Origin of the sequence: Nocardia sp. NPDC060249, from assembly GCF_042728755.1 — a bacterium.
Lineage (GTDB): Bacteria > Actinomycetota > Actinomycetes > Mycobacteriales > Mycobacteriaceae > Nocardia.
Window position 1 is genome coordinate 211,323 of record NZ_JBHXAQ010000004.1, and the last position, 57,234, is coordinate 268,556.

The following is a 57,234-nucleotide window of genomic DNA, read 5'->3' on the forward strand; positions in this document are numbered from 1 at the left end:
TCATCGCGCCCGCCGAACGCGAAGAGGTGAAGTTCACCGAAACCGCGCTTGATTCGCTCTACCAAAGAGCCGACGGCTACCCGTATTTCGTGCAGGCCTACGGCAAGGCGGCCTGGGACCAGGCACCCGACAGCCCGATCACCGCCGAGGATGTCGCGGTGGCCTCCCCTGCCGCCGAGGAGGAACTCGCGGTCGGCTTCTTCGGTTCCCGCTACGAACGCGCGACCCCCGCCGAACGCGAGTACATGCGCGCGATGGCCGACCTGGCGGGCGACGACGCCCCGGTCGCGACGTCGGCAGTGGCCGCCGAGCTCGGCCGCAAACCCGCCTCGGTGTCCCCCGCGCGTGACGGCCTGATCAAGAAGGGCCTCATCTACTCGGCGGAACGCGGCACCATCGGCTTCACCGTCCCCCATTTCGGGCGCTACCTTCGCAGCGTATGAGAATCTTCGAAGTTCTAGGGCATCTCCTAGAGAGTCGAAGAAAGTTCTGACGAGGCGTCGTTCGATAGGCATCTACAGATTTCTAGTTCAAGCGCTAGATATCCGAAGATAGTGCTGGATAACGGTATGAGCTTGCCCGGAATCGGTTGCGCATCGGGTGGATAACGCGAGGGTTGACCGGTTAACGCGCTGGAAACCTTCTCCGAAACACCAGCAGGACCGCCGCTGAAGGCGCGGTCCCGCCGGAGGCGGAGGAGGCTCCAATGTCGAAGACCTTCCCTATCACCGACACCGACGGTCGCCGCTGCACCGTCGTCGCTGATGACGGCGTACCGATCGCGGTCCGCAGCTTCGGCGCCACGGACGCGGCCCTCACCGTTGTCTTCGTGCACGGCCACTGCCTGCACACCGAATCCTGGTCGTTCCTGCGCGAACATCTGCTGCGCGCGTGGGACGCCGACGCCCGCATGGTCTTCTACGACCACCGCGGCCACGGCGAATCCGGGCACGCCCACCATGCCACCTACACGATCGACCAGCTCGCCGCCGACCTCGACGCGGTGCTGCGCGCGGTCGTACCGACCGGACCCGTAGTGCTCGTCGGTCATTCGATGGGCGCGATGGTGGTGCTCGCCTATGCCCGCCTCTATCCGGCGGCCATCGGTCACCGGGTCGCCGGGATCGGCCTGATCGCCGGCGCCGCGGGCGGCATCACCGAGGTCGGCCTCGGCAGGCTGCTCAACCGGCACGCCGTGGCCTCGCTACAGCGCGCCGTCGTGCACGCGCCGCGGGTGATGCAGGCGTCGAAACGCTTCTCCCGCTGGATCTTCGCGCCCCTGATCCGCGAGGCGAGCACGGGTACCCGGCGGATGAATCCGCGCGTCGCGGCCATCGCCACCGCGGTACTCAACGAGACCGCGCTCCTGACGATGTCCGGCTTCCTGAGCTCGCTGCTCGACTTCGACGAGGCGCACACCCTGGCCCGCTTCGGTGATCTGCCCGCCCTCGTACTGGCGGGCTCGGCCGATCTCATGATGCCGTTCGCGCACTCGGTGGTGCTGGCCTCCCAGCTGGCGGGCGCCGAACTGGTCCGGATCGAGGGCGCGGGGCACAACGTGATCCTCGAACGCGCGGCGGAGGTCGCTCACTCGATCATCGCGTTGGTCGAGCGGGCGAGCACCGACGCCCGCGCGCGCTACGCCGTGGCCGGGTGAAAGCGACAGTTATCGGATGGCAATCCTGTGATCGCCGACAACATCGGGCGTAAACCGAAAAGTTCCGTTATTGTGGTGGAGATCACGTTGTGTGGTGAGTCACACAGCTCGGTGCAGTGCGGCCCGAGGCTTTTCGGGCGTGCCCGTGATCCGGCGAGTCGGTATGCCCGCCATATACACAGGAGGTAACGATGACACGCAGCGATATCGCGGAACTGCGCTACGCGGTCGGCCAACTCCGGCAGTCGATAGGCGCACTGCGATCCAACTACGGCGACGCGGCCACCATCCGTCGTCTGGAGAACGACCTCGAGCGGCTCGTCATCGACGCCGAGGACTTCGAGCAGGCACCACCGCCGGAACTGGCCGTCCCCCGCAGGTCGGAGCCGATCTACGTCCCCGACAGCAAGTCCGACGAAGCGGCATGGATGGGCGCCCAAGACGAAGGGCTGGGGTTCCACTCACGCCCGCGGACAAAGTAAGACCTGATCACCGGCGCGACGGCCCTGCCGACAGGGTCGTCGCGCCGACCCATTCCCGGCCATACCCATTCCCGGCCCCACCGTGCACGCCCCCTGGCCGGGTAGTCCTGGTGTGTCTCTACCCGGAGGGGCCCGCCCCGATCTGGACTGAGTGGAGGGTGCGACGAAGGAGTACCCGGAGGGAGGGAAGATCGGGGGCCCGAAGGGCCCCGACTCGAGCGCGTCAGCGCTCCAACAAACACAGCAAGGTACACCGCCCTGGCCCGGTTTTGCCTGATGCCCTTACCGACCTGACGTCCTTACCGAACAGACCTCAAGCCCGGTGTCGACCGAGCCGACGCGTACGGGAGCCATGGAAGCGAGCCCCCCGCGGCACCTCCACCGGTTCATCGCTTTCGGCCGATTCGAACAGAGCCGCGATCCCATGGTCGTGGCCGAGGGCGATGGCTTCCAGTCCGTAGCGGCCACCGGTGCGACCGAGTTCGTGCAGCATCGTGGTCATGATGCGCAGGCCCGTGGCGCCGACCGGGTGTCCGAGGGCGATATCGGAGCCGTTCACGTTGAGCCGGTCGAGTGGGTCGAGTTCCCACTCGGTGGCCAGCGCGAGCACCTCCACCGCGTAGCCCTCGTTGATCTCGAGCAGATCGATCTCGTCCAGCGAGCACCCGGTACGCCCGAGCAGCTTCGACACCGCGGGCGCCGCCCCGAGTCCCGGCCCCGCGCTGTCGCATCCGGCCGCGGCCCAGCCCGCGAGAAACGCCATCGGCGTCAGACCCAGCTCGACGAGCCGATCCTCGGCCACGACCAGGCACGCCGACGCCCCGAGCCGATGCGAACTCATGTTCCCGACCGTCACCACGCCCTCGGCGAGCAATGGGCGCAAACCGGCCAGCGTGTGAGTCGACAGGTCGTCGCGCACACCCTCGTCCCGGGTGATCTGGTGATCGCCGTACCCGGCGGCCACCCCGACCACCTCGGCCGCGAACGCACCCTGGCGCCAGGCGCGAGCAGCCTTGCGATGACTGGCCACCGCGAACTCGTCGGCGGCATTGCGGTCGATTCCGTAGTAGTGCGCCAACCGCTCGGCATTGTGCAGACCCGCGGTCCCGCCGGGCAGTCCCGCCGGTGTCGCCGCGCATTCCACCCCGCCCGCGACCACCACGTCGGCGGCGCCGGTCTGCACCATCATCGCCGCGGTGATCACCGCCTGCAGGCCGCTGCCGCCGTGTTTGTCGGTCACGAAACCCGGCACCGCGAACGGTAATCCGGCACCGCGAGCGGCGAGCGAGCCCACCGCGGGTACGTCGGAGAGGCCGCCGTCGATGCAGGCCATGGCCACATCGTCGATGCGGAGCGGGTCGATGCCCGAGCGCTCGATCACGGCGGACAACACCGTGGTCGCCAGCCACTCGGCGGGCATCCCCGACAGCGCGCCACCCTCGACCCCACTGGGCGTGCGGACGGGTGCCACGATCGCGGCTCTTCTCATTGCGCCTCACGCTCCTCTTCCCGGTGCGGGGAATACCTGTCACAGGGCACCACAGGTTTGTTGCACGGGCATGACGGGTCGTCACGGACGTCACGGCTGTGATCGAGATCACCGGCATGTGTGACAACGGAGTGAGTGAGACCCACCGCGAGCGGCGCGAACACAGGCGTATGGTGCTCCACATCACAATCCATCGCGGTGGGTAATGATCACTGCCGCAGACCGGAAGAGCAGCGAGGCATCCACCGTGAGTGCCGCACCGACCGCCTCCCCCGTTTCACACTCCGCGGGCACCGGCGTCTTCAGCAGAACGCGTGCCCGCATCTCCGCGCGCACCCTCCGCACCGACCGCTGGTGGCTACCACCGCTGTTCACCGCGCTCGGGCTCGCCGCGTTCGTCATCTACGCGACGATCAGGTCCTTTGTGCGGACGGCCTACTGGGTCCCCGAGTTCCACTATCTGACGCCGTTCTACTCGCCGTGCCTGAGCGACTCGTGCGCACCGGGATCGGCGCACTTCGGTACTCCGTTCCCCGAGCTGCCGATGTGGATCCCGCTCGGTTTCGTGGTGCTGCCGTTCCTGCTCGGCTTCCGGCTGACCTGCTACTACTACCGCAAGGCCTACTACCGCTCGGTGTGGTTCTCCCCGCCCGCCTGCGCGGTGGCCGAGCCGCACGCGCGCTACACCGGTGAGTCGCGGCTGCCGCTGATCATCCAGAACGCGCACCGCTACTTCTTCTACGTGGCGCTGGTGGTGTCGCTGGTCAACACCTACGACGCGATCACCGCATTCCACGGCAGCAGTAGTGGTTTCGGTTTCGGTCTGGGCAATATCGTCCTGCTGGTCAACGTGATCCTGCTGTGGGCCTACACCCTGTCGTGTCATTCGTGCAGGCACATCGCGGGCGGGCGGCTCAAGAACTTCTCCGCCCATCCGGTGCGGTACTGGTACTGGACCCAGATCTCCAAGCTCAACACCCGCCACATGGCGCTGGCCTGGACCACTCTCGGCACCCTCGTGCTCACCGACTTCTACGTGATGTTGGTTGCGAGCGACACCATTTCGGACCTGCGGTTCGTCAACTGAGCTGCGACAACGCGAGGAGCTTGTATTTCAATGCCAGACGTGGAACGGCACGACTACGACGTCGTGGTGATCGGGGCGGGCGGCGCGGGTCTGCGAGCCGTGATCGAGGCACGCGAACAAGGGCTTTCGGTGGCGGTGGTGTGTAAGTCGTTGTTCGGCAAGGCCCATACCGTGATGGCCGAGGGTGGCTGCGCGGCCTCGATGGGCAATGCCAACGAGAAGGACAACTGGCAGACACACTTCAAAGACACCATGCGCGGCGGCAAGTTCCTCAACAACTGGCGCATGGCCGAACTGCATGCCCAGGAGGCCGCCGACCGGGTATGGGAGCTGGAAACCTATGGCGCGCTGTTCGATCGGACGCCCGACGGCCGGATCAGCCAGCGCAACTTCGGCGGCCACACCTATCCCCGCCTCGCCCATGTCGGCGACCGGACCGGCCTCGAACTGATTCGCACGATGCAGCAGAAGATCGTCTCGCTGCAGCAGGAGGACTACGCGGAGACCGGTGACTACGAGGCGAGGATCAAGGTCTTCGCCGAGTGCACGATCACCGAATTGCTCACCGACGCGGGCGCGATCGCGGGCGCGTTCGGGTACTGGCGTGAATCCGGTGGCTTCATCCTGTTCACGGCGCCCGCCGTGGTGCTGGCCACCGGCGGGATCGGCAAGTCGTACAAGGTGACGTCGAACTCGTGGGAATACACCGGCGACGGCCACGCGCTGGCGATTCGCTCCGGCGCGACGCTGATCAACATGGAGTTCCTGCAGTTCCACCCCACCGGCATGGTCTGGCCGCCGAGCGTGAAGGGCATTCTCGTCACCGAGGGTGTGCGTGGCGACGGTGGCGTGCTCAAGAACTCCGAGGACAAGCGGTTCATGTTCGACTACATCCCGCCGGTGTTCAAGGGCCAGTACGCCGAGACCGAGGCGGAAGCCGATCAGTGGTTGCGCGACAACGATTCCGCGCGCCGCACCCCGGACCTACTTCCCCGCGACGAGGTCGCGCGGGCGATCAACGAGGAGGTGAAGGCGGGGCGCGGCACCGAGCACGGCGGCGTCTATCTCGACATCGCCTCCCGCATGCCCGCCGACGAGATCGTGCGCAGGCTGCCGTCGATGCACCATCAGTTCAAGGAACTGGCCGATGTCGACATCACGGCCGAGCCGATGGAAGTCGGGCCGACCTGCCACTACGTGATGGGTGGTATCGAGGTGGATCCCGATACCGGTGCGGCGGTGGTGCCCGGATTGTTCGCTGCCGGTGAGTGTTCCGGCGGCATGCACGGTTCGAACCGGCTCGGTGGCAACTCGCTGTCGGACCTGCTGGTGTTCGGCCGCAGGGCCGGGCTCGGCGCCTCGGCGTACGTCCAGCAGCTCACCGGCAAGCCGGCGCCGGCCGAGAACGATATCGACGATGCGGTGAAAACCGCGCTGGCACCGTTCGATTCGGCCACCGACGGGACCGGCGAGAACCCCTACACCCTGCACTCCGAACTCCAGCAGACGATGAACGATCTGGTCGGCATCATCCGCAAGGAGCACGAGGTGCGCGCGGCGATCGACAAGCTGAACGAGCTGCGCGCCCGCTACGCCAACGTGACCGTGGAAGGCAAGCGCCCCTTCAACCCCGGCTGGCATCTGGCCCTCGACCTGGCCAACATGCTGCTGGTCAGCGAATGTGTGGCCCAGGCAGCCCTTTTGCGCACCGAGAGCCGCGGCGGCCACACCCGCGACGATCACCCCGGCATGAATCCGGACTGGCGCAACAAGCTGCTGGTCTGCGCGGCTGTCGCCGGTTCGCGCGCGCAGATCCCGGAGGTCACCGTGACCCCCGCCGATCAGATGCCGATGCGCGACGACCTACTCGCCCTGTTCGAACTGGGTGAGCTCGAAAAGTACTACACCGAGCAAGAATTGGCTGCGCACCCGGCAGCCGAGGGAAAGGCGTAACCATGGGATACGACGCCCGGTTCCGGGTCTGGCGCGGCGACCTCGACGGCGGGAGCCTCGAGGACTACACGGTGGCGGTGAACGAGGGCGAAGTGGTGCTCGACATCATCCATCGTCTCCAGGCCACCCAGACCCCCGACCTCGCCGTGCGCTGGAATTGCAAAGCGGGCAAGTGTGGTTCGTGTTCGGCGGAGGTGAACGGGCGCCCGCGCCTGCTGTGCATGACGCGAATGTCGACGTTCACCCCGGACGAGGTCATCACCGTCACCCCGATGCGAACGTTCCCGATCATCAAGGATCTGGTCACCGACGTCTCGTTCAACTACGAGAAGGCCAGGGAGATACCGTCATTCGCGCCGCCGGCGGGTCTCGCACCGGGCGAGTACCGCATGAAGCAGGTCGACGTGGAGCGCTCACAGGAGTTCCGCAAGTGCATCGAGTGCTTCCTGTGTCAGGACACCTGCCATGTGGTGCGTGATCACGAGGAGAACAAGAACTCCTTCGCGGGCCCGCGTTATCTGATGCGCATCACGGAACTGGAAATGCACCCGCTCGACACCCGCGACCGACGCGAAATGGCCCAGGAGGAAGCAGGTTTGGGCTATTGCAATATCACCAAATGCTGCACCGACGTGTGTCCCGAGCACATCAAGATCACCGACAACGCGTTGATCCCCCTGAAAGAACGGGTCGTGGATCGGCGATATGACCCGATTGTCTGGCTCGGCAATAAATTGTTCCGGCGGTAGGAACTGTTGTCGCTGCGGGGTGCGAAACCCCGCAGCGACGGCTGCCTACAAGACAGCGACAGTCCCGACAGCGACTAATCCGACCAGTAATCCGATGAACAGCGCCGACAGCAAAGAGGCGGTGAGTACGTAGATTCCGATCGCCGATACCGCGAACAGCAGTACCACGATCAGGCGTTCCACACCGTCCTCAGGCGCTAGCCTCCGGTACCGGGGTGGCATTTTCTTCAACCCTCGGTCCATATACCTGGGCTACCCGACCCGACGCCGCACCAAACCTCGGCGTATGCCGAATATCTATCGTTCTGTTATCTGGCGTGATCAAGGACGATCGAACTCGCCGTCGTGTACGCCCGCGGTGAAGGCGGTCCATTCACTCGGGGTGAAGATCAGCACCGGACCGCCGGGATTCTTGCTGTCGCGCAGCGCGACGTACCCGTCCGCCAGCATGGCGACCTCCACGCTGCCGCCATCGGATCCCGCGCGCAGCCAGGTGGCACCGGAGGTGTCGATATCGCGCTTGGTGTTCACGCGAACACGCCGGTGTCGATGCCGCGGGTGAAGGCATCCCAGCTCGCGCCGTCGAAGACCAGGGCGGGGCCGGCGGGATTCTTGCTGTCGCGCACCCCGACGTGCCCGCCGAACAGGAAAGCAACTTCGACGCAATCCTTGCCCGCGCCACTGCGGGTGCTCTTGAACCAGTGTGCGTCGACGAGATCGAAACTCATGCCACATACTCCTTCGCGACCTGCCGCAGCAGGTGTCTACTCGGTTGGATGTCCAGCGCATGACGCTGGAGGCATTCGTGAGCCCGGTCGTACCTTCGAACATCCGCGCGTCGTTCCAGGTAGAGGTCACCGGTAAAGCCTTCGGCGTACACCACTGGTGGTTCGACCGGTTGCCCCTTGCTGTCGGTACCGAACTCGAGAACCGTGAAAGGTCCGGTCGAGACTCCGAGTGGAACACCGGCGGCAAACGGCAGGATGCGCAATGCGACATTACTTCGGGTACTCGCGTCGGCGAGGTGTCGCAACTGCGCAGCCATCACCTTTGCATCACCGACGATGGTACGCAACACCGATTCGTGCAGAACCACGTCGATCTCGGCGGGCGAATGCTTGCGGGTGATCAACGCCTGGCGCTGCAGCCGCAGTGCGACCCGCCGATCGAGCTCGTCGACCGAATCCTGCGGGAAGCCGAGACGATTCAGCGCGCGCGCGTATTCCGCGGTCTGCAGCAGACCGGGAACCAGCTCGGACTGATAGGCGCGCAACCGTTGCGCCGATGCCTCCAAACCCACATAGATATCGAAGTTTTCGGGAATCAGATCGCCGTAGGCATGCCACCAGCTCTTGACGGCCGCCTGCTGCGCGAGACCGGCGAAGCCTTCGGCGAGATCGCCGGGAATGCCGTAGATCCGGCACAGCTCGTGGATGTCGATGGTGCGAATGCGATCGGCCTGACCCTTTTCCAGCCGCTGGAGGGTGCTGGCGCCCCATTCCATCAGCCGGGCCGCCTCGGCGATGGTGAGCCCGGCCTGCGTTCGCCAGTCACGCAGGTAGCGGCCGAGTTGGCGGCGCGGCAGGGTCGAGGAGACACCTGCCTGCCCGTCTGTTCCGTTCGCTGCCACAGCCCCACTCCTTCTGTGTCGCACACCCGCCACCACGCCGTGCCCCGCTGAGGTCGTGCCGGTTGGACCGACTCGCGGGTTCACCGACCGGTGACCGGACTGGTTACCCCTGATGGAATTCATCCATCCTGGGGAATCCTGCACTCCCCCTTGGATGTCGTGCTGGGAATTCGTGGTAAATCACTCCGAACGGGCGTGTACTCACCGTTAGCCGGGGGTTTGCGTGCTGTGCTGTTTTCATGCAATTGAGCGAAGTGAACATGCGCGTCGCCACAGCACTGCTGAGTTGCTCCATCGACCCGGGCCCGATGGAGCCCGAACAAGCCCACGCCGCAATGCAACTACACCTCGACTGCACCGTCGAAGAGTGCCGGGTGCGCAGACGGGCGCGCAACACTCTCGTCGAAGCGGGCCGCTGCGTTCTGGACGCGCGCGCGACCCGCTAGTGATGGCGATGGTCGGTGATCGGGTCGCGCGGGCCGAACTTCGGTTTGCGCGCCTGCCCGCTGAGCCCCAGCAGGCGCACCGCACGGTAGCGGTGGGGTTGTAGCGGTCGCAGGTATTCGATCATCGCGTCGTCGTCGATCGGGTGGCCGAGCAGGCTCCAGCCGACCACGGCGGCGAGGTGGTAGTCGCCGACCGAGAGCGCATCGGCGTCGCCGAACGCCCGTTGCGCGGTCTCGGCCACCGTCCACACCCCGATACCGGGCAGGCTGCGCAGACGTCGCGCGGCCTCGGTCGGGTCGAGGGTGGCGGTGCGTTCGATCGAGTCGGCGACTCTGGCGGCGCGCACGATGGTCTGCGCGCGCTGCGGCCCGACGTTGGCCCGGTGGTACTTCCACGACGGGATCAATCGCCAGGTCTCGGCGTCCGGCGCCACCATCAGGCCGGTCGGTGCCGGGCCGGGGGCCTTGGTGCCGAACTCGCGGACCAGGGTGCGCCAGGCGGCGAACGACGACTTCGTGTGCACCTTCTGTTCGAGGATGGCCGGGATGAGCGACTCCATCACCAGGCCGGTCTTCAGCATGCGCAGACCCGGGACCGTGCGGTGGGCTTCGATCAGCGTGGGGTGTTCGGGAGCGAAATCGCCGAGGTCTTCCTCGAGGCAGAGCATGCGGTCGAGACCGGCCAGGAATTCCTCGGCTCCGGGCCCCCAGGCGCGGGCGGCGGCGCCGTCGCGGCCGTCCTGGGTCAGCTGGTAGGTGACCACGCCGGTCGGCATTCGCGAGGCGTGCCAGTGGCTGCCGTCGGGGCCGATGTGGTGGCAGGGATCGCCGCCGCCGCGGTGCAGGGGCGAGACCGTGATACCGACGTCGAAGGGCCTGCTCGACCGGACGGTCCTGGACAGGCAGGCCGAGGCCAGCTCCGGCTCCAGGGTCTGGTCACGCATCCGACCATTGTGCGCCTGTGATCGGCGTCAACCGGCAGCCGGTCCACTCGAACAATCGAGCAGGTACCTGGCCAGATGCACGCCGGGAGTACGGGCGAGCTGGTCGGCCTGGGTGCGGCAGGAGAACCCGTCGGCCAGGAAGACGGCGTTCGGCGGGGCGTTTCTCAGAGCTGGGAGCAGGGCGTTCTCGGCGACCGCGACCGAGATGTCGTAGTGGCCGCGTTGCATGCCGAAGTTGCCGGCCAGACCGCAACAGCCCGCCAGTTCCCTGACGCTGACGCCCATCGCGGCGAGGATTCGGCGTTCGGGGGCGAAGCCGCCTACCGCGTGCTGGTGGCAGTGCGGTTGGACGATCACGGTGTCGTGCGGTCGACGGGGTGGTTGCCACGCGGGGTGCTCCAGCAGGAACTCGGCGAGGGTGCGCACCGAGGCGGCCACCTGTTTCGCTCGTGGATCATCGGCGAGCAGTTCGGGGAGGTCGCCACGCAGGGTGGCGGTGCAGGACGGTTCGAGACCGACGATCAGGCCACCGGCTGCTACGTGGGTGGCCAGTGCGTCCACGGTGGCGCGCAGCCGGGCGCGAGCGCCGTCCAACTGGCCGGTGCTGATCCAGGTGAGGCCACAGCACACCCGATCGCCCGGAATGCGCACGCGATAGCCGAGTTGTTCGATCAGTTGTGTCGCGGCTGCCGCGTTGTCCGGGTCGAAGGTGTCGGTGAAGGTGTCGATCCACAGCATGACCTCGGTAGCCGAAGTCTCGCCCGCGCGGTCGGCACTGCCCGACGATCGGCGGAACGATATCGGGGCGAGTCGCGGCGCTGCTCGCCTCGGGTCGATTCCGGCCAGGCGCATCCCCGCCCGGCGCAAGCGCGGACGAGCCGCGATCGCGTTGGCGAGGCGTGGGAAGTGCTGGGCGATGGCGAGCCAACGGGGGAGTCGGCCCAGGACATAGTGATCGATCGGCCGCAGGCGTCCGCGGTAGCGCCGATACAGTGCCTCGGATTTGTACGTGGCCATGTCGACGCCCGCGGGGCAGTCGGCGGCGCAGGCTTTGCACGAGAGGCAGAGGTCGAGGGATTGCTCGACGGCCGGTGCACGCCAGTCGAGTTCGCCCCGGACGACTTCCTGGAGAACTCTGGCGCGGGCCCGGGTGGTGTCCTTCTCGTCAGCGGTGGCCAGGTACGAGGGACACATGAAGCCGCCGGCGCCGCGAGTGTCCGCGCGGCACTTACCGATTCCTACACATCTGTGCACAGCTGTGGACAGATCGCCGAAGTCAGCGGACAGGGCGAAACCTCGCGAGGGGACGGGCGCGAGACCGGCTACCCGCAGGTCGGCGTCGACGGGGCTCGGGGCGACGAGGACGCCGGGATTGAGGAGGTCGCCGGGATCGAACAGGGACTTGAACCCCGCGAAGGCCGCACGAGCGGCCGGTGAGTACATCACTTCGAGCAGTTCGGATCTGGCGCGGCCGTCACCGTGTTCACCCGAGAGCGATCCACCGTGGCGCACCACGAGTTCGGCGGCGTCGAACAGGAAGGTGCGAAAGCGCCGGGGTGCGTCGGTGATCGGGAAGTCGAGGCGGACGTGGATGCAGCCGTCGCCGATGTGTCCGTACAGCAGGCCGCCTACATCGTATTCGGCGGTGAGCGTGCCGAATTCGCGCAGGTACGCCCCGAGATTCTCCGGCGGGACGGCGGCGTCCTCCCACCCGGGCCACGCGGGTTTGCCGTCGGGGGTTCGTCCGGCGAGACCGGCACCGTCGGCACGAATGCGCCAGAGTGCGGCTGTGGCAATGGGATCGGTGACGATCCGGTGATCGTCGGCGTGGCTCGTCGCGCACAGTCGCCGGGCCGCGGCCAGCGCCTCGGCCGGGCTCGCTCCGGCCGTTTCGACGAACAGCCAGCCGCGGCCTCGCGGCAACTCCGGCACGGTCCCCCGATGCGCGCGGACCACGTCGACCAGTCCGGCATCGATGCCCTCGACCGCGATCGGCGCGCAGCTGGTCACCGCGGCGATATCGTCCGCGGCCGAGGCGATATCGGGGTATCCGAGCACCGTGAGCACGGTCGCGGCGGGCACCGGGGTGAGCGCGACCTCCGCTTCCAGGAGTAGTCCACAGGTTCCCTCGGACCCGACGAACGCCTTCGCCGCCGACGAACCACGTTCTGGCAGCAGGTGTTCCAGACCGTAGCCGGAGGCCTGACGATCGAACCGTCCCAGTTCGGTGCGCAGCACCGCCAGATTCGTGGTGGTGAACTTCGCCAGGCCCGGCACCGCCGCCAGGCCGGAACCGAGCGTCCGACGCTCCCCCGTGCCGTCGAGAATGCGCAGCTCACGCACCGTATCCGAGGTGCGACCCCAGGCCAGCGCATGCGGTCCGCACGCATTGTTGCCGATCATCCCGCCCAGAGTGCATCGGTCCTGCGTCGAGGGATCCGGCCCGAACCGCAACCCGTGCGGCCGCAGCCGCTGTTGCAGATCCGACAGCACCAGCCCCGGCTGGACGATCGCTGTTCGCGCCTCGACGTCGACCGCGCGCACGGCGTTCATCCGCCTGCTGAAATCCAGCACGATGCCGGATCCGATGGCATTGCCGGCGACCGAGGTGCCCGCCCCGCGAGCGGTGACCGGCAGCCCGTTCGCACGCGCGAAGCGCACGGTCGCGGCGACGTCGTCCTCGCCGTGCGGAAACACGACCACGGCGGGCCGGACACGGTAGTTGGAGGCGTCGGCGGAGTACTCGACGCGTCTGCGCACCGACGCGTCGACCGGGCAGTCGATCCGCGCGCGCAGTGCGTCGGCCAGCTTTTCCGAGCTCCGGTCGTCGTCCACCCGACCAGCCTATTCCGGTCGCCGGGCGGTGATCGGCCACCGGTTTCGCTGTGCGCTGAACCCGGTGCGCGCGGAAAGTATTTGCGGTCAACCTTTGTTGAGGTTTTAGTGTCGGAGGGCAGGAGTTCAATGGGCGGGGAGCCTCGAGGAGAGTGGCAGTGAGTATCGAATCAGTGGCCTACAGCCAGATGTACCGGCGCGTGAACGCGCCCGAGGAACAGCGCCCGTTCAGCATGACGACAGCACGGCGCATCCTGCGGTTCGCCGAGCATCACCGGCGCCGGATCGGCGGGTTCCTGCTGCTCAGCGTGGTGGCGGCGGTGCTCGGCGTGGCTACGCCGGTGCTGGCGGGGCAGGTCGTCAACGGGATCGTCGACGGTTCTGCGCCGCGCACCGTGGTGCTGCTCGCGCTCGCCATCGCGGGTCTGGCCGTCCTCGACGCGGCCCTGGGCATCGCTATCCGCTGGCTGTCGGCCCGGATCGGCGAGGGTCTGATCCTCGATCTGCGCACCGCCGTGTTCGATCACGTGCAGAAGATGCCCGTCGCCTTCTTCACCCGGACCCGCACCGGCGCGCTGGTGAGCAGGCTGAACAGCGATGTGATCGGCGCGCAGCGCGCGTTCAGCGACACCCTCTCCGGCGTGATCACCAACCTCGTCACCCTGGTGCTCACTCTCGCCGTGATGCTCAGCATCTCCTGGCAAATCACCCTGCTGGCCCTCGTTCTCCTGCCCGTCTTCGTGATCCCGGCCCGGCGCGCCGGCAACAAACTCGCGGCCATGCAGCGTGAGGCGGCCCAGCTCAATGCCGCCATGAGCACCCAGATGACCGAGCGTTTCTCCGCCCCTGGCGCCACCCTGGTGAAACTGTTCGGCAGGCCGAAGCAGGAATCGTCGGAGTTCGCGGTGCGCGCCACCCGCGTGCGCGACATCGGCGTGCGCACCGCCATGCTGCAGACGACCTTCGTCACCTCGCTCACCCTGGTCTCCGCCCTCGCGCTCGCCCTGGTCTACGGCCTCGGCGGCTGGTACGCACTGACGGGCAGTCTCGACGCGGGCTCGGTCGTCGCGCTCTCGCTGCTGCTCACCCGCCTCTACACCCCCCTCACCGCCCTGGCGAGCGCCCGCCTGGAGATCATGTCGGCGCTGGTGAGTTTCGAGCGTGTCTTCGAGGTGCTCGACCTGAAGCCGCTGATCGAGGACGCCCCGCACGCCGTCCCGGTGCCGGACGGCCCGGTGGCGGTGGAACTGGACGCGGTGAACTTCGGGTACCCGTCGGCCGACAAGGTCTCGCTCGCCTCGCTGGAAGACGTCGCGACCCTGGACAGTCGTGGCGGCGTCGAGGTGCTGCACCAGGTGTCGCTGCGCGCCGAACCCGGACAGCTCATCGCGCTGGTCGGCTCCTCCGGGGCGGGCAAATCCACTATCGCCCAGCTGGTTTCACGTCTCTACGACGTCGACTCCGGGGCGGTCCGCCTCAACGGGTCCGACGTGCGCGAGCTGACCACCGAATCCATCCAGCGCACCGTCGGCCTGGTCACCCAGGACGGGCACCTCTTCCACGACACCATCCGCGCGAACCTGCTGCTGGCCCGGCCCGAAGCCACCGAGGACGAACTGTGGGACGCCCTCGGTCGCGCCCGCCTCGGCGACTTGGTCAACTCTCTTTCCGACGGTCTGGACACCGTGGTCGGCGAACGCGGTTACCGCCTCTCCGGCGGTGAGCGCCAACGCCTCACCATCGCCCGCCTGCTTCTCAAGCAGCCGAGGGTCGTCATCCTCGACGAGGCGACCGCGTCCCTCGACTCCACCTCGGAGGCCGCGGTTCAGGAAGCCCTCACCGAAGCACTGACCGGCCGCACCGCCCTGGTCATCGCCCACCGCCTGTCCACCATCCGCGCCGCCGACCAGATCCTGGTCCTCGAGGACGGCCGCATCGTCGAACGCGGCACCCACGCCACCCTCCTCAACGCCGACGGCCGGTACGCCGAGCTCTACCGAACCCAGTTCGCCGACGACCCGGTCGCCCCGGTCGTCGTCTGAGGGGTTGCCCCCATCACGGGGGCAGGGCGGTCACCGAGCTCGGCGCCCACATCGAGTGATCGAACCCGCGGCCGGACCCAGCCGCCGAATGCCTTCTCGAGCGTGAGGGCCGCGGCGATCGAGAGGTGATCGCGGTTGTGCCCGGCGACCACCTGTACCCCGACTGGCAGACCGTGGGCGCCGCGGCCGAGCGGCACCTGGGTGACGGGGAGCCCGGCGAGGCTGAACGGTGCGACCGTGTTCGTGCGCCACAGGCGGCCGGTGGTGCGGCCGTGACGGGGCGCGACCGTGCTCAGGGTCGGATGCAGGAGCAATCCGTCACCGATGATCTCGGTGACCTCGGCGGCAGTGCGGTGTGCGGCGGCGGTGATGCGCCGGGCCACCCGGGTCGGTAGCCGGGCCGCGATCAGCTCACCGAGCGCGAGAAGGCGGGTGGCGAGGGTGTGGTCTCCCCGCCGGGCGACGAGTTGTCGCGGCGCGAGGATGTCGGCGCCCTCGCCGCGCATGATCTCGGCGAAACTGATCCCGGTCTCCTCGGCCAGCACGATCGTGGCGAAGAGCCCGATCGTTCGCAGGGAACGCATCGGTACCCGGGTGACCTCCGCGCCCGCCTCGGTGAGCGCGGCGGCAGCGCGGTCACGCGCGGCCAGCACCTCACGACCGAAGCCGGGTGCGAAGGTTGCGTCGAGCAGCACGACGGGCACCCCTCGCATCGAGGTCGTCGCCGGCTCGCCGAGGGTAGCCGCGCGGACCAGGGGATCGGTCCCGTCGGGGCCGGCCATGATCCGCAGCAACGGCATGAGGTCGGCCGCACGCCGGGCGATGACCCCGTTCGAGCACAGGGCGGCCACGCCGAACGGTGGTGGCCACGCGCCGGTGGTCGGGAGCAGGCCGGTCGACGGGCGGTGCCCGAAGACGCCGTTGCAGAAGGCGGGAACCCGGATCGAGCCGAGGGTATCGGTGGCCAAGCCGAGCGGGGAGCCGCCGCTACCGACGGCGGCGCCCTCACCGCCCGATGACCCGCCCGCCGTCCGGGTCCGGTCGTGCACGTTGCTGGTTCGCCCGTAGACCCGGTTCGTCGACTCGAGCCACATGCAGCCCTCGGCGGTGTTGGTCAGCCCGAGCACGATCGCACCCGCGTCCAGAACTCGTTGCACCACAGTGGCATTCGCGGTGGGCCGCAGATGCCGGCGAGCCACGACGCCCGCCGTATTGGGCAAGCCGGCGACCGCCAAGGATTCCTTGACGGTGATCGGGACGCCGAACAGCGGTGGCAGGTGCTCCGGCCCGGTCGCGAGGTGGGCGTCGGCGGCGTCGGCCTGTGCCCGCGCGGGGTCGTAGCAGTCCACCACCACGGCGTTCGTGGCGGGCGCGAAACGTTCCAGCACAGCGATGTGGGCATCGATCACCGCGCGGACGCTGACCTCGCGGGCGCGGATGGACGCGGCCAGCGCGATCGCGGACTCGTCAGTGATCGTGGTGCCGTCCGGGCGGAGCATCATGCTCGTTACAGTATTACATTCTCCGTAACGTCGTCGTGGTGGCGAACTTCTGGGGGCTCAGAACTCGTTGGCCACGCCGATCACGGTGCGCCCGGAGTGGGTGCCGTCCTTGATCGACTGCAGGACGGTGCCGACCTCGGTGATCGGCGTGAAGGACTCGATCGTCGACAGATGCTGGGGGCGAAGCTGTTTACCCAGCGCGGTCCACAGGGCGCGGCGCTTCGCGATCGGGAGCTGGACCGAGTCGATGCCGAGCAGGCTGACACCGCGCAGGATGAACGGAAGCACGGTGGTGGGCAGCTCGGCGCCGCCGGTGAGGCCGCTGGCGGCTACCGCGCCGCCGTAGCCGATGGCGCTGAGGACGTGCGCCAGCGAGGCGCCGCCGACACTGTCGACCGCGGACGCCCAGTTCGCCTTGTTCAGCGGGCGGGGCTTGGCGTCGGGGTCGAGGGGGAGGCGGCCGATGACCTCGTTGGCGCCGAGCTCGGCGAGCAGGTCACTCGCGTCGGTCTTGCCGGTGGAAGCGATCACCTCGAAGCCGAGGCCGGAGAGGATGTCGATGGCCACGGTGCCGACACCGCCGGTCGCACCGGTGACCAGGACGGCGCCGTCATCGGGGGTCAGGCCGTGGTCGAGCAGGGCCTGCACGCTCATGGCGGCGGTGAAGCCCGCGGTGCCGATGGTGGCGGCATCGCGGGTGTCGAGGCCGTCGAGCTTCACCACCCACTCGGCGGGCACCTTGGTGTACTCGGCGAAGCCGCCGTTGCGGGAAACACCCAGGTCGTAGCCGTGTGCGATGACCTGGTCGCCGGGGGCGAAGTCATCGGTCTCCGAGGCGATCACCTCACCGGTGAGGTCGATGCCCGGCACGATCGGATAGTTGCGCACCACCCCACCGCGCGGGGTGATCGCCAGCAGATCCTTGTAGTTCGCGCTCGAGTAATGAACCTTGATCGTCACCTCGCCGCTACCGAGGAAGTCGTCTCCCACCGTTTCACGGGCGAGAACGATCCCACCGTCGGATTCACGGGCCACCATCGCAGAGAACACAGATCCGCCTCTCCGGGTAATTTGGCCAGACTTATCGTCGCTACCGGTAGCGACGCGGCCGCCGGATCGGCCGAACTCGTGTTGGCCCGTCCCCGGTGAGTTACCCATGTACTCACCGAACATAGTTGATCCGGCACTGCCGTGACCGACACAGCTGGATCAGGGTGGGAGGAGTTCCAGGCGGACGCCGAGGAGGCGGATCGGGCGGTCCAGGTCGAAGCGGTCGATGATCGCCAGGGCGGTGTCGGTGATGGTGGCGACGTCGTCGGTGGGGGTGGGGAGTTTCTGCTGTTTGCTGCGGGTGAAGAAGGTTTTCGTGCGGACGGTGACCGAGACCCGGGTGCTGATGCGGTGGTGTTCGCGCATTTCCTCGGCGACCTCGGTGGCGATGCGGGCTACCTCGCGGCGGATGTCGCCGGGGTCGGTGAGGTCGTGAGGGAAGGTCTCGGATTTGCTGCGGCCCACGGGGATTCGTGGAGTGGTCGACAGTTCGGTGTCGCCCTTGCCGTGACCGAGGACCCACAGGTAGGGGCCCGTGTTCGGGCCGAATTCGGCGGCCAGGCGTGCGCGGTCGGCCGACATCAGGTCGGCGACCGTGGTGATGCCGAGGTCGGCCATGCGCTGGGCGATGCGGGCGCCGACGCCCCAGAGCGCGTCGGTGGGGCGGTGGCCCATGAGTTCGGTCCAGTTGGCGGCGGTGAGCTGGAATATGCCGGTGGCGGCGCCCGGATCGTGTTCGGGTTCGGCGGAGGTCTTGCCGGTGGACTTGGCGAAACCGGTGGCGAGCTTCGCGGTGAGCTTGTTGTCGCCGATGCCGACCGCACAGGTGAGGCCGAGTTCGCTGATGGCGGTGCGGATTTCGGCGGCGAGCTGCCACGGATCGCCGTCGGTGGCGACGAACGCCTCGTCCATTCCCCATACCTCGACCGCGCCGGCCACCCGGCCCAGCGTGGCCATGATCTCGTCGGAGGCCACCTCGTAGGCAGCCATGTCGACCGGCAGGAAAACGCCGTCCGGACACTTGCGCTGCGCCATTTTCAAGGCCATGCCCGCACGCACCCCGTAGGCCCTGGCGGGATAGGAAGCACAGGTGACGACCTTGCGGGGCTGCGCGGGATCGCCCTCGCCGCCGACGATCACCGGCTGTCCGCGCAGCTCAGGGCGGCGCCGGAATTCCACCGCCGCCTGGAACTGGTCGAGATCCACATGCAGGAGCCACCGGGGCACAGTTCCGTCTTACCGCATCGCACCGACAAATCGGCTCTTGCCACGTCGGGCCTGACCGAACTAAATTCGGTATATGGAGATGCGAGATCGGTTGTTGCTCGCCGCGGAGCGGCAGTTCGCCGAACACGGCGTCCTCGATGCCACCCTGAGCGATATCCGCGCCGCCGCCGATGCCAGCGTCGGCGCGCTGTACCACCACTTTCCGGACAAGTCCGAGCTCTATCGACAGGTCTGGGCGGCCGCGCTCACCGACTACCAGCGACACTTCTGGAATGCCGTCGCCGACAGTCCCGACGCGCGGACCGGCGTCGAGGCCGGGGTGCGTGCGCACCTGCGCTGGGTGCACGAATATCAATATCGCGCAACGGTTCTCACGAGTTCACGGCCGCCCGGGGTCCGGGAGAGCGAGAGCAATGTGGAGTTCCTCACGGCCGTCCGGCGGTGGTGGCGCACGCACGCGGGATACGGCGCGGTGCGTGACCTCGAGCTCGATCTCGTCTACGCGCTGTGGCTCGGTGCGGCACAGGAATACTCCCGCCAATGGCTTGGTGGCAATATCCGTACCGCGCCAACCGATGTCGCCGCCGAGCTCGCCGCCGCCGCGTGGGCGACACTGCGGGCCGACGGCACCGAATAGTCACCATGCAGGGCCACGCAACTCGAAGAACGGAACACCCGATGCCGACCGAAGCTTCCACCCTCGACCTCGACCTGGCGCGCCAGGTACTAGCCGCGCAGCCGTTCGCCCGTTTGGTCGGCACCGAGCTCACCGAATTCGGTGATGGCGCAGCCACTCTCATCATCGACATCCAGCCCGAACACGGCCAGCAGTTCGGCTTCGTGCACGGCGGGGTGCTCGCCTACGCCGCCGACAACGCCCTCACCTTCGCCGCGGGCACCGTCCTGGGGCCCAACGTCCTCACCGGCGGCTTCACCATCACCTACCTGCGTCCCGCCCAGGGCGAGCGCCTGCGTGTGCACGCCACCGTCCTCGGCGCCACCCGCCGCCAGGCCGTCACCCACTGCGACGTCTACGCCGAGACCGAGGGCGAGGAACCTGTCCTCTGCGCGGTCGCCCAGGGCACCACCCGCCGCGTCGAGAAGGACCTCGCCCCCACCGCCGAGGAAGACGCGGACGGTTTCGACGACGACGACCTCGATGACCTCGATGACCTCGACGACCTCGACGACCAGGACGACTACGACACCGACCAACTGGCCGTAGTCACCGTCACAGGCCCGGTACTGCCGCCGACCGTCAGCCGCTAGCCCGGACACGGCAACGGGCCGTACACAGCTGTGCACGGCCCGTTGACGGCTGGGATCAGGCGCTGACGGCGAAGGTCTTGCCGTCGGCGGCGGGTTCGGCGATCGGCTCGATCGCGTAGGCCAGGATGTCTGCCACGTCGGCGACGGGGCGGACGTTGAGGGCGGCCAGCACTTCCGCCGGGACTTCGTCCAGGTCCGGTTCGTTGCGGGCCGGGATGAAGACGGTCTTCAGGCCGGCTCGCTGGGCGGCGAGCAGCTTCTGCTTCACGCCGCCGATCGGCAGAACGCTGCCGTTGAGGGTGACCTCGCCGGTCATCCCGACATCGCCGCGGACCGGGCGACCGAGGGCCAGCGACACCAGGGCGGTGACCATGGTGACGCCCGCCGAAGGGCCGTCCTTGGGGACCGCACCCGCGGGGAAGTGGATGTGGATGTTGCGGTCGAGGACCTTCGGCTCGATACCGATTTCCTCCAGGTGTGAGCGGACGTAGGTGAGGGCGATCTGGGCGGATTCCTTCATCACGTCGCCGAGCTGGCCGGTGAGGGTGAGGGTGCGTTCGCCCTCGGCGCCGTTGGCCTCGATGTAGAGGACATCGCCGCCCGCACCGGTGACCGCGAGGCCCGTCGCCACACCGGGGACAGACGTGCGTTCCATCGAGTCCGGGGTGAAGCGGGGACGGCCGAGGTAGTCGGTGAGGTTGCCGAGGTCGACCACCAGGTTCGTCACCTGACCCGCGGGCTGCGGACCGGCTGCGATGTCGATGACGTTGTCGTAGCCGAGTTCGGGGTCGTACCCGAGCACCGCGCCCTCGCCCAGCGCGCCCTTGTCGACGAGCGGGGCGTCCACGGCGGCGTCGCCGACGCTCGCGGCGTCGCCCGTGACCAGGCGAGTCGCCGCCTTGCGCAAGGCTTTGGCCACCAGACGCTCCATTTGACGCACACCCGCCTCCCGGGTGTAGTTCGCCGCGATCTCGCGCAACGCCGCGTCGGTGATCGACACCTCCTCCGCGGTCAAGGCATTGCGCTCCAGCTGGCGGGGGACCAGGAAGTCGCGCGCGATGGCCACCTTGTCGGCCTCGGTGTAGCCGTCGACGGTGATGAGCTCCATGCGGTCCAGCAGGGGACCGGGGATGGTGTCCATGACGTTGGCGGTCGCGATGAACAGCACATTCGACAGGTCGAGGTCCAGGTCCAGGTAGTGGTCACGGAAGGTGTGGTTCTGCGCGGGGTCGAGGACCTCGAGCAGCGCCGCCGCCGGATCACCGCGGAAATCGGAGCCGACCTTGTCGATCTCGTCCAGCAGGACAACGGGATTCATCGAACCCGCCTCCTTCACCGCACGCACGATCCGGCCCGGCAGCGCGCCGACGTAGGTACGGCGATGGCCACGGATCTCGGCCTCGTCGCGCACACCGCCGAGGGCAACGCGAACGAACTTGCGGCCCAGCGCCTTGGCGACCGACTCACCCAGCGAGGTCTTACCGACACCGGGGGGACCCACCAGCACGAGTACCGCACCGGAACCCCGTCCGCCCACGACCTCCAGACCACGCGCGGCCCGCCGCGAGCGCACCGCCAGGTACTCGACCATGCGGTCCTTCACCTCGTCGAGGCCGTGGTGATCGGCGTCGAGTACCGCCCGAGCGGCCGAAACATCGGTGCTGTCTTCGGTTTTCACCGTCCATGGCAGATCGAGCACGGTGTCGAGCCAGGTGCGGATCCAGCCGGATTCCGGGCTCTGGTCGCTGGCGCGTTCCAACCGGCCGACCTCGCGCAGCGCCTCGGCGCGCACGTTCTCCGGCAGGTCCGCGTTCTCCACGCGGGTGCGGTAGTCGTCGGCGCCGTCGGGTTCGTCCTCGCCGAGTTCCTTGCGGATGGCGTTGAGCTGCTGGCGCAGCAGGAACTCGCGCTGGCTCTTCTCCATGCCGTCGCGGACGTCTTCGGAGATCTTGTCGGTGACCTCCACCTCGGCGATGTGGTCCTTGATCCAGTCGATCTGCTTGGTCAGCCGCACCGCGACGTCGGGGGTCTCGAGCAGCTCGCGCTTCTGGTCATCGGACAGGTACGGCGCGTAGCCTGCCGTGTCGGCGATGGCCTCGACGTCGTCGAGTTGGTTGACGATGTCGATGATCTGCCAGGCCTCACGCCGCTGCAGCACGGCGACGACCAGCTTCTTGTACTCGGCGGCGAGCTCGGTGGTCCGCTCGTCGGGCTCGACCGCCTCGACGAGTTCGGCCTCCACCCACAGCGCCGCACCCGGTCCGGTGACGCCGTGCCCGATCCGAGCGCGGCGCTCGGCCTTCAACACGGCCGCGGGCGCGCCGCCGCGCATCCGGCCGACCTGTTCGATGGTGGCGACGACGCCGTAGGAGGCGTAGCCCTCGTCCAGGCGCGGCGCGACCAGCACCGAACCGGTTTTGGCCGCCTGCGCGGCGTCGATGGCGGCCTGCGCGGATTCGTCCAATTCGATGGGCACGACCATGCCCGGCAGCACGATCGGATCGGTCAGGAACAGCACCGGCAGGTTCTGAGCTGAAGTCATGTCGACCCTTCCAAAGTTGAGCTTTGCTGACTCAACATGGACCCCCGGCGGTTTGTTCCTGCAGGTGGCGCCGTTCACTCATGGCGAAAAATTCGCCGAAATTCTTTCGCTGCGGATGTCGAGAACGCGCGAACGGCTCCGTCCCAGGGGTACAACCCACGAAGAACACCAACCGAGGAGACAACATCATGGCCAAGTACCTGCTGCTCAAGCACTACCGTGGCGCGCCCGCATCGGTCAACGACGCGCCGATGGATCAGTGGACGCCGGACGAGGTGTCCGCGCATGTGCAGTACATGGTGGATTTCGCCGACCGGCTGCGATCGACCGGCGAGTTCGTCGACGGTCAGGCACTGTCCACCCAGGGCACGTGGGTCCGCTCGGACGGCGAGGGGCGCCCGCCGGTCACCGACGGGCCGTTCGCGGAGACCAAGGACCTGATCGCCGGGTGGATGGTCATCGATGTCGAGACCTACGACCGGGCGCTCGAACTCGCGGGGGAGCTGTCGGCGGCACCGGGCGCGGGTGGGAAGCCGGTGCAGGAATGGCTCGAACTGCGGCCGTTCTACACGGAGTTGCCCACGGTGACCGAATGAACGACGGGCTACTGCGCGAACTCGTCCCCGCGGTGATCGCGATCCTCGTCCGCCGCGGGGCCGAGTTCGCGGCGGCCGAGGACGCGGTGCAGGAGGCGCTGATCCGGGCGCTGGAAACCTGGCCCGGCGATCCGCCGCGCGATGCGAAGGGCTGGCTCGTCTCCGTCGCCTGGCGAAAGTTCATCGATGCGTCACGGGCCGAAACGTCCAGGCGGGGCAGGGAATTCGCAGTCGATGCCGAGCCGGAAGCCGGGCCGGTGCCCGCTACGGACGACACGCTGTGGCTGTATTTCCTGTGCGCGCACCCTTCGCTGTCTCCCGGCTCGGCCGTCGCCTTGACCTTGCGGGCGGTCGGCGGCCTGACGACCCGGCAGATCGCGTCGGCCTATCTGGTGCCGGAATCGACTATGGCGCAGCGGATCAGCCGGGCGAAGAAGCGGATCGCCGGCCTACCGCTCGACCGGCCAAGCGATCCGGCCACCGTGCTGCGTGTGCTGTACCTCGTCTTCAACGAGGGCTACAGCGGCGACATCGACCTGGCCGCCGAAGCCATCCGCCTCACCCGCCAGCTCGCCGCCTCGACCGGCGAACCCGAGGTCGCGGGGCTGCTCGCGCTGATGCTGCTGCACCACGCCCGCCGGGCGTCGCGCACCGAGGGCGGGCGCTTGATTCCGCTCGCCGAACAGGACCGATCCCGTTGGGACACAAACCTTATCGCCGAGGGCGTGACGATTCTGCAAGCCGCGTTGGCCCGCGACCGCCTTGGCGAATACCAGGCCCAAGCCGCGATCGCCGCCTTGCACGCGGATGCCCCGAGTACCGCCGAAACGGACTGGGTACAGATCGTGGAGTGGTACGACGAACTTCTGCTTCTCACCGGCAACCCGGTGGTGCGCCTCAATCGCGCGGTCGCGGTCGGTGCGGCCGACGGTCCCCGAGCAGGCCTGGCCGCCCTCGCGGACCTCGACCCGGAACTACCGCGCCACAGTGCGTCCCGTGCCTACCTACTCGAACGGGCGGGCGATCTCGAACAGGCCGCGACCCTGTACGCCGAAGCGGCCCGCACGGCCACCACCGTGCTCGAGCGCGACCACCTCACCCGCGAGGCCGCCCGGGTTCGGCAGTTGTCACGATCCTGAAAACAGCTCGGCCTCCCCCGGGTTGAGGACCGGGGGAGGCCGAGTTGTGGACAGGTGGCTTACAGGTTCGAGGAACGAATCCGCTCGGTCGGGGGATCGAACGCGCGGCCCGAGGTGGAGCCCGAACTCAGGAATCCGAGGACCGCACCGCCGATGAGGAAGAGCGCGGCGAGGATGCCGAGGATGATCGGCAGGGTCTTGCCGTACAGGTCGAGCTTGTCGAGGCTCTCCTGGGTGACGGCCATCTGAGCGTCGATGGTCTCTTCGTCGAAGACGAGGTGCGACTTCAGGATGTTGACGTCCACCTGCTCGGCGCTACGGCCGTAGTACATGTGCAGGCTCTCGCCACCCTTGAGGACCGCGCCGGTCCTCGGCTCCACCCACACGTCGCGGGTGTTGGTGTAGAAGCGGGTCATGGTGACCGGCTCGGTGCCCTCGAGGCCCCACTTGGCGGCGGGCAGAGCGAGCTGATGGGACGGGTGCTTGACGACGTCCCACATGTTCGTCACCGGGATCTTCTGCCGGAAGTGGTAGACCGGCACGCCGTTGATCTCCGACTCCTCGACGAAATCGATGTCGTAGGTGGCGCGGGCGTTGAGGTCGAAGTACGGGTACGACTTCTTCTCGGTGCCGATCGGGAAGCGGTACTGCAGACCGCGTCGCTGCGACTCGGTGGGGATCGCGGCGCCCGACTTGGGGTCCTGAGCCACGGCGATCGAACCGTTGGGCGAGGCGTCGATCGGCGCGCCGGTGACGCGGTCGATGGTGACGCGGTCGACCGAGGCGGTGAGCAGGCCGTCCTTGGGGTCCTGGTCGTCACGACGCAGGGTCTGGCCGGCCTGGACGGTCATCTCGTCGGCGCCCGAGGGCTCCTCGACCGTCAGGAAGCGCTGGGAAACGAGCGGCACATTGGTGTTCACCTTCGCAGCGCCCTCGGTCGCGGTGAGCGACTTCGCGTCCAGCACGAGGCTTTCCTCGCCGGGCACGCTCTTGGCGATCGTGGTGATGCGCAGGTCGAGCGGGGTCTTGGCGACCTTGCCGACCGTGTAGGTGGGGATCATGACGGCGGCCGCGAGCAGCAGCGCGCCGAGACCGACGAGGATGCAGGCGATGAGCCTGCGTACGTTGCTCATCGCGAGCCGTACTGCACGTTGCCGAGCAGCGACGAGCCCGGGTCACCGGACTCCTCGGGCGCCGGGATCGAATTCTGTTGCGCGCCCGCGGTGATGCCGAGAACGGCAATCACCCCGATGACCGCGCCGGCCAGGCCGCTGACCAGGCCGGGGACGACAAACTTCATAGATCGAACTCCAATTGCGTGGTGCGAGACTCAGCCGACGGAGAAGAAACCGAGGGTCGGGGCGAACGAGCAGGTGCGGTCACCATCGGCGGTGACCGTGGTGAGCGAACCGGTGATCACCGCTGCGACCCGGCCGGGACCGGTGTCGGCGATAGCGGTGAGAGTGGCCGGGCCGTCGGCGTTGATGCCCGCCTCGGTGGTGAGCGGCTGGGTACCGGTGCGACGGTTGTCGAGGTTGACCCACTGCACCGTCATCGGCGGATTCTGCACGACCGTGGCGGTCTTGGTGCCGAGCGCGGTGAAGACGAAGCCGGTCTGGCCCGCGGCCGGTCCGGGCGGCGGCAGCGTCGCCGGGCCGGGGACGGCCAGCGCGGTGCCGACGGAATCCGACGTCGGGCCGATGCAGCCCTTGCCGATGGTCGGGTAGAGGAACTGCGCGATGCGCGGACCGTCCGAGGGCGGCAGTTCGGGACCGCCGCCGCCGCTGCCGTCGAGGAAGGTGATGACCCTTTCGAGGGTGGCCTTGACCTGCGCCGGGATGCCGGGCGTGGCCAGCAGTACGCGTGCCTGGGCCAGGATCGCGGCCTGTCCGCCGTCGGCGATGGGGCCGGGGGCGGAGATCGCGCCTACGATCGTCGGAGCCAGTGCTGCGAGCGTCTCGGAGGGGACGTTCTCGGCGATGGCGGGGACGCTCGGCTGCGTCGCGGCGGATTGCGGGGCAGCCATCGTGGGCGTGGGTGCCACGAGTGCCGCACCCGCCGCTAGTACGAGGGCGGACAATGCGGTCCGCGATGCTCGGGTGCTCAGCACTGGTCGGCCGTCCTTTGTTCGGTGGATAGATGAAGCGACCCGGAAAGGTCAGTGTTATTCCGGGTTTCAGATACTTTGGAGAGGTGACTACAGCGGACAGGCGGTATGGGGGTCGTACGGTCGTCGCGCGGAAAGCCGAACGCCGACTGCGATTCCTGGAAGCAGCGACGCAAATCTTCGCCGAACGTGGATACGCCACGTGCTCGCTCGCCGAGGTGTGCGCGGCGGCCGGGCTGTCCAAGCGGCAGTTCTACGAGGAGTTCGAGACCCGCGAAGACGTGCTGGTAGCGGCCTACGACCGGATCCAGGACGACGCGGCGGCCGCGGTCGGCACCGCGCTGATCGCGCTCGGCTCGACCGATCCGCAGCTCGCGCTGCGGGCCGGCTTCGGCGCGTACCTGGAGTCGCTCGGCTCCGACCCCTATCGCGCGCAGGTGGCGCTGATCGAGGTGGTCGGGGTGAGCGATCGAATGGAGAACCATCGCCGGACCCGCAGGCATGCCTGGTCGGCACTGATCGAGGGGGCGCTGGCCCGAGTGGGGGTGCGGTTGCGCGGCGATGCCGAGCTGACCACCGCGCTGATCACCGGGGCGGTCACGGGCGTGGCACACGAATGGTTGCTGCGCCAGACGCGCCCGCCCGTCGACGAGCTGGTCGATCTGCTCACCGGCGCGGCACTGGCGCTGGTCACGATCGACTGACTTGCGGGCAGCCGTCGGGACGGTGGCAACTTCGCTCACCTGCCGCCTGCTCAATCGACTCCCTTTCCAGACATTGTGAGACCGACTGGCTTCACAGTGTGGGCGAGAGTTTGACATATTAGTGACCCAGATCGCAATGCCAGAATTTCTGAGACCGGTGTCACCTGGGGTGATGCAAGGGCGGCGGTCATTTCTCAGCACCCCCGACACGGACCCGGGCGAGCGATCCATCCTGGACAAATGACCGGCTGAGCGCTCACCACCGCAGCCGCGAGCAATCCGGCGGCAACCTGTTCCAGTTCGGTCGGAGTGCATCGTCAGCCTTTCCGCAGGGTGCCCGCGATGGTGCCGCCGAGGACACCAGGGGTTCGATAGGCCAGCGTGCCGTCGGGTTGCAGCGTGACCGTCGAGATCGCGCCCTGGTCGAAGCATCCGCTACCGGCGGTGAGCCTGGCGCGGAAGGTGAGGCGGTCGGCGGCGGCCTCGGTGAGGGTTTCCGCACGGTCGCAGCGGTCGCGCGAGAACGTCCCGGTGTTGGCGGAGGTGGCGAGTTCCTGACCGATGCCGCCCGCGGCGATCGTGAGTTCGATGTCGAACTGGACGGGGCCGTCGGCGGCCCGGCCCTTCCAGGTGCCGACGAACTCCGCCGGGACGGTGGTCGTGCCCGATTCGGTGGCGGTCGAACCGGGTGCGGCCGTGGTCGGGTTCGCGGATTCGGAGGTCGAACCGGTGGCGGTCGAACCGGTGGCGGTGCTCGTTGCGGTGCCGCCGGCGGACTGGGCGGTCAGCTGGCTGCCGATCAGGTAGGCACCGCCCGCGACGGCCACCGCGACCGTTGCGGCGGCGGCGATCAGGAGAGTGCGGGTGCGCCGGGACGCGGTGGCGCGCGGTGGTGCGGGCCACGGGTGGCCGGTCGACGTGTCGGCGGGCTTGTGGGCGACCACAAAGGGCCGCGGGGTGAATTCGCTGCCCATCGCCGCGGCATTCGGTCCCGTGCGGAAGGCGCCATGCCTGGCCGCTTCGGCGGGACCGGAGGTGAATCCACCGGTCTGCCGGTAGGGAGTCGGCGCCGATCCGCTTGTCGCGCTCGGCCCGTTCGAGAGAGAGGAGCCGGTCGGCGAGTTCCGGGACGGGTTCGCGGCTGCCGGGTTCGGTGCCGAGGACGCGGTCGCCCACCCGGGCGCGGAGGTCGCGGCCCCGTCCGGATGCGGTGGACCGGGTGGGTCGGCGGGACCGGAATCCAGGTCGAGCAGGCGGACGGCATTCGTACTGATGTGCGCGATCACTTGTGGCGGTAACCAACCGGATCGTTCGGGGGCCCCGATGTCGGCCAGCCGCGAAAGAACCTGTTCCGGTGTCGGTCTGGCGGCGGGATCCTTGGCCAGGCAGGACGCGACGAGCGACCGCAGACTCGCCGGCACTGCCTCGAGACGAGGTTCCTCGTAGACGATGCGCCAGAGCATCTGCATCACCTCGGCGGCGCCGAAGGGACCGTGGCCCGCGGCGGCGAAGGTGAGAACGCCACCGAGCGCGAAGACATCACCGGCGGGACTGAGGGTTTCGCCGCTCACCTGCTCGGGACACATGAAACCCGGTGAGCCGAGGAACTTTCCGGTCGTGGTGAGCGCGGAATCCGCGATCACCCTGGCGATGCCGAAATCGATCACCTTGGGGCCGTCGATCGCGAGCATCACGTTCGACGGCTTCAGATCGCGGTGCACGATGCCCGCCGCGTGCACCGCCACGAGCGCTTCGGCGAGCCCGTGTGCCAACGCCAGCAGCGCGGGCTCGGCGAACGCTCCGAACTCGGCCACCGCGTCCGTCAACGAGATCCCGGCGACATAGCCGGTGGCCAGCCACGGCGCCGGCGCGTCGACATCGGCGTCGAGCACCGGCGCGGTGAAGGCGCCGCCGACGCGCTGGGCCGCCGCGACCTCACGACGGAACCTCGCACGGAACTCCGCATCGATCAGATCCGGGCGGATCACCTTCACGGCGACCGTGCGCCCGCCCGGATTCCGGCCCAGATACACCTTGCCCATGCCCCCGGCACCCAGCACGCCCAGCAGTCGGTAGTCACCGATCCGCCGAGGATCGTTCGGGTCGAGCGGTTGCATCGCGGGTGATTCCTTCGGATCAGCTGAGCATCAGGCGAGCTGGGCTCGGGTGTCGGCCAATAACTCCGACAGCATCGGCTTGGCAGCGTGGTCGTCGGCCAGGTCGGCGACCGCCTCGGTGAGGATCTTCTCGGCGTCGGCGGGGCGGTTCAGCTCGATCAGGAGTACGGCGCGCTCGTAGTCGGAGCGGGTGGCTTGGTCACCGGCCTCGATGGCGCGGAAGCCCGCGGCGGCGGCGTCGGCGCGGGGGAGGGCGTCGGCGGGCCGTTGCGCGCGACGCAGGATCCGGGCGGCGTTGTGGTTGTGCCTGGCGGTGTGCCAGGTGAGCAGTTCGGTGTCCGGGTGGGCGGTGGCGAGCGCCGCGATCGCTTCGTCGGAGACAGTGACGGCCGTGATCGCGGCGGCGGAGTCGCCGGTCCAGTGCAGCGACAGCGCCGCGCTGTAGCGGCAGTAGGCCACGCGCACCGGATCACCGAATCTCTCGGCGACCTCGGCGGCCAGCACATAACGCTCGGCGGCCTCGGCATCGCGATCGAGCACGTCGAGCAGATCGGCGGTCTCGACGAGGGCAGCGGACTCGCCGCCGAGATTGCCGGTGGCGCGGTCGAATTCGATGATCTCGTCGAGGACGATGAGTGCCGGTTCGTCCTCATCCAGCCGGCGATGCAGATCCACCAGCAGGAAGCGGCAGGCCCTGGCCTGCTCGAGCGCCCCCACGCGCTCCAGCCCGGCGATGGCCTCCTCGGCCTGGTCGGCGGCGTCGAGCAGCTGGCCGACGGCGCGGTAGGCGACAGCCAGATCCCACTGCGCGTACGGCACCTGCGAACTACCCGCCGCGATCCCGATCGCGACGGCGGTCAACAGGTCGCTGACCGCCTCCTCCTGCCTGTCCAGGTGGATGAGCAGGGCACCGCGGCGGGCGTGCACGATGAGGCGCAGGCTGTCGGGGAGGTCGGCATCGACCACTCGCACCGCCTCATCGATCATTTCCAGCGCCGCGGCCGAATCGCCCGCGTCCAGGTGAATTCCCGAAAGGTACTGGGCCGCATCGGCTACCCGCCACGCCAGACCGGACCGGCGATACGCCGCGACCGCTTCCCGCCCGGCCGCGACCGCTTCGGCGAGTTCAGCGTTGTTCTGGTGCAGATACATTCGGTGCCGGGCGACATTGCCGAGCAGGACGTCGTCGCCCGCTTCAGCGGCGTCGGCCGCGGCCCGGTCGAGCAACGCCGGCAGTTCGGCGGCGTCCTCGCCGGACAGCTCGCCGCGATCGAACAGTGCGAACATGCCGCCGGAAAGCCGCAGCGTCGCAGCCGCTCTCGTCTGCGGATCGGGCGAATTCGCCAGGTGCGACAGCGAATCCCGCAGCAGCCCGACAGCTTCGGCCACGTCGCCGTGCCTGCTGAGGAGCAGGCCGAGCCGACCCAGATCGGACTGGCGTCGATCTTCCTCGCCCGTGGCGGCGAAATACTCTGCCGCCCGGCGCAACAGCGATTCGGCATGGTCGTGATCGGTCGTCTGCAACGCTGCGCCGGCCAGCGCGCAAGCTCGTCGACCGGCCAGGCTGGCATCGGCGGGCTCCGGCTCGGCCGCCAGCCGCTGTGCCAGGGCCCGCAGTTCGGCGGGCGCGTGCCGCGCGGTCGCCTGTTCGGCGCGTTCGATCAGTTCGAGGGTCGTGAGCTCGGGGAACTCGACAGCCGCTGCCGCCGGACCCGGCTCGACCGGCACTCGGTGCGCGGCGGCCGCGGACAGCGGCAGGTAATCGACGATCGGCTCGCTCGCCAGCTTCCTGTGGACCGACGCCGTCTGGTGATCGGTGCCGTTGCGGTGGTCGAAGCGCGCGGCGATGGCCAGCGCTTCGCCGGTGAGCTCCCCGTGCATCACCCGCGCGGACGATTCGGCGGCGGGGCGATCGGCGGCGGCCGGGCGGTGCACCATCGCGTCACCGTTACCCGCGTCGACGAGGGTGCGCAGCAGCAGTGCCGCCGAACTCAGGAAGGCGAGCGCGTCCTTCGGGCTCGGTGCGCGATCGAGCCAGGAGAAGTGGCGCTCGAGCAGCTCCAGGCCGCGCACCTGATTGCCCGACAGCGCGCAGAACTCCAGGTGGTCGCCGATCGCGGCCAGATCCTGCGGTTTGGTGCGCAAAAGGCGGTAGGAGCGGCGGTGCGCGCTGCGCGCCTCGTCGAGCTGGCCGGTGCGCAGGTAGGGCAGCAGCAGTTCGGTCAGGATGAGCTGCGGTTGCTCCGAACAGCCGAGTTCACCAGCGAGGACCGGGCCGGCCAGCTCGACGGCTTCGATGTCGCGGCCCTGGCTCGCCAGCCAGGCGACGCGGTTGGTGGGGTCGCAGCCTTCGCAGTCCGAATTCTCGTCACGCGGTGTGGTGCACCACCTTTCGTACCACTCGGCGGCCGCGTCGAGGTCGCCGATGTGAACCGCCACCCGATGCCTGCGGCCGTACACCGCGTTCAGGCTCTGCCCCTCGACCCGGTAGCGGCGTTCCATCTGATCGAGGGCGGCCAGCGCCCGATCCATCGGCACCTCGGGGAATTTCGTCATCGCGCCCACCGCGGTCTTGAACTTCCACCGCAGCGACGGCGCCACCCACGACTCGTGGGCGCCGGGGTCGCGATCGTATTCGGCCAGGCACCGGGCGAACGGGACGAACAATTTGGCCGGGCTCATCCCGTGGCCGTACGCGTCGACCATCGCCATCCGAACGTGGAACGCGAGCTCGGTGTGCGCGCCCGCGTCCGCGTGCCGCAGCACCTGTTCCAGCAGTGCGTCCTTGGCGTCGCCGTAGGGCATGTCGTAGGCCTGGAACAGCAGGCGTTGCAGGTCGTCGGGGGTATTGGCGTCGGACATCAGAGCTCTCCGCGGGGATCGTGAACCGCCCAGTCGAGCAACCCGACGAATGATTTGTTCAGCAGGGCGGTGTCGACCGGCCGCATCGGATGCTGGCCCAGCAGCAGTGCCTGACTGTAGAGCGCCTCGACCGCCGTGGTGACCAAACGGGCGTCGGCGAGCCCGGTGATGCGGCGTACCAGCGGATTCCGATAGTTGAGCACCAGCTGTGGCCGGTCGCCCGCCTGGTCGGTATCGAAGGCGCCGAGAACATCGGCCCACAGTTCGTCGGCGACCTCGCGGGTGGCGCGCAGTTCGGCGCGATGCTGGGCATCGCGGTCGAGCAGATACAGCGCGGCCAGCGACGGCGGATCGAAAGTACGCAGCACCACTTCACATTCGAGGCGGTCGAGTACCCGCTGGGCGGTGCTCAGGAAGGGGCGAAGCGCCAGCTCGGTCGCCGGATCCACGAGGTCGAAATGGGTGGCCAGTTCGGCGGGATCCAAACGGCGCACCCGGATTTCGGGATCGATCGCGGGCAAACGCTCGAGAATGTCGGTGATATAGGAGTAGCCGCCGTTCACCAGTCCGATGCCCGCGGCACTCGCCACCGCCGCGAGCTGACGGAATTCCTCCACCGACGGGGTATAGCGGACCTCGCCGAAGCGGCGGCGGAACTCGGCGAGCGGGATCTGGCCCGCGTTGGTCTCCACCGGCAGCCAGCGGTCGACCAGGCGCAACATGTCGTCGTCGTGCAGGGCGAGAGCCTTCACACCGAGATCGTGAATGCGCAGGAACCGGTGCAGCGCCGACGGGTCGGAGGTGGACAATTCCACCAACCAGTCCCTGATCCGGCCGCCGAGCGCTGCCCTGGTGCTCTCCAGCAGATCGTCCTCGTAGAGGGCTTCGCGGCTCGCGGTGGGGCGCAGCTCGGTGGTGTCGACCACGCAGCGAACGAAGAAGGCCCAGTCGGGCAACAGCCCGGTGACGCTCTCCGCCAGCAGCATTCGCTTCAGATACACCCGGTGCCCGGCCTTGGCCGCCGGGTTCACCGGCTGGGGAAGTACGAAAGCCACACCGGTGACACCGGATTCGGCACAGGCGAGATCGAATGTGGCGAACGGGGTGAACCCGAAGGTGTCCTCGGCGTACGCGGCGAGCGCGTTCGCTCGGTCCGAAGGGGTGGGGTGGGTTGCGCGCCAAGGGACTTCGGGCTCGGTGATCGGCTGACCGTCGACGGTGACCTCGAATGGCAGCAGGCTACCGAACAGCCGCGCCAGCTCGACGACGGTCGTCGGGGTGAGCCATTGCTCGGCGCCGCGGCGGGGCGCGAGGATCACGGTGGTGCCGGGTTCGTCGCGTTCGCTCGCGGCGGACTCGACGCGGTAGCGGCCGTCGGCGAAACCGGTCCAGCGCACGGTCGGGCCGCCGCGCGCCGACCGGGTGAGAACCTCGGCCTCGTCCGCGACCAGGAAGCACGACAGCAGGCCGATGCCGAACTGGCCGAGGAACTCGTGCCGGGCGAAACCGAGGTCGTCGCGCTTGCCGCTGCGGCCGATCGTGGCGAGGAAGGTGTGCACCTCGGCCTCGGTCAGGCCGACGCCGCTGTCATGGACGCGGATGGTGCCGTCGCCGGTGCTCGCGGGCGTCTCGATCCTGACCCGCGCGCGAGCCTTCGGGTCGAGGGCGTGGCGGGCGGTGATGGCGTCGACCGCGTTCTGCAGCAACTCGCGGACGTAGACCCGTGGACTGCCGTACAGATGATGGCTGAGCAGGTCGACGATGCCCCGCAAGTCGACCTGGAATACCTGCTCCACCGGGTTCCCTCCCAAACGCTGACCATCTGCCCGGTCACTGTAACTGCATCTCCGACAGCTGGCGCCGCAGTTCTCGGCGCTCGACTCCGCCGAGAACGCGGCGAGCGGGGTTCGGGTCAGTGGGCATCGCGGGTGCGCGGCAACCGCGGCGCTACAGGTCGGCCAGGGCGATGCCGGTGAGCGGGCTGCCGATCCGGACCAGGTCGGTATCGGTTCCGGTGCCGATGTCGACCAAGCGGATCGTGCCGCCGAGATCGCTCACATAGAAGCGGGAATCGAAGCCGGTGACGCCGATCGCCTCGCGATACCCGGTGGAGATGATCGCCGGGGACCCGAGCTCCGGCTGAACCTTGGCCTCGTACAACGCGTTGCCGTGCGGGGCGGCGCCGCGGTCGGTCCAGACCAGATCGCCGACACCGTGGAGTTCGACATGGACCGGCTCGGGCAGGTTCTCCCAGAGCAGCTCGATATCGCTGCGCGCGGCAGGGTCCACGCCGGGTGGCAGATCCATCCGAGCGCGGAAGATCCGGCCCTCGCCGCCCTTGGCCGCGCCCTTCTGAGTCCAGTAGAGCAGGCGGCGGTCGAGGTCGAGACAGAGGCCGACGCACCAGTTGCGCGGGAGGTAGGCGTCGGCATCGCCCGCGCCGGTCACCACGAGCGCGCGCAGATCGTCACCGTTCAGATCACAGGTGAGGATCTGCATGCCCTCGCGATCACACCAATACAGCCTGCCCCCTTCGAAATCGGCGGCGAGCTGCTTTCCGGTGGTGAAGGCGCCGATCGGGACGATCGTGGTGCGGTTGCCACCGTCGAGGTCGACTCGTTCGAGGGAACCGTTGCGGGAGAAGAACTCCGGTTCTACGCCCGGCTCCGGCCGCGCGTCGGGGGCGCCCATGTTGGTCCAATAGATATGGCCACGCAATTTGTCGACGACGACGCCGTCGGGAAATCGATCGAGGCCGTCGACCACGGTGCGCACGTGTTTGCCGTCGAGCGAAATAGCGTGCATCGCACCTGCTGCGAGATCCAGCGCGACTATCTCGGTCATCGGCTCAGCCCTGCTTCGGCTTCGGGTAGTCGTCGTAGAAACCCTCGCCGGTCTTCATTCCGAGTTTGCCCGCGTCGACATATTTCTTCAGCAGCTCGACCGGCCCCTTCGGCAGGTTCGGGTTCTCCTGCTCGTAGTGCTCCTCGATATCGAGCACCACATCCAGGCCCACCTGGTCCATCATCCGGAACGGGCCCGCCTCGGTGCCGAAATTCCGCATGAACATCTCGTCGACATCCTGGGGAATCGACACACCCTCGTGAACCACCTCCAGCGACTCGCGCTTGATGGCGGCCCAGATGCGGTTGAAGATGAAGCCGGTCGACTCCTTGCGCACCAGGTACGGGTGCAGGCCGTACTCCGGGAAGGTCTGCAGGACGAAGTCGAGGACGTCCTGGGACGTGTGCCCGTCCGACATCACGTCGAGCACCGTCGACTGCGGCGGCATATAGAAGTGGGTGTTGAGCATCCGGTCGTTGGTCGTCAAACCCTCGGTGAACAACCGGCTCGCGTACGACGACGAGTTCGAGGCCACGATCGCATCGGCATCGGCATCGGCGTCGAGCTGGGCGAAGACCTTCTTCTTCAGGTCGAGGATCTCCGGCACCGCCTCGACCACCAGCCACGCGCCCTTCACGCCGATGGCCTGATCGGGCACATACTCCGCGGTGCCCGCCTTGCCGTCGGGCACCGTCGCGGCCACCTCGGGCAGCTGCTTCTCCACGAAGGCCACAGCCGCGTTGCCGACCTCACCATCGGGATCGATGATGCGGACCTCGCCACCCCTGGTGGCGAACATCAGGGCGATCCTTCGACCCAAGGTGCCACCACCGATCACCGCGACCGGACGTTCGAAATGATTCTTCGGAACAATGCTCACAGCGACTCCCTCTGCACAGGCGACGGGGGAAGAACTCAGTGACGCGCACAACAGCCATGCCAGCGTAGCTCCGACTTGCGTTGACACCCCGTCACGACCGGTCAGAATGTGATTGCCTTATCCTCACGTTCTTCACGTATTTCGCGCGTCAGCACTAGGGGGCTCCTCGATGACCACACTCGCCTCCGGACTCTTCATCGATTGGGAAGAGCTGACGGGGCAGTCGAAGTTCGTCGTCGAGCTGATCAGTTTTCCCATCTTCAGCGCGCTCGCCGGTTGGCTCACCAACTGGACCGGTGTGCTGATGCTGTTCTGGCCGCTGTACTTCAAGGGCTTCCGGGTGCCGATGCTGCACGTGCTGTACCCGTACCTACCGCGGCGCGTGCAGGTGCTGCCCACGTTCTCCGGTGACGGGCGCATGCTCGGTTTCCAGGGCTTCATCCCGGCACGCGCGGAGAAAATGGCGAGCATCTGCGTCGATTCGGCCCTGTTGCGGATCGGCAGCCCACGCGACTTCATCCATGAGCTCGACCTCGACGGGATCGGCGACTACCTCGCCGAACGGGCGCGCGATCAGGTGCAGCCGATCGTCGACGAGATCATGTACCGGGAGAACCCCGACCTGTGGCGCTCGCTGCCCAGACCCGTGAAACAAGCCATCTACCAGCGGGTCGACCGGCAGTTGCCCGCGCTGTGCCGGCGCGCGTTCGAGAGCCTGGGCGACAATATCGACCAGCTGCTCGACGTGAAGAACTTCGTGATCCGGTACCTGGAGAAGAACCCGGCCATCCTGAAGGACCTGACCACCACCATCGCCGCGCCCGAGCTCAAGTTCATGGCGCGGATCGGCCTGCTCGGCGCGCCCTTCGGCTTGATCCTGGCGCTCTACCTGCACATACACTCGAAGATCCCGTACTTCGGCGCGATCCCGGCCTGGGTGATCGTGCTGTTCGCGTCGGCCATGATCGGTGTGACGGTGAACGTGATCGCGATCAAGATGGTGTTCGAACCCGGCGATCCGCAGCCGCGCTACAAGTATCTGTGGCGTCAGGCGCTGCTGGCCAAGCGTCAGCCCCAGGCCGCCACCGACCTCGCCCACATCCTGGCCTACCAGGTGCTGACCGTGGAGAACCTGTCCGTCGAGCTCCTGGAAGGGCCGAACGGGGACAAGACTCGTCAGCTCATCGAGCGGGTGGTGTCGGAGGAGATCCACAAGCAGCTCGGTGCGACCGCGTTCATGGTGCGTGCCGCACTCGGCAAGAAACAATTCGAGAATCTGGCGGTCTCCGGCGCCGGAGCCGGGCTGGTTTCGGCGCGCACGATGATCGAGGACGAGCAGTTCGTGCTGGAACAGGCGAAGAAGATCGACGACTTCGCGGCGCGCAAACTGCGGACATTGACGCCCGGGGAGTTCATGGAGATGTTCTACGCGTCGGTCGAACAGGACGCGTGGTTGCTGTATCTGCACGGTGGGGCGCTGGGCATCGGTGTCGGCGCGCTGCACCTGCTGACCTTCGGCTGGTAATAACAAGCACGCGTGCTTGCATTTTTTGACGGTCGCTGCGACTCTTGGTGACGACGGCGCACCGGCACCGGGTCGCGCCATGATCGGCAAGGGAACTCCATGGCTGACCTCGCAGCGCTGCTCGACGACTACGCCGCCGAATGCGCGGATCTGGAAACCCTGGTCGCACCGCTGACCCCCGAGCAGTGGAAAACGCCGACCCCCGCGCCACGCTGGGACATCGCCACCCAGATCGCCCACCTGACCTGGACCGACGAGGTGTCGCTGATCGCCGCCACCGACGCCGGGGCCTTCGCGGAGTTCCTCGCCGAAGCGGCCCCGCGCGGCTTGACCATCGTCGACGACGGCGCCGAGGAAATCGCCGAGACCCCACCCGCCGAGCTGCTGGTCCGCTGGCAGAGCGGCCGCGAACGGCTGATCGCCGCGCTGGCCGCCGTCCCCGCGGGCACCAAACTGCCGTGGTTCGGCCCCCCGATGAGCGCCGCGTCGATGATCTCGGCCCGCATCATGGAAACCTGGGCCCACGGCCAGGACGTCGCCGACGCCCTCGACGTCACCCGCGTGCCCACCGCCCGGCTGCGCACCGTCGCCCACATCAGCGTCCGCGCCAGGAACTACGCCTACCTGGTCAACGGCGAATCCGGCCCCACCGAAGAATTCCGCGTAGAACTGACCGCCCCCGACGGCACCCTCTGGACCTGGGGCCCCGAAGACGCACCCCAACGCGTCACCGGCCCCGCCCTCGATTTCTGCCTGGTCGCGACCCAACGCCGCCACCGCGAAGACACCACCCTGACCACCGAAGGCCCCGACGCCGACCACTGGCTCGCCATCGCCCAAGCCTTCGCAGGCCCCCCCGGACCGGGCCGCGAAGCAGGCCAGTTCGCCTGAACTCCGTCATGACCGCACTCCCGCCCCGCACCCGCGACCCCTAGGGAGCGGCGGCCACGAAGTGGCCGGTCCGCGGCCGGGCCGCCGGTCAGGCGCCGGTGCGTAGGCGACGAAGGAGCAAGCACCGGTGCCTGACCGGCGTCCCCTCAGGGCCGCGGACACGCGCGCGCCAGCGCGCCGATAAACACAGGCGAGCGCCAGTCTCAGAGCGCCATTCGTGCCGACTGCCCCGGACGTCGTTGGCCGGGGGTGACCACCGTGGCAGTCGTGAATGACGCTCGCCTGCTCCCTTCAGATACCCGTTACCCGGTGTGAGAAACACTTGCCCAACCGAAAACCCGCCCCGACTAGGACTGATACGGCGCCGTTTCGGATGTGGCTCTGATCTCAGCCGTGTGAGGCGGTCACTGCGGGCGGTACTCGGTACCGTAGGTATCAGCACGTGGCTTTCAACGATGCGGGCCCGCTCAACTCGGGTATACCCACAGCCACAGGAGGGAACCGCATCGTGACCGCACATCGACCTGCTCAGATCGTGCGCCTGTCCGCGATCATCTTCTCCGGCGCCGCCAGCCTCTGCCTCACCGTGGCCGCGGGCGCCTACATCGTCAATCACATGCCGCGACTCACCCCGCCGCCCGCCGAATTCGCGGGGCCGACCGCACCGGCGAACCCCGGCCACCACCGCCCCTTCTCGGTCGAGGACTCCGGACCCCGCGTCGGCAACGTGGAGTTGGCGATGTCCTTCGGCGCGCCATCGCTGTCCACCGAGCGCTCGGCTCCCGCCGCCACGCGCACGCCGATCACCGCGCAACAATCCGGAGTCGGTGCGCGACCGGGCAATTCACCGCTGACCGGGCGGGTGGGGATCGGGGGCACCTATGTCGGCGCGCAGGTGACACCGCCGCGCAGCGATACCGTGGCGTTCACCGTCGACACCAACCTCGTGACGGTGGCGGCGAAATACCTCGGCCTGACCGTTGATCCGGGCGCGGTGACCGCGCTGCACACCGAATTCGACGCGCGCCGTGGCGAGTTGGTGTTCGTCCTGTCGGACCCCGGCCTCGGCAGTCACACGCTGCGGGTCGAGGGCACCGGCACCGAACCGGCCGAGACCCCCGGCACTGCCACGGAATCGGCCGAGGACGACGGCGAGGCCGAGACACCGCGGTCGTCGACCGGGGAACTGCCGACTACCGTCGGCGTGTGACTCCTCGCGGCGCCTCGAACGGTGCGTACGACTTCTGCGTGATCGGCGGCGGCATCGTCGGCGTGGCCACCGCGCATCGGCTGCTGACCGAGTATCCCGAGGCGAGCCTGGTGCTCATCGAGAAGGAAGCCACGCTCGGCGCGCATCAGACCGGGCACAACAGCGGCGTCATCCACTCCGGGATCTACTACCCCCCGGACAGTTTGAAGGCTCGGCTGTGCCGGGCCGGTGCGCGCTGGACGAAGGAATTCGCCGCGGCCCACGACATTCCGTTCCGCGAATGCGGAAAGCTGCTGGTAGCCACCGATTCCGCCGAGCACGAACGGATGCTGGCGCTGTACGAGCGCTCGATCGCCAACGGCGTGGAGGTCGAGGCGATCGACGCGGCCGAACTGCGGCGGCGTGAACCACGGATCACCGGGGTCGGGGCGCTGTTCGTGCCCGCCACCGGCATCATCGACTACACGAGGATCACCGCCGCGCTCGCCACCGAGGTCGAGGCGATGGGCGGCAGGATTCTGCTCGGCACCGCTGTCGACGCGATCACCGAGAGCGTCTCCGCCGTCACGGTTTCGGGTCCCGCCGGTTCGGTCACCGCGGGCACACTGATCGTGTGCGCGGGCCTGCAAGCCGACCGAATGGCGCGAAAGGCCGGGATAAACACCGACTTTCGTATCGTTCCGTTCCGTGGCGAGTACTACCGGCTCCCCGCCGAGCGGGCGGAGCTGGTGCGCACGCTGATCTATCCGGTACCCGACCCCGCGCTGCCGTTCCTCGGCGTTCACCTGAGTCCCACCATCGACGGCGATCTCACCGTCGGCCCCAACGCGGTGCTCGGACTGTCGCGGGAGGGCTACCGCAAGGGCAGCGTGAACCGGCGCGACGCCGTCGACGTGCTGAGCTTCGCCGGCGTGCGCCGGGTGGCCCGCGACCATCTCGCCACCGGGATCCGCGAGCTCCGTAATTCGGTGTTCAAGCGCGGCTACCTCGCCGAATGCCGCAAGTACTGTCCTGAACTCGGCACCGGCGACCTGCTCCCGCACCGCGCGGGAATCCGGGCGCAGGCGGTGCTGCGTGACGGCACCCTGGTCCACGACTTCCTCATCGAACGGACGCCGCGCTCCATCCACGTGCTCAACGCGCCCTCCCCGGCCGCCACTTCGGCGATGCCGATCGCGGAATACCTGGTCGAACAACTCCATTCCGCTAAATAAAGAGGATATTTGTAGTACTTTTGGTTCCTGTACGCGTGGGCGAGGAAACCCATCCGGAACAGGGAGGGCCGATGGGCCACATCAGGTTTGCGAGTGACGTCGGCGCACCGGTCGATGCGGCTTTCGCCTACGCCGAGGATTTCCGCCACGCGCCGCAGTGGCTGTTCGGCGTCACCGACGTCGCGCCGCTGGGCGAACCGGATCAGGGATTGGGCGCCGCGTTCGCGGTGAAAGTCCGGTTGTTCGGGGTGATCCCGCTGCGATCATCGGTGGAGATCACCGAATATCGGCGCAATGCCGTGATCGGGTATACCCTGCGTGGGCGGGTATACGGAACCGTTACCCTGCGATTCGATCCACTCGGCTACGAACGGTCGGTCCTGACCTCCGAAGCCGACTATCCACCACCACGCGGCATGTTCGGCCGCCTGTGCCACGGCCTCGTCGACGCGGCCGCGAAATCGGCACTGCGCCGAACGGAATCGCGGTTGCGAAGGGAGATAGAGGCATTCCACGGTACCGATCTTGTCGGCCGCATCGCCTAGGGTGGCGGTCATGATCATCGTGAGCACCGACGGGTCCTGCCTGCGCAATCCCGGTGGTGCCATCGGCTGGGCGTGGGTCAATCATTCCGGGCCCGCCGACAGTGGTGGCGCGGCCAGCGGCACCAACCAGATCGCCGAACTGCGCGGAGTACTGGAAGCCATCCTCGCCCACCCCGGCGCCGAACCGATGCTCATCGAGAGCGACTCCCAGTACGCCATCAAGTGCGCCTCGGAATGGATCACCAGCTGGCGACGCAACGGCTGGCGCACCTCCACCGGCGGCGCGGTGAAGAACGTCGAGATCATCAAACAGATCGACCGAGCCATCACCGGCCGCGAAGGACCGGTGCGTTTCCGCTGGGTACGCGGTCACGTGGGCAACTACTTCAACGAACAAGCCGACAAACTCGCGGGCGAAGCGGCACGAGCGGTCCGCGAAGGGGTGCTCCTACCCACGGCGCCTGCCGCCCGAGAACCCGCGGCGCCAGCCGCAAAAGATATGGTCTCCACAGGGAAGTCGGTCGCCACCGATGCGCCGGTAGCAGGGACTCTCACCCTGTTCTAGGCGCGTGCGACCGGAGTGGGATCGCACAACGAAACGCCGCGGGCGATGAATCTGCCCGCGGCGTTTCGATTGATCAGCTCGGTGCGCTCAGTTCCCGGGCGTCGGGACAGGCGCGGGCGCCGGCGACGGAACGGTCTGACCGGGCGCCGTACCACCGGTGGCGTCGCCGCCGCCGTTCTTGAGCAGCGGCGAATCCAGCTTGCTGACCAGCCACTTGTCGCCCGAGCGCTCGAGACTCATCTCGATCGCGAACATCATCCGGTCGGGCTGGGTCTGGGTGAAGTTGGTGCGGTACTGGGTCATGGTGACCATGGCCTTGACGTCGTCGGTGCTGCCCGAGATGTAGGCGCACTGCACGTCTTCACCGGTCGATTTGACCTGGGCCTGCACCATGGCGCCCTTGAGCGCATCACTGGCGTCGCTGAACTCCTTGAGGTAGTCGCCGGTGGCGCCCGCCTTCATCGACGTGATGTAACCGTCGAGATCCTTGGAGTAGTCGTAATTGGCCAGGATGGCGCCGTAGTCACAGGCGGCCTTGGTGGACTCGGCGATGGCGTCGAGCTTCTCGGCCTTGTTGCTGTTCTGCAGGAAGAACACCACACCCGCGGTGATCGCGCCGACCGCGACCACACCGGCCACACCTGCGGCGATCCAGCCCTTCGAGCTCGATGCCGCGCTCGGGGCAGCGGCCGGAGCCGGCGCCTCGGTCACGGTCTGTGCCTTGACAGTCGGCTGATCGACCTCGGGAGTCGCCGCCGCACCTTTCACGGTGTCGTCGGCCTTGGCCAGATCGGGCTTGTCTGCCGCGGCAGCATCGGACTTACTCTGGGCATCGTCGCTGGTCATCGAATCAATCCTGCTCTTTCCCGGCGCACATATCGCACCGATTTCCGATTGTGGTCCGTGAGCCGGGCCACACGTCTTCCCCGCGAGTATGCCCGGTCAAGCTGTGAACAGCCTGGCCGGGCACCATCTCAGTTGGCGGGAATAGGAGTCCGCTCGTTCGGGTCGACGCCGGGCGGCATCTGCGCGCCGTTGTTGGGCACGTTCGGGCGCGGGGCGTTGGCCGAACCACGGATCTGCAGGTCAGGGGTCGGGTTCGTGCAGTAGTTCCACTTCGGAATGCTGCCGTCCTGTACCTCTTCGTTGCGCCGGTACGCGGTGTCGTAGTTACACGTCGGCCGCGGCCAGATGTCGATGATGGTGTGGAACTCGCCGTCGTGCGCCGGGGCGCTGATCGACCCGAGACCCAGTGCCAGCGACGGGAACAGCAGCCGCAGCGCGGGCGTACGCAGCTGCGCGGCCTTGGTGATCGCCACAAAGTTGGCCGCCAGCGAACTGATCGGATCGGCGGTCGCGTCGAGCACCGCGCCGAGCGTTTCGAACTGAGCGGGCGCGTTGTCGAGCACGCTCTGCAGCTCGGCGTTGGCGTTGTTGAACTGCGTGAGCAGCGCACCCGAATTCTGGGTGAGCGTCTGCAGATCGGGCTGGGCGTGCGAGGTGGTCTCGGCGATCACCCGCAGGTTGGCGATGAGGTTCACCGTCTGCGGAAGCAGGTTGTCCAGACCCGCCACCACCAGGCTGACGCCGTTGATCAGGCCGCGCAGCTGATCGGGACCGGCACCGAGCGCGATGTCGAGCTCGTCGAGGATCACGTCGAACTGCTTCGGATTCACCTGGGCGATCAGCGCGCTGGTGTCGTCGAGCACAGCCCACACCGGAACCGGCGTCTGGATCTGCTCCGGGCTGTACTTGATCACCGCGCCGTCGCGGAGGAACGGGCCGACATCGCTCTTCGGACGGAAGTCGATGTACTGCTCGCCCGCGGCCGAGAGCGCCGCCACCTGGATCATGGTGTCGACCGGGATCTTGAAATCCTTGTCGATCCGGGTCTTGGCGGCGATCGCCTCGCCGTCGTTGATCAACTCGATCGAGGTGACCTTGCCGATCCGGAATCCGCGCATGGTCACGTCGTTGCCCGGCTGCAGACCGCCGGAGCGATCCAGGTTGACGGTGACGTCGTACTCGGACCGCAGCGGATTGACCCGCATCACGTTGACCAGCAGGTACGTCCCACCGAGCAACAGCACGACTACGAGCGCGCTGTTCGCCAGCAAGATCTTGCTGCTCGCGAACTTCTTCAGCCTGCTCATCGGTGGCCTCCCACTCGGCCCTGAACGATCTGCAGCACCTGGATGAAGCTGCCGACGAAATCGTTCACATCTTTCAAGTCCCAGAGCTTGCTGTTCGCCGGGTCGGTCAGCAGGCCCACATCGAGGTTGGTCAGCGTCGCGTACGGCGCCAGGCTCTTGCCCTTGAACGTCTGGTTGGCGCCGGGTCGGATCGCGTGCAGCTGATCCATCACGTAGCCGAAGTCGTCGCCGGTCGCGGCCAGCGCGTTCATCAGGTTGTCGAGATTGGTGAGCAGCTCGGACAGCTGGTCACCGGTGGTGTTGGAGTAGTCGCCGATGGCGGCCGTGGCCGTAGCCAGCTTGCTGAGCAGGTCACCGATCGCCCGGTTGTTCTCGGCGATCGCGCCGATGGCCTGGGGCAGGGTGTCGGCCACCTGGCCGAGCTGACCCTTGTTGGCCTCGATGGTGTTGGCGAGGGTGTTGAACTCGGTCAGCACCGAGTCGACCTTGGTGCTGTTGGCGTTCAGTTCGCCGATGACACCGGTCATCTCGTAGATCAGATGGCCGAGTTCGGTGCCGTGGCCGTTGAGAATCGAGCCGAGTTCGGTGCCGAGCCGGCTCAGGCTGGCGACACCGCCGCCGTTGAACAGCATCGACACCGAGACCAGCAGCTCTTCCACCGTGGCGCCGGCCGAGGTGGCTTCCAGGGTGAACGTGTCTCCCGCGGCCATATCGGGCGCGCCCGCCGCGTTCTTCGGGCTGCTCAGCGCGATGAAGACGTCACCGAGGGGAGTGGCCTGGCGCAACTCCGCCGTACTGCCCTTCGGCAGCTTGAAATCGGTGTTGATCTCCATGTCGACCACGGCTTCGAAGTTCTTGGTCGTGATCGCCGACACGACGCCGACATCAGAACCACCGACCTTCACCTTGGCCTGATCGGGCAGGTTCAGCGCGTTCTCGAACTTCGCGTGCAGGGTGTAGGTCTCGCCGCCGGTGCCCGGCTTGGGCAGCGGCAGATCCTCCACGGTGAAACCACAGCCGGTCGTGATCGTGACCGTGGCCAGTGCGGCCGCGGAGAGCAGCGCGCGGCGGGCCTTCATCGTCATTCGTCGGTTCATTTCGTCAGTCCGAGCAGTGCGGCGGTGAGCCCGTAATCGGGGCCGAAGTCCTGGACGTTCCCGGTGGTACGGCACCCATCGGGCCGCATCTGGATCCGCTCACAGAACGCGCTGACGATCTCGCCCGAGAGAGCGGTGCCGATCAGCGCTTGCAGGCGGACGAAGCCCTTTTCCTTGTTGATGGCGCCGTCGATGTTCTGCATGAGCAGCGGCACCACGTCGACGATCTCGACCATCGCACCCGAATTGGCGCGCAACTGGTTGGTCACGGTGGTCAACCCGGTCAGCGACGCCGCCAGTTCTTCCTGATGCCCGGCGAACGTCGTCGAGGTGTTGTTCAGGAACGCGTTGAGCTGATCGAGGGTGGCCTGCAGACCCGGCGCCTGCTCGGCGAGCAGCCCCGACATCGCGGTCACCCGGTCACTGAAGTCGCGCACCGACTGATCGTTGTCGGCCAGCATCGTCGTGAGCTCGTTGAGCTTGATGATGATGTTGGCGATGGCGTCCTTGTTGTCGACACCGACCTTCAACGCACCCGAGAGCGCGTCGAGGGTTTCCCTGATCTTCTGACCGTTGCCGTTGAGCACCGGATACAGCACCCGGCCCGACAGCGGGCCAAGACCCTCCTGACCCGGTTCGGGCTTCAACGCGGCAGCGAACTGGTCGATGGTCTTGATCATCGTGTCCAGCTCGACCGGTGTCCTGGTGCGCGCCTTGGGCAGGTGATCGCCGGACTTCAGCGTTTCACCGCCGGTGAACGGCGGGCTCACCTCGATGTGGCGGTCGGTGACGATCGAGGGCGAAATAATCGCCGCGATCGCGTCTTTCGGGACCTTGACGCCGGCGTCGATGGTCATGTGGACCTCGACGTAGGTGCCCTTGGGCACGATCTTGTCGACCTTGCCCACCGCGAGACCGAGGACCATGATCTCGTTGCCCTCGTACATACCGGCGATGTTCTCGAAGTCGGCGGTGATCTTGGTCGAGCGGCCGAGCGCGTCGTCGAACTGGCTCGGCATCAGCGAGCAGCTGCCGAGGGCCAGCGCGGTGGTGGCGATCATCATGGTCCGCGCGATGCGGAGCCTGTTGGTCAGTTTCATCCTTGGCACCCCTGGATCACCTGAACGAAGCACAGCCAGTTGTCCGGGAACAACCACGGCAGTGCGACCGAACCGTAGTTACCGTTGCCGAGCGCGTTGTTGAAGTAGCGCGCCGTGGGCTGACCGATCTGCAGCAGCTTGTCGAGATTGTCCTTGTTCTTCTGCAGACCCTCGGCCATGGTGTTGAGCTGGCTGATGGTGCCGCCGAACTGGTCACCGTTCTGGGCGCCGATCTCCTCCAGCTGACGGGTCAGCGTGGCGACGTTGTCCAGCAGCTGGCGCAGCAGACTCTGCCGTTCCATCACCCGGTTGGCGATGGCCTCGCCCTGGGTGATCACGAGCAGGATCGAGTTGCGGTTGTCGGCGAGCAGCTGGGTGACCCGGTTGAGGTCCTTGATCAGGCTGTCGACCTCACCCTTGCGCTGGTCGACGACCTTCGCGACCGCACCGACACTGTCGAGCGCCTGGGCGACCAGCTCCGGCGAATCGCCGAGCTGGGAGTTGATGGTGTTGAGCGAGGCGGCGAGCTTCTTGGTGTCGAGCGCCTCGAACTTCGGCGTACCGACCTGCACCACATCGGCGATGTTGTACGGCACGTCGGTGTTGCTGCGCGGGATCGTCTTGTTCTTCAGGCCGGTTCCGTCGCCGGGCTGCAGGTCGACGTAGCGCGCGCCGAGCAGGGTCGCCATCTTGATCGCGGCGTGCGCGTCGGGACCGAGCTTCAGCGAGCTGTCCACATCGAGGGTGATCACCACGTGATCGCCCTCGATCTTGGCGCCGGAAACCGTGCCGACCTGCACACCCGAGACCGCGACCTTGTCACCGGTCTTGATGCCCGCGGCCTGCACGAATTCGGCGTCGATGGACTGTTTTCCGAGCCCGATGAACTGGAAGATGCTCGAACCGACCAGCAGCAGCACGATGCACAGCGCACCGACCACACCCAGCCAGAAGTTGCGGTTGCCGACGAAGGCCGACTTGATCTTGCTCATCTGCACACCTCGGAATGGCCGGTGCCACCGATCTGGCTGACCAGGCCGCGCGGGAACAGAACCCCGTACAGCGAGATGTCCAGACCACACAGGTAGGCGTTGGCGTGGGTGCCTTCCGATGTCATCCGGCCGAGGTCGGCGAGCATCGAAGGCATGTCGATCGCGACCTGGTCGAGCTTGGCACCGTTGGCCAGCAGCAGATTCAGCGCCGCGGTGGTCGAGTTCTGGGTCGCGGCCAGCTTCGGCTGGATCTTGGTCATCATCCCGACCAGCGCGGTCGTGGAATCGGCGAGGGTGACCGTGGACGCCTGCAGCGACTGACCCTGGTCGTAGAGTCCGCCGATCAACGCCCTGGTCTGGGTAATCAGGGTCTCCAATTCATCCCCTCGCTTTGCCAACCCGGCCATCACACCGGACAGGTTGGTGATCACGTCGGACAGGATCGCGTCGCGACGCTGGAAATCGGTGGCCAGCTGGGCCGCCTGAATGATGAACGCCGACAGCGAGACCCCATCGCCCTGCAGCGCCTGGATCAGGGTCTCCGACATCGCGTTGACCTCGGCGGGCTCGAGCGCCTGGAACAGCGGCTGGAAACCGTTGAGCAGGGCCGAGATGTCGAACGAGGGCTCGGTGCGGTCGAGCGGAATGGTGGAGCCGCTCTCGAGCGGCTCCGGGCTCGGCGTCGCGCCCGGGGTCAGCGCCACGTAGCGCTGACCGATCAGGTTCTGGTACCTGACCAGCGCCTTGGTGTCGTTGAACAGCGTCTGGTCGCTCTGCACGATGAACGACACCTTGGCGTCGTTCTTGCCGTCGAGCTCGATGGCCTCGACCTTGCCGACGCGCACGCCGGCCATCCGGACATCGTCGCCGGGCCGCAGCCCGAGGACGTCGGTGAAGATCGCGGTGTACTTGCGGGTGTCACCGTCGACCGTGCGGGCCAGTGTGTTCCACACGACCACGGTGACGAGCAGTGAGACGAGCGCGAAGATACTGAACCCGATCAGTGGCTTGCGGATACTCATGCGCCACCCCCGTTTTCGGACACTTGCAGGGTTCCGCCCTTCAAAATCGGACCGAGCAGCAGATATTCGGACGCGTTCGGCTTGCGACCGAGCAGCTGAGTCATCGCCGCGTCACCGGAGTAGGAGATCGGTGTCGCGGTGGGCACGCTCGCCGGAGCGGGCGCCGCGGCCGGAGCGGCCGCGGGAGCGGGCGCACCACCCAGCACACCGGGCAGGCCCGGAATCTGGATCGACGGGACGAGGCCCTCGAGCGGCGTGCCCTGGAACGGCTTGATCTCGGTGCCGTTGGCCGTGTGCATCGGCGCGACACCGGGACTGGTGAGACCCGGGATGTCGGGCATGCCCGGGATCGACACCAGCGGCGGCAGGCCCGCGGCCGTGTCGAGCCTGCGCGGACGCAGGTTGTCCGGGATCACCGGCAGCGCGGCCTCGGCCGGTGCGGTGAAGCAGCTGGGTCCGAGCAGGTCGCCGTAGCGCGGGCAGTCGGCGACGGTGTTGGGCTGGTACGGCGTGAAGGTCAGGCCGGCGTTCCACACCATCTGCTTGCCGCTCGGGCCACCGTGGAAGGTGGTGTTGAGCTGGGCCAGCGAGGGACCGAAGACCTGGAAGGTCTTGGTGATCGACGCGGGGTCGGCGGCCAGCGCACCCAGGGTGGCGTTCATGCCGACCGTGACTTCCTTGCCCACATCGGGATTCGACGCGAACAGGTCGTTCACCCGGTCGGTGGTGGCGCTCGCACCGGCCAGCAGCGCGATCAGCTGTTCGCGCTTGGTGGCGATGGTGTTCGCGGTCTGTACCGAGGAGCCGAGGACGTCGAGCAGTTCCGGCGCCGACTGGTTCAGCGCGTGCGCGGAGTCGGAGAAGTTGTCCAGCATGCCGCCCAGGTTCGGGCCCGCGTCGGCGACCGTGGTCAGCCAGTGGTCGAGGCGCTGAATAGTCGAGCCGGGAACCCGGCCGCTGCCGTCGAGTGCCTGGGTGAGCGTGCCGAGCACGCGACCGAGCTGCACCGGATCGACCTCGTCGAGGATGTCGCGCACCGTGGTGAGCGTGTCCTGCAGCGCGATCGTGCCCTGGCTGCGGTCCTCGGGGATCTGCGAGCCCTCCTTCAGGTGCTGGCTGTTCGCGCCGTTGTAGACCAGCTCCACGGAGGTGACCGCGAACAGGTTGGAGGGCACCACGCGGGCGGTGACGGTGTTGGGGATACCGTCGGCGAACTCGGGCTTGAGCTCGATGTTCACCTTCTGCTCGGCGTCCTTGCCGATCTCGACGTTCTTCACCACGCCCACGAGCACGCCGCGGAACTTCACGTCGGCGTCCGACGGCAGGCCGTCACCGGTGGTCGACAGGTTCGCGACCACGTTGACCTTGGGCACGAAGTAGCCCTGGTAGCGGGCCGTGAGGAAAGCCAGGATGACGCCGAAGACGATCAGACCGGCGGCGCCGGCCACATACAGTTGCTTCATGGTGGGACCGCGCCCACTCGGATCGATGATCATCGCGCCCTTACCCCGAGATCCTGATGCCGGGGTTGATGCCCCAGATCGCCAACGTCATGACGAGGTCGGCGAACACGACCAGGATGATGCACATCTTGATCGCACGGCCTGCCGCCACACCGACGCCTTCGGGACCGCCCGAGGCGAAGAAGCCGTAGTAGCACTGGATGAACGTCGTGATCATGACGAAGATGATCGCCTTGAGCAGGGAGTAGAGCACGTCCGTCGGCACCAGGAATTGGAAGAAGTAGTGCGAGTAGGTGCCCGACGCCGTACCGCCGATCAATTGCACGGTGACCGAGCAGGCCAGGTAGGCCATGGTCAACCCGAGGGCGTACAGCGGCACGATCGCCATCACCGCGGCCATCATCCGGGTGCTGACCAGGTAGGGCAGCGGGCGAATCGCCACCGACTCGAGCGCGTCGATCTCCTCGGAGATGCGCATGGCGCCCAGCTGTGCGGTGAATCGACAGCCCGCCTGGGCCGCGAAAGCCAATGCCGCCAGCAGCGGGCCGAGCTCGCGGGTGGTGGCGAAGGCCGAGATCGCGCCCGTGATGGGGCTCAATCCGAGCAGGTTCAGCGAGGTGTGGCCCTGAATGGCCACCGTCATGCCGCCGAAGGCGCTGATGATCAGGATGACGCCGATGGTGCCACCACCGACGACGATATTGCCGTTACCCCAGGTGACGTCGGAGAGCAGACGCCAGACCTCCTTCGGGTACTGCTTGAAGGCCAGCGGGATGGACCCGACCGAACGCAGGAAGAAGAAGACCTGGTGGCCGAGGCGGGCGAGCAGATCGCCGGGCGCCTTGCTGGCCTTCTGCAGCGACCGGATCGGTCGCAGTAGCGGAGGTACGTATGTAGATGACATGGCTCAGACCACCTGTGGGGGGAAGACGGCGGCGTAGATCTGGGTGATCGCCACGTTGACACCGAGCAGCATGACGGTGGAGCTGACCACCGCGGAGTTCACCGCGTTGGCGACGCCACCGGGACCACCGCGTGCGTTCAGGCCGCAGTCGCAGGCGATGATCGAGGCGATCAGACCGAACAGGACCGACTTCAACAGCGCCACCGCGAGGTCGCGGGTCACCGCGAACGAGGCGAAGGTGCTCATGTAGGAGCCGGGTGTACCGCCCTGGGCGAAGATGTTGAACATGTAGCCGGTCAGGAAGCCGACGAAGACGACGAAGCCGCAGAGCAGGAAGCTGACCAGCATGGCGGCGCCGAGGCGGGGAGCCACCAGGCGGCGCAGCGGGTCGACACCCATCACCTTCATCGCGTCGATCTCTTCACGGATGGTGCGGGAACCGAGGTCGGCGCAGATGGCCGAACCGACGGCGCCGGCGATCATCAGCGCGGTGACCAGCGGGGCGCCCTGCTGGATGATGCCGAGGCCGTTGGCCGCACCGATGAACGACGTGGCACCGACCTGGCCCGCGACCGCGCCGACCTGGATCGAGACGATCACCGCGATCGGGATGGCGACCAGCAGTGTCGGCGCCGCGGCGACGCTGGCCATGAACGCGGACTGCCGGACGAACTCGTCGAAAGGAAAACGCCGACGGAAGATCGCGACGATCAACTCCGTGATCGCTTCGATACCCATCGTGATCTGTCGACCGAAGGTTTCCAGCGACTTCTTCGGGTGGTCGTCCCAAAGGCCCTTCGTCCAGTCGACAGCCTCGCTGACTCGTGAACGTGTGGGCGGACTCTCGGTCGACTGCACTGCATAACCCCTCTCGACGCCGGACCCTCAACGCCCCGGCGACTTGTTTGCTTGACGCACCTTACTACGGAGTAGCGCAGAACACATCACCGACATGTGAGCGCTGTCATAGATAGAGGTCACTGTCCGAAACGGCTATGAGACCGGCCGAGCCGGACCCTACAGCCCGTAATTCCGGGATTCCAGGGATTACCCGCGAAGTCCTTTTCCTACATGGTTTCCCAGTACCAGCGGTCGCGGTAAAGGAATATTGCGGAAATTTGTCATTCATAACGAAGTCCTCGTCGAATTATCCGAACACTTCACGCGAGAATCACGAACGACTCGCCGCGACACGATTCCAATAGGGAATCGCTATGACAACCACTCGGGAAGGATCGGACGACTCGGCGGCAAACACACCGGTCCGGAGGCGCGCCCGGGACCGAATACAGGCACGATAGACAGACCGTATTGATACTGTGCGAACTTCCGACATCTGGAGGGACATGTTCAGCAAACTCGCCAAGGTGGCCAACACCGCCTTCGCCCTCGCCCTCGGTGCAGCACTACTCGGCACCGGTGCGGCCAACGCGCAAGCAGGCCCCCCGGTGATCGGCGGCGGCTCCGGCATCGTGATCGACAACGCGTTCGAGTGCACCGTCACCACGGTGGGATACGACGGCGCGGGCAGGCTGGTCGGACTGACCGCGGGCCACTGCGGCGACGCGGGCGCGCCGGTCAGCGCCGAGGTGGATCGAGGCTACGGCGAGATCGGCCGTTTCGTGTACAGCAACTCCGAACTCGACTACGCGGTCATCGAGTTCACGCCGGGCCGGATCACCCCGGTCAACCGGATCGGCAACGTCACCATCACCGGTGTCGGCGGACCGGCGCAGTTCCCGACGATCGTCTGTAAGGAAGGCCGGACCACCGGCAATACCTGCGGCATCACCTGGGGCGACGTGTTCGCGACCAATACCGAGACGTGGTCGCAGATGTGCGTCGTCGAGGGCGATTCCGGCGCACCGGTTGTCGTCGGCTCGACCCTGGTCGGCATGGTCAACGCCTACCTCGCCCTGGCCTGCATCGGGCCCGAGGTCGGGACGAACATGAACTCGATCATGGACGACATCAACGCCCGCGGCGGCGTGGGTTCGGGGTATCGCCCGATCTAGTCCCTCGCCCGTACTCCCCGGATGTCGAGCGGGTCGCGTGGTTGTCCACGCGGCCCGCTCTTGCTATGCGGCAAGCGATTTCGGCGCGAGGGCGGGTCCGTCGGCGCCCGCGCAGTGCGGCAGGCAGTCGACGCGTTCGGGCTGCGGGGGCTGACGCGGCACGCGGAGCAGGACCGCCGCGACACCCGCGCCGATCAGCAGCAGCACCGCGCACCAGCGCATCGCGGTGTCGAAGCCGGCGGCGAAGGCGACCGGGTCGTCGAACGCACCGGACAACCCGGCCAGACCGGGCAATGCCGCCACGGCGAGCAACTGTGCCGTACGCGCCACGGCGTTGTTCACCCCGGACGCGATGCCCGCCTCGCCCTCGCGCACGGCCGCGAGTACCGCACCGGTCAACGGTGCTACCAGCACCGACAGACCGAGCCCGAAGACGAACACGCCGGGCAGCACATCGGTGAGATAGTTCGCGCCCGGTCCGATCCGCTGCAACGCGAACACCCCGCCGGCGGCCAGCAGCGGACCGACCGTCATCGGAATTCGCGGCCCGTGCTGCTGCGCCCACCGGCCAGCGGGCGCCGAGAGCACCAGCATGAGCAGCGTGACGGGCAGTCCGGCGGCGCCCGACGCCATCGGCGAGTACCCGGCGACCAGCTGCAATTGCAGCACCAGCAGGAAGAAGACGCCGCCGAGCGCGGCATACACGAGCAACGTCACCAGATTCGCCACCGTGAACACCCGTGACCGGAACAGCGACGGCGGTACCAGCGGATTCGGGCTGCGCAGTTCCACCAGCACGAAACACGCCAGCGCGGCCAGCCCGACCGCCACCAGCACGACGCGCGAATCGATGAGTCCCAGTGTGAGCGCACCGAGCGCGAGCGCGACGATCACCGCGCCCGGTATGTCGATCCGCGCGGGCGCCTCCGGATCTCGGCTCTCCGGCACGTATTTCAGCGTCACGACGGCCACGACCAGCGCGAGCGGCACATTGAGCAGAAAGATCGCCCGCCAGCCGACCAGGTCGATCAAGCCACCGCCGAGCAGCGGCCCGAACGCACCGGCCACCCCGCCGAGACCGGACCACAGTCCGATCGCACTGCCCTGATCGCCCTTGTCGATCGACGCCGAGATCAGCGCCAGGCTCCCCGGCGTGAGCAACGCGCCCGCCACGCCCTGGAGCAAGCGCGCGGCCACGAGCATCTCGATGTTCACCGCGACCGCGCACAGCAGCGAGGTGATCGCGAATCCGGCGATCCCCCAGACGAAGACGCGTCGGCGGCCGAGGCGGTCGCCGAGCGAACCACCGAGCAGGATGAAGGAGGCCAGCGTGAGGGTGTAACCGTTGACGGTCCACTGCAACCCGGCCACATCGGTGTGCAGCGATTCGCCGATCCGTGGCAGCGCGACGGAGACGACGGTGGCGTCCAGCGACGCCATCGACGAGCCGAGGATGGTGGCGAGCAGAATCCACCGGCCCGTGGCCGAGTTCAGCCGAACCGTCTGGGGCACTACTCCAAACTAGCCGCCACCCACGTCTTTCGTTGGGACTACAGGCTCTCCACGCAGACGACGACGCGGCGCTCGGCGTACTTGAAGCCGGAATCGGCGGCGTCGGGGCAGTCGTCGACGCTGTCGGAGTTCTTGTTGATCGTGATGACCTTGACCGGTTCGGTGCCGCCCTCGCTGCACTCGATGCGCTTGGGTTCGTCGCCGCCCACGTCGATGCAGCCGCCGACGACCCAGTCGATGTCGAGGCACAGGGCGCCGGTCTCGACGCCGTTGAGGGTCTCGGCGTAGAAGTTGTCGCGGTCGCCGACGCAGCCGCTGCTGGTCTTGGCCTTGCCGATGACCTTGTAGTTCGACGAGCGACTACCGCACGCGGCCTTCTCGATGGTCGCGTCGTTGACCGTGCCGCCGAGCGCGACGCAGTCGCCGACATTGGCCTGGAAGTCGGTCTTGCCGCCCTTGCTCGATGTCGGCGCGGGCTTGCTCGCGGTGGGTTTGCCGGTGGTCGACTTGCCCGGCTTGGTGGTCGGCGTCGCTGTGCTGGTCGCGGGAACGACGTCGATCGCCGGCTGGGCGTGGCCGTCGATGGTGCCTCCGCAACCGGTCGAGACGAACGCGGTCACGGTGATGGCGATCGCGCCGACGAGCCGGCCGATGGGCAAATCTGCAAACACCCATTGTGAATACACCACCGGAGCCACCTGCGTCGACTCCAACCCGGCGGGTCTGTCCTGCGATACCCTTGGGATTCCGGTCGCCGTGTGCGGCGCGGGGCCCCCGATCGCGTGTATCAGGAGGTATCCATCGTGTCAGCACCGGTCGGCGATTTCGCGGCGCCACGGCAGATGGTGGTCGATCCGCGCTTCATCCGGCTCGCGGATCATTTCTTCGGGATGTTCGCCCAGCCCCATCGTGGTGGCGGTGCGCTGGCCATCTACCTCGACGGTCGCCCGGTCGTCGACATCTGGGCGGGCTGGGCGGCCAAGGATCAGCGCTGGAGCGGCGAGAACATCGCACTCACCTTCTCCACCGGCAAGGGTGTCGCCGCCACCGTGCTGCATCGGCTGGCCGAGCGCGGACTCGTCGACTACGAGGAGCCGGTGGCCACCTACTGGCCGGAGTTCGGCTCGCACGGCAAGGACGACATCACCGTGCGTGACGTGCTGTCCCATCGCGCCGGCCTGCACCGGGTCCGCGGGCTGGTGCCCGGTCGCGAGGGCATTCTGGACTACGGCGCGGTGGTGACCGCCCTCGCCGAGAGCCCCGCCGACCCGCGCCGCATCCGCACCTCGGGCTACCACGCGATCACCTTCGGCTGGCTGGTCGCCGAGATCGTGCAGCGGGTCACCGGCGATCCCTTCACGACGGTGTTGCGCCGAGAAGTGGCCCAGCCCTTGGGGATCGACGATTTCTGGTTCCAGGTGCCGCCGGGCGAGCGGCATCGGATCGCGAAGATCTTTCCGCATCTGGCCCCACCGGGGATCCGCTGGAACACCGCGTCGTCGGTGCTGTCGTGGGTGCGGCCCGCCCGCGGTCTGGCCGAGGCCGGCATGCCGGAGAGCTTCGACGAACTCGTCCGCGATCCGCGGGTGCACGACGCGGTGATGCCCGGCTGGAACGGGGTGTTCTCGGCCCGGGCGCTGGCCAGGATGTACGGGGCGCTGGCCAACGGTGGGCAGGTGGGCGATGTGCGGTTCCTGCGGCCGGAGACGATCGAGACGATCAACCGCACCCAGCAGACGAGCAGCCGAGACTATGTTCTCGGCCTGCCGCTGCGCTTCACCCTCGGCTACCACCGGCCGGTCCTGATGACCAAGCAGCAACCGCGAAATGCCTTCGGCCACTACGGTGTCGGCGGTTCCGGTGCCTATGCCGATCCTGATCTGGGGATGTCGATCGCGTTCGTCACCAATCGGCTCGGCGGGGCCGTCACGGCGCTCGGTGACGCACGGTTGGCCAAGCTGGCGGCGATGGCACAGGGGACGGTGCGGGGCGATCGAACCTCTCGCCGAGGTGCCACGTAGTACTTGGCATGAGTTCGCTGAGCCCCGCGCCCACCGCGCCGCGGTTGTCCCTGCTGCACGGCGTGGCCGCGGGGCGGGATTTCGAGGGCTACCTGCGACGACGCGCCGCGCGCAGTGATCCGTTCGCGGTCGGGTTCCCCGGGTTTCCGCCGGTGCTGTTCACCGGAACGGCCGAGGGTGCGCGCGCACTGTTCCGGGCGCCGGTGGCGCTGCTCGAGCCGCCGCGGCCCAACCCGATCGAGCCGATGGTCGGGGCCGCGTCGCTGATCCTCAGTTCCGGGACGCGGCATCGCACCGATCGCGCGCTGCTGGCGCCCGCGCTGCACGGTCAACGGGTCCGGCTGCTGAGCAAGGTGATCCGCGAGGCGACTCTGAACGAGATCCATTGCGGCACAGCGGGCCCCTGGCAACTCGGCACGCGGATCGACGCGCTCGCGGCCGCGCGCTCCATCACCTTGCGCGTCATCCTCGCCGCGGTGTTCGGCGCCGATTCCGATCGCGCGGCCGAATACGGCGGCGTGGTCACCGATTTCCTCACCGCCTTCACCACCGGTCTCCTGGTGGCGCCCGTATTGCGCCGTCGCCTGGGCGGTTTCGGTCCGTGGGAGCGTTTCATCGCCGCTCGGGAGCGGCTCGACGAGCTGATCCTGGCCGACGTCGCCCGACGCCGCCGCACCGGCCCCGCCGACGGCGACCTGCTCGATCTCCTCCTCGCCACCCGCTACGACGACGGCACCACCCTCACCGACGCCGAACTGTGCGAGCAGCTGCGCACCCTGCTCGTCGCGGGCCACGAAACCACCGCGACCACTCTCACCTGGGCGCTCTACCACCTGCACCGCGAACCCGGCC

General features: G+C 67.7%; 51 protein-coding genes and 1 pseudogene (2 of these 52 running past the window's edge). 22 read left to right on the forward strand and 30 right to left on the reverse strand.

The window, feature by feature from the left end; all coding sequences use genetic code 11:
- The 3 genes from ACFWFP_RS17945 to ACFWFP_RS17955 form a co-directional block, all read left to right on the forward strand.
- Positions 1-443, forward strand: the 3' portion of a protein-coding gene (locus tag ACFWFP_RS17945; RefSeq protein WP_379296337.1) for an AAA family ATPase. The gene continues 739 nt to the left of window position 1, outside the view; the window shows 443 of its 1,182 coding nt (coding positions 740-1,182); its start codon lies off the left edge, out of view; the stop codon is at positions 441-443.
- Positions 444-706: 263 nt separating this feature from the next.
- Positions 707-1,657, forward strand: a complete 951-nt coding sequence (locus tag ACFWFP_RS17950) for an alpha/beta fold hydrolase (protein ID WP_379296339.1) — start codon at positions 707-709, stop codon at positions 1,655-1,657.
- Between the two features lie 191 nt (positions 1,658-1,848).
- Complete coding sequence (locus ACFWFP_RS17955) at positions 1,849-2,139, forward strand: hypothetical protein (RefSeq protein ID WP_056824003.1); 291 nt, start codon at positions 1,849-1,851, stop codon at positions 2,137-2,139.
- 313 nt (positions 2,140-2,452) lie between these two features.
- Here ACFWFP_RS17955 and ACFWFP_RS17960 read toward each other — a convergent pair whose 3' ends face one another.
- Positions 2,453-3,628 (reverse strand): acetyl-CoA acetyltransferase, encoded by a 1,176-nt coding sequence (locus ACFWFP_RS17960; RefSeq protein WP_379296341.1) that lies wholly within the window; start codon positions 3,626-3,628, stop codon positions 2,453-2,455.
- A 247-nt stretch (positions 3,629-3,875) separates the two neighbouring features.
- Here ACFWFP_RS17960 and ACFWFP_RS17965 point away from each other — a divergent pair, with 247 nt between their 5' ends.
- Genes ACFWFP_RS17965 through ACFWFP_RS17975 form a run of 3 tightly spaced genes read left to right on the forward strand, consistent with a single transcriptional unit; the run spans position 3,876 to position 7,417 of the window.
- On the forward strand, positions 3,876-4,715 hold the full coding sequence (locus ACFWFP_RS17965) for a hypothetical protein (protein WP_379296343.1): 840 nt from the start codon (positions 3,876-3,878) through the stop codon (positions 4,713-4,715).
- 30 nt (positions 4,716-4,745) lie between these two features.
- Positions 4,746-6,668 (forward strand): fumarate reductase/succinate dehydrogenase flavoprotein subunit, encoded by a 1,923-nt coding sequence (locus ACFWFP_RS17970; protein WP_379296345.1) that lies wholly within the window; start codon positions 4,746-4,748, stop codon positions 6,666-6,668.
- A gap of 2 nt (positions 6,669-6,670) precedes the next feature.
- Positions 6,671-7,417 (forward strand): succinate dehydrogenase/fumarate reductase iron-sulfur subunit, encoded by a 747-nt coding sequence (locus tag ACFWFP_RS17975; protein WP_379296347.1) that lies wholly within the window; start codon positions 6,671-6,673, stop codon positions 7,415-7,417.
- Positions 7,418-7,462: 45 nt separating this feature from the next.
- Here ACFWFP_RS17975 and ACFWFP_RS17980 read toward each other — a convergent pair whose 3' ends face one another.
- The 4 genes from ACFWFP_RS17980 to ACFWFP_RS17995 all read right to left on the reverse strand — a co-directional run bounded on the left by ACFWFP_RS17980 (position 7,463) and on the right by ACFWFP_RS17995 (position 9,047).
- Positions 7,463-7,600 (reverse strand): hypothetical protein, encoded by a 138-nt coding sequence (locus ACFWFP_RS17980; protein WP_379296349.1) that lies wholly within the window; start codon positions 7,598-7,600, stop codon positions 7,463-7,465.
- Between the two features lie 138 nt (positions 7,601-7,738).
- Complete coding sequence (locus ACFWFP_RS17985) at positions 7,739-7,948, reverse strand: DUF397 domain-containing protein (RefSeq protein WP_379296351.1); 210 nt, start codon at positions 7,946-7,948, stop codon at positions 7,739-7,741.
- The gene (locus tag ACFWFP_RS17990) at positions 7,945-8,145 is read right to left on the reverse strand and encodes a DUF397 domain-containing protein (protein WP_378904376.1); all 201 of its coding nucleotides are present in this window, start codon (positions 8,143-8,145) and stop codon (positions 7,945-7,947) included. The genes ACFWFP_RS17985 and ACFWFP_RS17990 overlap by 4 nt, the downstream gene beginning before the upstream one ends.
- The gene (locus ACFWFP_RS17995; protein ID WP_379296353.1) at positions 8,142-9,047 is read right to left on the reverse strand and encodes a helix-turn-helix domain-containing protein; all 906 of its coding nucleotides are present in this window, start codon (positions 9,045-9,047) and stop codon (positions 8,142-8,144) included. The genes ACFWFP_RS17990 and ACFWFP_RS17995 overlap by 4 nt, the downstream gene beginning before the upstream one ends.
- A gap of 239 nt (positions 9,048-9,286) precedes the next feature.
- Between ACFWFP_RS17995 and ACFWFP_RS18000 the strand changes: the two genes are divergently transcribed.
- Positions 9,287-9,493, forward strand: coding sequence for a hypothetical protein (locus tag ACFWFP_RS18000; protein WP_101465132.1), 207 nt, complete (start codon positions 9,287-9,289; stop codon positions 9,491-9,493).
- Here the strand turns inward: ACFWFP_RS18000 and ACFWFP_RS18005 are convergent.
- Together ACFWFP_RS18005 and ACFWFP_RS18010 are read right to left on the reverse strand one after the other, a co-directional pair.
- Positions 9,490-10,437 (reverse strand): DNA-3-methyladenine glycosylase family protein, encoded by a 948-nt coding sequence (locus tag ACFWFP_RS18005; protein WP_379296355.1) that lies wholly within the window; start codon positions 10,435-10,437, stop codon positions 9,490-9,492. The two genes, ACFWFP_RS18000 and ACFWFP_RS18005, sit on opposite strands and share 4 nt — an antisense overlap.
- Positions 10,438-10,464: 27 nt before the next feature.
- A complete protein-coding gene (locus tag ACFWFP_RS18010) occupies positions 10,465-13,272 on the reverse strand; it encodes an FAD-binding and (Fe-S)-binding domain-containing protein (protein ID WP_379296357.1) in 2,808 nt (935 codons plus the stop codon).
- Positions 13,273-13,430: 158 nt separating this feature from the next.
- Between ACFWFP_RS18010 and ACFWFP_RS18015 the strand changes: the two genes are divergently transcribed.
- Positions 13,431-15,314 (forward strand): ABC transporter ATP-binding protein, encoded by a 1,884-nt coding sequence (locus ACFWFP_RS18015; RefSeq protein WP_379296359.1) that lies wholly within the window; start codon positions 13,431-13,433, stop codon positions 15,312-15,314.
- On the opposite strand, the gene ACFWFP_RS18020 is transcribed toward ACFWFP_RS18015, so the two are convergent.
- The 3 genes from ACFWFP_RS18020 to ACFWFP_RS18030 all read right to left on the reverse strand — a co-directional run bounded on the left by ACFWFP_RS18020 (position 15,266) and on the right by ACFWFP_RS18030 (position 19,093).
- Entirely contained in the window at positions 15,266-16,816 is a 1,551-nt protein-coding gene (locus tag ACFWFP_RS18020; protein ID WP_379296361.1) for an amidase, read from the reverse strand. The genes ACFWFP_RS18015 and ACFWFP_RS18020 overlap by 49 nt on opposite strands.
- 57 nt (positions 16,817-16,873) lie before the next feature.
- A complete protein-coding gene (locus ACFWFP_RS18025; protein WP_379296810.1) occupies positions 16,874-17,854 on the reverse strand; it encodes an acryloyl-CoA reductase in 981 nt (326 codons plus the stop codon).
- A gap of 171 nt (positions 17,855-18,025) precedes the next feature.
- The gene (locus tag ACFWFP_RS18030) at positions 18,026-19,093 is read right to left on the reverse strand and encodes a DNA polymerase IV (protein ID WP_379296363.1); all 1,068 of its coding nucleotides are present in this window, start codon (positions 19,091-19,093) and stop codon (positions 18,026-18,028) included.
- A 73-nt stretch (positions 19,094-19,166) separates the two neighbouring features.
- On the opposite strand from ACFWFP_RS18030, the gene ACFWFP_RS18035 reads away from it, so the two are divergent.
- Both ACFWFP_RS18035 and ACFWFP_RS18040 read left to right on the forward strand, forming a co-directional pair.
- On the forward strand, positions 19,167-19,730 hold the full coding sequence (locus ACFWFP_RS18035; protein WP_379296365.1) for a TetR/AcrR family transcriptional regulator: 564 nt from the start codon (positions 19,167-19,169) through the stop codon (positions 19,728-19,730).
- A gap of 41 nt (positions 19,731-19,771) precedes the next feature.
- Positions 19,772-20,179 (forward strand): annotated as a pseudogene (locus tag ACFWFP_RS18040) (PaaI family thioesterase); the annotation flags it as partial.
- Positions 20,180-20,417: 238 nt separating this feature from the next.
- On the opposite strand, the gene lon reads toward ACFWFP_RS18040, so the two are convergent.
- A complete protein-coding gene (gene lon, locus ACFWFP_RS18045; protein WP_379296367.1) occupies positions 20,418-22,904 on the reverse strand; it encodes an endopeptidase La in 2,487 nt (828 codons plus the stop codon).
- Positions 22,905-23,092: 188 nt separating this feature from the next.
- On the opposite strand from lon, the gene ACFWFP_RS18050 reads away from it, so the two are divergent.
- Both ACFWFP_RS18050 and ACFWFP_RS18055 read left to right on the forward strand, forming a co-directional pair.
- The gene (locus ACFWFP_RS18050) at positions 23,093-23,500 is read left to right on the forward strand and encodes a YciI family protein (RefSeq protein ID WP_378927039.1); all 408 of its coding nucleotides are present in this window, start codon (positions 23,093-23,095) and stop codon (positions 23,498-23,500) included.
- Entirely contained in the window at positions 23,497-24,639 is a 1,143-nt protein-coding gene (locus ACFWFP_RS18055; protein ID WP_379296369.1) for an RNA polymerase sigma factor, read from the forward strand. Before ACFWFP_RS18050 ends, ACFWFP_RS18055 begins: the two co-directional genes overlap by 4 nt.
- Before the next feature lie 59 nt (positions 24,640-24,698).
- Here the strand turns inward: ACFWFP_RS18055 and ACFWFP_RS18060 are convergent, their stop codons facing one another.
- The 3 genes from ACFWFP_RS18060 to ACFWFP_RS18070 are packed head-to-tail and all read right to left on the reverse strand — an operon-like array spanning position 24,699 to position 26,665.
- Entirely contained in the window at positions 24,699-25,772 is a 1,074-nt protein-coding gene (locus ACFWFP_RS18060; RefSeq protein ID WP_379296371.1) for a DUF3068 domain-containing protein, read from the reverse strand.
- A complete protein-coding gene (locus ACFWFP_RS18065) occupies positions 25,769-25,939 on the reverse strand; it encodes a DUF2613 domain-containing protein (RefSeq protein WP_082844323.1) in 171 nt (56 codons plus the stop codon). Before ACFWFP_RS18065 ends, ACFWFP_RS18060 begins: the two co-directional genes overlap by 4 nt.
- 30 nt (positions 25,940-25,969) lie before the next feature.
- Positions 25,970-26,665 carry a hypothetical protein gene (locus ACFWFP_RS18070; protein WP_379296373.1) on the reverse strand — a complete coding sequence of 232 codons (696 nt, stop codon included), beginning with the start codon at positions 26,663-26,665 and terminating at the stop codon, positions 25,970-25,972.
- A gap of 167 nt (positions 26,666-26,832) precedes the next feature.
- On the opposite strand from ACFWFP_RS18070, the gene ACFWFP_RS18075 reads away from it, so the two are divergent.
- Complete coding sequence (locus ACFWFP_RS18075; protein ID WP_379296375.1) at positions 26,833-27,450, forward strand: TetR/AcrR family transcriptional regulator; 618 nt, start codon at positions 26,833-26,835, stop codon at positions 27,448-27,450.
- A 317-nt stretch (positions 27,451-27,767) separates the two neighbouring features.
- On the opposite strand, the gene ACFWFP_RS18080 is transcribed toward ACFWFP_RS18075, so the two are convergent.
- The 5 genes from ACFWFP_RS18080 to ACFWFP_RS18100 all read right to left on the reverse strand — a co-directional run bounded on the left by ACFWFP_RS18080 (position 27,768) and on the right by ACFWFP_RS18100 (position 36,153).
- On the reverse strand, positions 27,768-29,567 hold the full coding sequence (locus ACFWFP_RS18080) for a serine/threonine-protein kinase (protein WP_379296377.1): 1,800 nt from the start codon (positions 29,565-29,567) through the stop codon (positions 27,768-27,770).
- Positions 29,568-29,597: 30 nt separating this feature from the next.
- Positions 29,598-32,429, reverse strand: a complete 2,832-nt coding sequence (locus ACFWFP_RS18085; RefSeq protein ID WP_379296379.1) for a hypothetical protein — start codon at positions 32,427-32,429, stop codon at positions 29,598-29,600.
- Positions 32,429-34,225: an HSP90 family protein gene (locus tag ACFWFP_RS18090; RefSeq protein ID WP_379296381.1), complete on the reverse strand. Its 1,797-nt coding sequence runs from the start codon at positions 34,223-34,225 to the stop codon at positions 32,429-32,431. Before ACFWFP_RS18090 ends, ACFWFP_RS18085 begins: the two co-directional genes overlap by 1 nt.
- A gap of 151 nt (positions 34,226-34,376) precedes the next feature.
- Positions 34,377-35,273 carry a hypothetical protein gene (locus ACFWFP_RS18095; RefSeq protein WP_379296383.1) on the reverse strand — a complete coding sequence of 299 codons (897 nt, stop codon included), beginning with the start codon at positions 35,271-35,273 and terminating at the stop codon, positions 34,377-34,379.
- A gap of 4 nt (positions 35,274-35,277) precedes the next feature.
- Positions 35,278-36,153, reverse strand: a complete 876-nt coding sequence (locus ACFWFP_RS18100) for a 3-hydroxyacyl-CoA dehydrogenase family protein (RefSeq protein ID WP_379296385.1) — start codon at positions 36,151-36,153, stop codon at positions 35,278-35,280.
- A 169-nt stretch (positions 36,154-36,322) separates the two neighbouring features.
- On the opposite strand from ACFWFP_RS18100, the gene ACFWFP_RS18105 reads away from it, so the two are divergent.
- The 6 genes from ACFWFP_RS18105 (at position 36,323) to ACFWFP_RS18130 (ending at position 42,103) form a co-directional block, all read left to right on the forward strand.
- A complete protein-coding gene (locus ACFWFP_RS18105; RefSeq protein WP_379296386.1) occupies positions 36,323-37,678 on the forward strand; it encodes a hypothetical protein in 1,356 nt (451 codons plus the stop codon).
- A gap of 99 nt (positions 37,679-37,777) precedes the next feature.
- Positions 37,778-38,569: a TIGR03084 family metal-binding protein gene (locus tag ACFWFP_RS18110; RefSeq protein ID WP_379296388.1), complete on the forward strand. Its 792-nt coding sequence runs from the start codon at positions 37,778-37,780 to the stop codon at positions 38,567-38,569.
- A 508-nt stretch (positions 38,570-39,077) separates the two neighbouring features.
- On the forward strand, positions 39,078-39,779 hold the full coding sequence (locus ACFWFP_RS18115; protein ID WP_379296390.1) for a hypothetical protein: 702 nt from the start codon (positions 39,078-39,080) through the stop codon (positions 39,777-39,779).
- A complete protein-coding gene (lhgO, locus tag ACFWFP_RS18120; protein ID WP_379296392.1) occupies positions 39,776-40,993 on the forward strand; it encodes an L-2-hydroxyglutarate oxidase in 1,218 nt (405 codons plus the stop codon). Before ACFWFP_RS18115 ends, lhgO begins: the two co-directional genes overlap by 4 nt.
- A 71-nt stretch (positions 40,994-41,064) precedes the next feature.
- Positions 41,065-41,538 (forward strand): SRPBCC family protein, encoded by a 474-nt coding sequence (locus ACFWFP_RS18125; protein WP_379296394.1) that lies wholly within the window; start codon positions 41,065-41,067, stop codon positions 41,536-41,538.
- A 10-nt stretch (positions 41,539-41,548) separates the two neighbouring features.
- Positions 41,549-42,103, forward strand: coding sequence for a ribonuclease H (locus tag ACFWFP_RS18130; RefSeq protein ID WP_379296396.1), 555 nt, complete (start codon positions 41,549-41,551; stop codon positions 42,101-42,103).
- An 87-nt stretch (positions 42,104-42,190) separates the two neighbouring features.
- On the opposite strand, the gene ACFWFP_RS18135 is transcribed toward ACFWFP_RS18130, so the two are convergent.
- The 9 genes from ACFWFP_RS18135 to ACFWFP_RS18175 all read right to left on the reverse strand — a co-directional run bounded on the left by ACFWFP_RS18135 (position 42,191) and on the right by ACFWFP_RS18175 (position 51,692).
- Positions 42,191-42,949: a hypothetical protein gene (locus ACFWFP_RS18135; protein ID WP_379296398.1), complete on the reverse strand. Its 759-nt coding sequence runs from the start codon at positions 42,947-42,949 to the stop codon at positions 42,191-42,193.
- Between the two features lie 128 nt (positions 42,950-43,077).
- On the reverse strand, positions 43,078-44,256 hold the full coding sequence (locus ACFWFP_RS18140) for an MlaD family protein (protein ID WP_379296400.1): 1,179 nt from the start codon (positions 44,254-44,256) through the stop codon (positions 43,078-43,080).
- Positions 44,253-45,341 (reverse strand): MCE family protein, encoded by a 1,089-nt coding sequence (locus ACFWFP_RS18145; protein WP_379296402.1) that lies wholly within the window; start codon positions 45,339-45,341, stop codon positions 44,253-44,255. The genes ACFWFP_RS18140 and ACFWFP_RS18145 overlap by 4 nt, the downstream gene beginning before the upstream one ends.
- A gap of 8 nt (positions 45,342-45,349) precedes the next feature.
- Positions 45,350-46,453: an MCE family protein gene (locus ACFWFP_RS18150; protein ID WP_379296404.1), complete on the reverse strand. Its 1,104-nt coding sequence runs from the start codon at positions 46,451-46,453 to the stop codon at positions 45,350-45,352.
- Positions 46,450-47,445 (reverse strand): MCE family protein, encoded by a 996-nt coding sequence (locus tag ACFWFP_RS18155; RefSeq protein WP_379296406.1) that lies wholly within the window; start codon positions 47,443-47,445, stop codon positions 46,450-46,452. Before ACFWFP_RS18155 ends, ACFWFP_RS18150 begins: the two co-directional genes overlap by 4 nt.
- Entirely contained in the window at positions 47,442-48,467 is a 1,026-nt protein-coding gene (locus ACFWFP_RS18160) for an MCE family protein (protein WP_379296408.1), read from the reverse strand. The genes ACFWFP_RS18155 and ACFWFP_RS18160 overlap by 4 nt, the downstream gene beginning before the upstream one ends.
- Complete coding sequence (locus ACFWFP_RS18165) at positions 48,464-49,930, reverse strand: MlaD family protein (RefSeq protein ID WP_379296410.1); 1,467 nt, start codon at positions 49,928-49,930, stop codon at positions 48,464-48,466. The genes ACFWFP_RS18160 and ACFWFP_RS18165 overlap by 4 nt, the downstream gene beginning before the upstream one ends.
- 40 nt (positions 49,931-49,970) lie before the next feature.
- On the reverse strand, positions 49,971-50,834 hold the full coding sequence (locus ACFWFP_RS18170; protein ID WP_378989340.1) for an MlaE family ABC transporter permease: 864 nt from the start codon (positions 50,832-50,834) through the stop codon (positions 49,971-49,973).
- A 3-nt stretch (positions 50,835-50,837) separates the two neighbouring features.
- Complete coding sequence (locus tag ACFWFP_RS18175) at positions 50,838-51,692, reverse strand: ABC transporter permease (protein ID WP_266294734.1); 855 nt, start codon at positions 51,690-51,692, stop codon at positions 50,838-50,840.
- A gap of 488 nt (positions 51,693-52,180) precedes the next feature.
- Here ACFWFP_RS18175 and ACFWFP_RS18180 point away from each other — a divergent pair, with 488 nt between their 5' ends.
- Entirely contained in the window at positions 52,181-52,849 is a 669-nt protein-coding gene (locus ACFWFP_RS18180) for a S1 family peptidase (RefSeq protein ID WP_379296412.1), read from the forward strand.
- 63 nt (positions 52,850-52,912) lie between these two features.
- Here ACFWFP_RS18180 and ACFWFP_RS18185 read toward each other — a convergent pair whose 3' ends face one another.
- Both ACFWFP_RS18185 and ACFWFP_RS18190 read right to left on the reverse strand, forming a co-directional pair.
- On the reverse strand, positions 52,913-54,361 hold the full coding sequence (locus ACFWFP_RS18185; RefSeq protein ID WP_379296414.1) for an MFS transporter: 1,449 nt from the start codon (positions 54,359-54,361) through the stop codon (positions 52,913-52,915).
- A gap of 38 nt (positions 54,362-54,399) precedes the next feature.
- On the reverse strand, positions 54,400-55,032 hold the full coding sequence (locus ACFWFP_RS18190) for a hypothetical protein (protein WP_379296416.1): 633 nt from the start codon (positions 55,030-55,032) through the stop codon (positions 54,400-54,402).
- 171 nt (positions 55,033-55,203) lie between these two features.
- On the opposite strand from ACFWFP_RS18190, the gene ACFWFP_RS18195 reads away from it, so the two are divergent.
- Both ACFWFP_RS18195 and ACFWFP_RS18200 read left to right on the forward strand, forming a co-directional pair.
- The gene (locus ACFWFP_RS18195; RefSeq protein ID WP_379296812.1) at positions 55,204-56,382 is read left to right on the forward strand and encodes a serine hydrolase domain-containing protein; all 1,179 of its coding nucleotides are present in this window, start codon (positions 55,204-55,206) and stop codon (positions 56,380-56,382) included.
- A gap of 8 nt (positions 56,383-56,390) precedes the next feature.
- On the forward strand, positions 56,391-57,234 hold the 5' portion of the coding sequence (locus ACFWFP_RS18200) for a cytochrome P450 (protein ID WP_379296418.1). It continues 494 nt past the right edge of the window; only the first 844 of its 1,338 coding nucleotides appear in the window; the start codon lies at positions 56,391-56,393; its stop codon lies beyond the right edge, outside the window.

Excerpts from the sequence above, each read along its gene's own strand:
- ACFWFP_RS18005 (WP_379296355.1), bottom strand. The coding sequence starts at position 10,437 with ATGCGTGACCAGACCCTGGAGCCGGAGCTGGCCTCGGCCTGCCTGTCC.
- ACFWFP_RS18140 (WP_379296400.1), bottom strand. The coding sequence starts at position 44,256 with ATGAGCAGGCTGAAGAAGTTCGCGAGCAGCAAGATCTTGCTGGCGAAC.
- ACFWFP_RS18085 (WP_379296379.1), bottom strand. The coding sequence starts at position 32,429 with ATGTCCGACGCCAATACCCCCGACGACCTGCAACGCCTGCTGTTCCAG.
- ACFWFP_RS18000 (WP_101465132.1), top strand. The coding sequence starts at position 9,287 with ATGCAATTGAGCGAAGTGAACATGCGCGTCGCCACAGCACTGCTGAGT.
- ACFWFP_RS17970 (WP_379296345.1), top strand. The coding sequence starts at position 4,746 with ATGCCAGACGTGGAACGGCACGACTACGACGTCGTGGTGATCGGGGCG.
- ACFWFP_RS18055 (WP_379296369.1), top strand. The coding sequence starts at position 23,497 with ATGAACGACGGGCTACTGCGCGAACTCGTCCCCGCGGTGATCGCGATC.
- ACFWFP_RS18195 (WP_379296812.1), top strand. The coding sequence starts at position 55,204 with ATGGTGGTCGATCCGCGCTTCATCCGGCTCGCGGATCATTTCTTCGGG.
- ACFWFP_RS18020 (WP_379296361.1), bottom strand. The coding sequence starts at position 16,816 with ATGATGCTCCGCCCGGACGGCACCACGATCACTGACGAGTCCGCGATC.
- ACFWFP_RS18110 (WP_379296388.1), top strand. The coding sequence starts at position 37,778 with ATGGCTGACCTCGCAGCGCTGCTCGACGACTACGCCGCCGAATGCGCG.
- ACFWFP_RS18080 (WP_379296377.1), bottom strand. The coding sequence starts at position 29,567 with ATGCAACCGCTCGACCCGAACGATCCTCGGCGGATCGGTGACTACCGA.
- ACFWFP_RS18065 (WP_082844323.1), bottom strand. The coding sequence starts at position 25,939 with ATGAAGTTTGTCGTCCCCGGCCTGGTCAGCGGCCTGGCCGGCGCGGTC.
- ACFWFP_RS18035 (WP_379296365.1), top strand. The coding sequence starts at position 19,167 with ATGGAGATGCGAGATCGGTTGTTGCTCGCCGCGGAGCGGCAGTTCGCC.
- ACFWFP_RS18155 (WP_379296406.1), bottom strand. The coding sequence starts at position 47,445 with ATGAGCAAGATCAAGTCGGCCTTCGTCGGCAACCGCAACTTCTGGCTG.
- ACFWFP_RS18165 (WP_379296410.1), bottom strand. The coding sequence starts at position 49,930 with ATGAAGCAACTGTATGTGGCCGGCGCCGCCGGTCTGATCGTCTTCGGC.
- ACFWFP_RS18135 (WP_379296398.1), bottom strand. The coding sequence starts at position 42,949 with ATGACCAGCGACGATGCCCAGAGTAAGTCCGATGCTGCCGCGGCAGAC.
- ACFWFP_RS17990 (WP_378904376.1), bottom strand. The coding sequence starts at position 8,145 with ATGAGTTTCGATCTCGTCGACGCACACTGGTTCAAGAGCACCCGCAGT.
- ACFWFP_RS18150 (WP_379296404.1), bottom strand. The coding sequence starts at position 46,453 with ATGAAACTGACCAACAGGCTCCGCATCGCGCGGACCATGATGATCGCC.
- ACFWFP_RS18130 (WP_379296396.1), top strand. The coding sequence starts at position 41,549 with ATGATCATCGTGAGCACCGACGGGTCCTGCCTGCGCAATCCCGGTGGT.
- ACFWFP_RS18180 (WP_379296412.1), top strand. The coding sequence starts at position 52,181 with ATGTTCAGCAAACTCGCCAAGGTGGCCAACACCGCCTTCGCCCTCGCC.
- ACFWFP_RS18125 (WP_379296394.1), top strand. The coding sequence starts at position 41,065 with ATGGGCCACATCAGGTTTGCGAGTGACGTCGGCGCACCGGTCGATGCG.
- ACFWFP_RS17955 (WP_056824003.1), top strand. The coding sequence starts at position 1,849 with ATGACACGCAGCGATATCGCGGAACTGCGCTACGCGGTCGGCCAACTC.
- ACFWFP_RS17950 (WP_379296339.1), top strand. The coding sequence starts at position 707 with ATGTCGAAGACCTTCCCTATCACCGACACCGACGGTCGCCGCTGCACC.
- ACFWFP_RS18060 (WP_379296371.1), bottom strand. The coding sequence starts at position 25,772 with ATGAGCAACGTACGCAGGCTCATCGCCTGCATCCTCGTCGGTCTCGGC.
- ACFWFP_RS18025 (WP_379296810.1), bottom strand. The coding sequence starts at position 17,854 with ATGGTGGCCCGTGAATCCGACGGTGGGATCGTTCTCGCCCGTGAAACG.
- ACFWFP_RS18105 (WP_379296386.1), top strand. The coding sequence starts at position 36,323 with ATGACCACACTCGCCTCCGGACTCTTCATCGATTGGGAAGAGCTGACG.
- ACFWFP_RS17975 (WP_379296347.1), top strand. The coding sequence starts at position 6,671 with ATGGGATACGACGCCCGGTTCCGGGTCTGGCGCGGCGACCTCGACGGC.
- ACFWFP_RS18145 (WP_379296402.1), bottom strand. The coding sequence starts at position 45,341 with ATGACGATGAAGGCCCGCCGCGCGCTGCTCTCCGCGGCCGCACTGGCC.
- ACFWFP_RS18070 (WP_379296373.1), bottom strand. The coding sequence starts at position 26,665 with ATGGCTGCCCCGCAATCCGCCGCGACGCAGCCGAGCGTCCCCGCCATC.
- ACFWFP_RS18095 (WP_379296383.1), bottom strand. The coding sequence starts at position 35,273 with ATGACCGAGATAGTCGCGCTGGATCTCGCAGCAGGTGCGATGCACGCT.
- ACFWFP_RS17960 (WP_379296341.1), bottom strand. The coding sequence starts at position 3,628 with ATGAGAAGAGCCGCGATCGTGGCACCCGTCCGCACGCCCAGTGGGGTC.
- ACFWFP_RS18050 (WP_378927039.1), top strand. The coding sequence starts at position 23,093 with ATGGCCAAGTACCTGCTGCTCAAGCACTACCGTGGCGCGCCCGCATCG.
- lon (WP_379296367.1), bottom strand. The coding sequence starts at position 22,904 with ATGACTTCAGCTCAGAACCTGCCGGTGCTGTTCCTGACCGATCCGATC.
- ACFWFP_RS18160 (WP_379296408.1), bottom strand. The coding sequence starts at position 48,467 with ATGAGTATCCGCAAGCCACTGATCGGGTTCAGTATCTTCGCGCTCGTC.
- ACFWFP_RS18170 (WP_378989340.1), bottom strand. The coding sequence starts at position 50,834 with ATGTCATCTACATACGTACCTCCGCTACTGCGACCGATCCGGTCGCTG.